General features: G+C 45.9%; 62 protein-coding genes, 1 pseudogene and 1 riboswitch (1 of these 64 running past the window's edge). Of the genes and pseudogenes, 16 read left to right on the top strand and 47 right to left on the bottom strand.

Annotated elements, in window-relative coordinates; all coding sequences use genetic code 11:
- On the top strand, positions 1-183 hold the end of the coding sequence (locus tag EXW96_RS25520; protein ID WP_062494059.1) for a multicopper oxidase family protein. 1,452 nt of this gene lie to the left of the window's left edge; only the last 183 of its 1,635 coding nucleotides appear in the window; the start codon falls outside the window, past its left edge; the stop codon is at positions 181-183.
- A gap of 148 nt (positions 184-331) precedes the next feature.
- On the opposite strand, the gene EXW96_RS25515 is transcribed toward EXW96_RS25520, so the two are convergent.
- The 3 genes from EXW96_RS25515 to EXW96_RS25505 all read right to left on the bottom strand — a co-directional run bounded on the left by EXW96_RS25515 (position 332) and on the right by EXW96_RS25505 (position 2,369).
- A complete protein-coding gene (locus EXW96_RS25515) occupies positions 332-586 on the bottom strand; it encodes an SHOCT domain-containing protein (protein WP_062494061.1) in 255 nt (84 codons plus the stop codon).
- Positions 587-660: 74 nt separating this feature from the next.
- Positions 661-1,125 (bottom strand): putative iron-sulfur cluster-binding metallochaperone, encoded by a 465-nt coding sequence (locus EXW96_RS25510; protein ID WP_082655296.1) that lies wholly within the window; start codon positions 1,123-1,125, stop codon positions 661-663.
- A gap of 152 nt (positions 1,126-1,277) precedes the next feature.
- Positions 1,278-2,369: a F510_1955 family glycosylhydrolase gene (locus tag EXW96_RS25505; protein WP_174351723.1), complete on the bottom strand. Its 1,092-nt coding sequence runs from the start codon at positions 2,367-2,369 to the stop codon at positions 1,278-1,280.
- 146 nt (positions 2,370-2,515) lie between these two features.
- Here EXW96_RS25505 and EXW96_RS25500 point away from each other — a divergent pair, with 146 nt between their 5' ends.
- Both EXW96_RS25500 and EXW96_RS25495 read left to right on the top strand, forming a co-directional pair.
- Positions 2,516-3,205 carry a response regulator transcription factor gene (locus EXW96_RS25500; protein WP_019007637.1) on the top strand — a complete coding sequence of 230 codons (690 nt, stop codon included), beginning with the start codon at positions 2,516-2,518 and terminating at the stop codon, positions 3,203-3,205.
- Entirely contained in the window at positions 3,205-4,269 is a 1,065-nt protein-coding gene (locus tag EXW96_RS25495) for a sensor histidine kinase (RefSeq protein WP_019007636.1), read from the top strand. Before EXW96_RS25500 ends, EXW96_RS25495 begins: the two co-directional genes overlap by 1 nt.
- Positions 4,270-4,271: 2 nt before the next feature.
- Here EXW96_RS25495 and EXW96_RS25490 read toward each other — a convergent pair whose 3' ends face one another.
- From EXW96_RS25490 to tnpA, 4 genes are all read right to left on the bottom strand, one after another.
- Entirely contained in the window at positions 4,272-4,715 is a 444-nt protein-coding gene (locus EXW96_RS25490; protein WP_244932937.1) for a class I SAM-dependent methyltransferase, read from the bottom strand.
- A 335-nt stretch (positions 4,716-5,050) separates the two neighbouring features.
- Positions 5,051-6,631, bottom strand: a complete 1,581-nt coding sequence (gene tnpC, locus EXW96_RS25485) for an IS66 family transposase (protein WP_174351745.1) — start codon at positions 6,629-6,631, stop codon at positions 5,051-5,053.
- A 75-nt stretch (positions 6,632-6,706) separates the two neighbouring features.
- Complete coding sequence (tnpB, locus tag EXW96_RS25480; RefSeq protein WP_174351722.1) at positions 6,707-7,063, bottom strand: IS66 family insertion sequence element accessory protein TnpB; 357 nt, start codon at positions 7,061-7,063, stop codon at positions 6,707-6,709.
- Positions 7,057-7,374 (bottom strand): IS66 family insertion sequence element accessory protein TnpA, encoded by a 318-nt coding sequence (gene tnpA, locus EXW96_RS25475; protein ID WP_174351721.1) that lies wholly within the window; start codon positions 7,372-7,374, stop codon positions 7,057-7,059. Before tnpA ends, tnpB begins: the two co-directional genes overlap by 7 nt.
- A 124-nt stretch (positions 7,375-7,498) precedes the next feature.
- On the opposite strand from tnpA, the gene EXW96_RS25470 reads away from it, so the two are divergent.
- Both EXW96_RS25470 and EXW96_RS25465 read left to right on the top strand, forming a co-directional pair.
- Positions 7,499-7,840 (top strand): four-helix bundle copper-binding protein, encoded by a 342-nt coding sequence (locus EXW96_RS25470; RefSeq protein WP_082655639.1) that lies wholly within the window; start codon positions 7,499-7,501, stop codon positions 7,838-7,840.
- Positions 7,841-7,902: 62 nt separating this feature from the next.
- The gene (locus EXW96_RS25465; RefSeq protein WP_062497031.1) at positions 7,903-8,739 is read left to right on the top strand and encodes a hypothetical protein; all 837 of its coding nucleotides are present in this window, start codon (positions 7,903-7,905) and stop codon (positions 8,737-8,739) included.
- Positions 8,740-8,998: 259 nt separating this feature from the next.
- Here the strand turns inward: EXW96_RS25465 and EXW96_RS25460 are convergent, their stop codons facing one another.
- The 11 genes from EXW96_RS25460 to EXW96_RS25410 all read right to left on the bottom strand — a co-directional run bounded on the left by EXW96_RS25460 (position 8,999) and on the right by EXW96_RS25410 (position 18,941).
- Positions 8,999-9,589, bottom strand: a complete 591-nt coding sequence (locus EXW96_RS25460; protein ID WP_254611577.1) for a TVP38/TMEM64 family protein — start codon at positions 9,587-9,589, stop codon at positions 8,999-9,001.
- A gap of 141 nt (positions 9,590-9,730) precedes the next feature.
- Complete coding sequence (locus EXW96_RS25455; protein WP_127607657.1) at positions 9,731-12,166, bottom strand: heavy metal translocating P-type ATPase; 2,436 nt, start codon at positions 12,164-12,166, stop codon at positions 9,731-9,733.
- Between the two features lie 81 nt (positions 12,167-12,247).
- Positions 12,248-12,448 carry a copper ion binding protein gene (locus EXW96_RS25450; RefSeq protein ID WP_019007631.1) on the bottom strand — a complete coding sequence of 67 codons (201 nt, stop codon included), beginning with the start codon at positions 12,446-12,448 and terminating at the stop codon, positions 12,248-12,250.
- 28 nt (positions 12,449-12,476) lie between these two features.
- Positions 12,477-12,818 (bottom strand): metal-sensitive transcriptional regulator, encoded by a 342-nt coding sequence (locus EXW96_RS25445; protein WP_082655297.1) that lies wholly within the window; start codon positions 12,816-12,818, stop codon positions 12,477-12,479.
- Positions 12,819-12,987: 169 nt separating this feature from the next.
- The gene (locus EXW96_RS25440) at positions 12,988-13,626 is read right to left on the bottom strand and encodes a response regulator (protein WP_174351720.1); all 639 of its coding nucleotides are present in this window, start codon (positions 13,624-13,626) and stop codon (positions 12,988-12,990) included.
- Positions 13,598-15,025: a sensor histidine kinase gene (locus tag EXW96_RS25435; RefSeq protein WP_254611574.1), complete on the bottom strand. Its 1,428-nt coding sequence runs from the start codon at positions 15,023-15,025 to the stop codon at positions 13,598-13,600. Before EXW96_RS25435 ends, EXW96_RS25440 begins: the two co-directional genes overlap by 29 nt.
- 69 nt (positions 15,026-15,094) lie before the next feature.
- On the bottom strand, positions 15,095-15,778 hold the full coding sequence (locus EXW96_RS25430; protein WP_127607651.1) for a haloacid dehalogenase-like hydrolase: 684 nt from the start codon (positions 15,776-15,778) through the stop codon (positions 15,095-15,097).
- Between the two features lie 150 nt (positions 15,779-15,928).
- A riboswitch (cyclic di-GMP riboswitch) is annotated at positions 15,929-16,018 on the bottom strand.
- Positions 16,019-16,301: 283 nt separating this feature from the next.
- A complete protein-coding gene (locus tag EXW96_RS25425; protein ID WP_127607649.1) occupies positions 16,302-16,949 on the bottom strand; it encodes a thioredoxin family protein in 648 nt (215 codons plus the stop codon).
- A gap of 20 nt (positions 16,950-16,969) precedes the next feature.
- The gene (locus EXW96_RS25420; RefSeq protein ID WP_127607647.1) at positions 16,970-17,527 is read right to left on the bottom strand and encodes a TlpA disulfide reductase family protein; all 558 of its coding nucleotides are present in this window, start codon (positions 17,525-17,527) and stop codon (positions 16,970-16,972) included.
- 18 nt (positions 17,528-17,545) lie between these two features.
- Complete coding sequence (locus tag EXW96_RS25415) at positions 17,546-18,268, bottom strand: cytochrome c biogenesis CcdA family protein (RefSeq protein WP_127607645.1); 723 nt, start codon at positions 18,266-18,268, stop codon at positions 17,546-17,548.
- On the bottom strand, positions 18,261-18,941 hold the full coding sequence (locus EXW96_RS25410) for a hypothetical protein (RefSeq protein ID WP_127607643.1): 681 nt from the start codon (positions 18,939-18,941) through the stop codon (positions 18,261-18,263). The genes EXW96_RS25415 and EXW96_RS25410 overlap by 8 nt, the downstream gene beginning before the upstream one ends.
- 173 nt (positions 18,942-19,114) lie before the next feature.
- On the opposite strand from EXW96_RS25410, the gene EXW96_RS25405 reads away from it, so the two are divergent.
- Complete coding sequence (locus tag EXW96_RS25405) at positions 19,115-19,873, top strand: C40 family peptidase (protein WP_062494073.1); 759 nt, start codon at positions 19,115-19,117, stop codon at positions 19,871-19,873.
- Positions 19,874-19,910: 37 nt separating this feature from the next.
- On the opposite strand, the gene EXW96_RS25400 is transcribed toward EXW96_RS25405, so the two are convergent.
- Entirely contained in the window at positions 19,911-20,153 is a 243-nt protein-coding gene (locus tag EXW96_RS25400) for a hypothetical protein (protein ID WP_174351719.1), read from the bottom strand.
- Positions 20,154-20,297: 144 nt separating this feature from the next.
- Here EXW96_RS25400 and EXW96_RS25395 point away from each other — a divergent pair, with 144 nt between their 5' ends.
- Positions 20,298-21,734, top strand: coding sequence for a bifunctional metallophosphatase/5'-nucleotidase (locus tag EXW96_RS25395; protein ID WP_127607641.1), 1,437 nt, complete (start codon positions 20,298-20,300; stop codon positions 21,732-21,734).
- On the opposite strand, the gene EXW96_RS25390 is transcribed toward EXW96_RS25395, so the two are convergent.
- From EXW96_RS25390 to EXW96_RS25360, 7 genes are all read right to left on the bottom strand, one after another.
- Entirely contained in the window at positions 21,731-22,315 is a 585-nt protein-coding gene (locus EXW96_RS25390; RefSeq protein WP_127607639.1) for a class I SAM-dependent methyltransferase, read from the bottom strand. The two genes, EXW96_RS25395 and EXW96_RS25390, sit on opposite strands and share 4 nt — an antisense overlap.
- Complete coding sequence (locus tag EXW96_RS25385; RefSeq protein WP_085170059.1) at positions 22,296-23,420, bottom strand: sensor histidine kinase; 1,125 nt, start codon at positions 23,418-23,420, stop codon at positions 22,296-22,298. Before EXW96_RS25385 ends, EXW96_RS25390 begins: the two co-directional genes overlap by 20 nt.
- Complete coding sequence (locus EXW96_RS25380) at positions 23,410-24,096, bottom strand: response regulator transcription factor (RefSeq protein WP_085170060.1); 687 nt, start codon at positions 24,094-24,096, stop codon at positions 23,410-23,412. Before EXW96_RS25380 ends, EXW96_RS25385 begins: the two co-directional genes overlap by 11 nt.
- A 105-nt stretch (positions 24,097-24,201) precedes the next feature.
- The gene (locus EXW96_RS25375; protein WP_127607635.1) at positions 24,202-24,591 is read right to left on the bottom strand and encodes a DUF302 domain-containing protein; all 390 of its coding nucleotides are present in this window, start codon (positions 24,589-24,591) and stop codon (positions 24,202-24,204) included.
- A gap of 66 nt (positions 24,592-24,657) precedes the next feature.
- Complete coding sequence (locus EXW96_RS25370) at positions 24,658-25,029, bottom strand: rhodanese-like domain-containing protein (RefSeq protein WP_085170062.1); 372 nt, start codon at positions 25,027-25,029, stop codon at positions 24,658-24,660.
- 10 nt (positions 25,030-25,039) lie between these two features.
- Positions 25,040-25,306: a metal-sensitive transcriptional regulator gene (locus tag EXW96_RS25365; protein ID WP_062494090.1), complete on the bottom strand. Its 267-nt coding sequence runs from the start codon at positions 25,304-25,306 to the stop codon at positions 25,040-25,042.
- A gap of 64 nt (positions 25,307-25,370) precedes the next feature.
- A complete protein-coding gene (locus EXW96_RS25360; RefSeq protein ID WP_127607633.1) occupies positions 25,371-25,850 on the bottom strand; it encodes a DsrE/DsrF/DrsH-like family protein in 480 nt (159 codons plus the stop codon).
- On the opposite strand from EXW96_RS25360, the gene EXW96_RS25355 reads away from it, so the two are divergent.
- On the top strand, positions 25,842-26,141 hold the full coding sequence (locus tag EXW96_RS25355) for a hypothetical protein (RefSeq protein WP_144942023.1): 300 nt from the start codon (positions 25,842-25,844) through the stop codon (positions 26,139-26,141). The two genes, EXW96_RS25360 and EXW96_RS25355, sit on opposite strands and share 9 nt — an antisense overlap.
- 89 nt (positions 26,142-26,230) lie before the next feature.
- Here the strand turns inward: EXW96_RS25355 and EXW96_RS25350 are convergent, their stop codons facing one another.
- From EXW96_RS25350 to EXW96_RS25305, 10 genes are all read right to left on the bottom strand, one after another.
- On the bottom strand, positions 26,231-26,455 hold the full coding sequence (locus EXW96_RS25350; RefSeq protein ID WP_062494096.1) for a sulfurtransferase TusA family protein: 225 nt from the start codon (positions 26,453-26,455) through the stop codon (positions 26,231-26,233).
- A 24-nt stretch (positions 26,456-26,479) separates the two neighbouring features.
- Positions 26,480-27,619 carry an MBL fold metallo-hydrolase gene (locus EXW96_RS25345; RefSeq protein ID WP_144942025.1) on the bottom strand — a complete coding sequence of 380 codons (1,140 nt, stop codon included), beginning with the start codon at positions 27,617-27,619 and terminating at the stop codon, positions 26,480-26,482.
- Between the two features lie 19 nt (positions 27,620-27,638).
- Complete coding sequence (locus EXW96_RS25340; RefSeq protein WP_062494102.1) at positions 27,639-28,037, bottom strand: DsrE/DsrF/DrsH-like family protein; 399 nt, start codon at positions 28,035-28,037, stop codon at positions 27,639-27,641.
- 28 nt (positions 28,038-28,065) lie between these two features.
- The gene (locus EXW96_RS25335) at positions 28,066-28,644 is read right to left on the bottom strand and encodes a sulfurtransferase TusA family protein (RefSeq protein ID WP_062494104.1); all 579 of its coding nucleotides are present in this window, start codon (positions 28,642-28,644) and stop codon (positions 28,066-28,068) included.
- Between the two features lie 27 nt (positions 28,645-28,671).
- Positions 28,672-28,992 carry a rhodanese-like domain-containing protein gene (locus tag EXW96_RS25330; RefSeq protein WP_062494107.1) on the bottom strand — a complete coding sequence of 107 codons (321 nt, stop codon included), beginning with the start codon at positions 28,990-28,992 and terminating at the stop codon, positions 28,672-28,674.
- A 16-nt stretch (positions 28,993-29,008) separates the two neighbouring features.
- On the bottom strand, positions 29,009-29,794 hold the full coding sequence (locus tag EXW96_RS25325) for a sulfite exporter TauE/SafE family protein (protein WP_062494109.1): 786 nt from the start codon (positions 29,792-29,794) through the stop codon (positions 29,009-29,011).
- Between the two features lie 81 nt (positions 29,795-29,875).
- Positions 29,876-30,196: a thioredoxin gene (trxA, locus tag EXW96_RS25320; protein ID WP_062494110.1), complete on the bottom strand. Its 321-nt coding sequence runs from the start codon at positions 30,194-30,196 to the stop codon at positions 29,876-29,878.
- 978 nt (positions 30,197-31,174) lie between these two features.
- Positions 31,175-31,954 (bottom strand): IS21-like element helper ATPase IstB, encoded by a 780-nt coding sequence (gene istB / locus EXW96_RS25315; protein WP_174349575.1) that lies wholly within the window; start codon positions 31,952-31,954, stop codon positions 31,175-31,177.
- Positions 31,951-33,546: an IS21 family transposase gene (istA, locus tag EXW96_RS25310; protein WP_155615814.1), complete on the bottom strand. Its 1,596-nt coding sequence runs from the start codon at positions 33,544-33,546 to the stop codon at positions 31,951-31,953. The genes istB and istA overlap by 4 nt, the downstream gene beginning before the upstream one ends.
- A gap of 242 nt (positions 33,547-33,788) precedes the next feature.
- Positions 33,789-34,373 carry a TetR/AcrR family transcriptional regulator gene (locus EXW96_RS25305; RefSeq protein WP_062494112.1) on the bottom strand — a complete coding sequence of 195 codons (585 nt, stop codon included), beginning with the start codon at positions 34,371-34,373 and terminating at the stop codon, positions 33,789-33,791.
- A 149-nt stretch (positions 34,374-34,522) separates the two neighbouring features.
- Here EXW96_RS25305 and EXW96_RS25300 point away from each other — a divergent pair, with 149 nt between their 5' ends.
- Both EXW96_RS25300 and EXW96_RS25295 read left to right on the top strand, forming a co-directional pair.
- Positions 34,523-35,242, top strand: a complete 720-nt coding sequence (locus EXW96_RS25300; protein WP_062494114.1) for an ABC transporter ATP-binding protein — start codon at positions 34,523-34,525, stop codon at positions 35,240-35,242.
- A complete protein-coding gene (locus EXW96_RS25295; protein ID WP_127607625.1) occupies positions 35,235-37,643 on the top strand; it encodes an ABC transporter permease in 2,409 nt (802 codons plus the stop codon). Before EXW96_RS25300 ends, EXW96_RS25295 begins: the two co-directional genes overlap by 8 nt.
- 237 nt (positions 37,644-37,880) lie before the next feature.
- Here EXW96_RS25295 and EXW96_RS25290 read toward each other — a convergent pair whose 3' ends face one another.
- The 7 genes from EXW96_RS25290 to EXW96_RS25260 all read right to left on the bottom strand — a co-directional run bounded on the left by EXW96_RS25290 (position 37,881) and on the right by EXW96_RS25260 (position 44,358).
- On the bottom strand, positions 37,881-38,315 hold the full coding sequence (locus tag EXW96_RS25290; RefSeq protein WP_225312755.1) for an SRPBCC family protein: 435 nt from the start codon (positions 38,313-38,315) through the stop codon (positions 37,881-37,883).
- A gap of 178 nt (positions 38,316-38,493) precedes the next feature.
- Positions 38,494-39,708: an MFS transporter gene (locus EXW96_RS25285; protein WP_127607623.1), complete on the bottom strand. Its 1,215-nt coding sequence runs from the start codon at positions 39,706-39,708 to the stop codon at positions 38,494-38,496.
- Positions 39,709-39,713: 5 nt separating this feature from the next.
- Positions 39,714-40,463 (bottom strand): MBL fold metallo-hydrolase, encoded by a 750-nt coding sequence (locus EXW96_RS25280; protein ID WP_127607621.1) that lies wholly within the window; start codon positions 40,461-40,463, stop codon positions 39,714-39,716.
- Between the two features lies 1 nt (position 40,464).
- Positions 40,465-41,631 carry a cysteine desulfurase family protein gene (locus EXW96_RS25275; RefSeq protein ID WP_127607620.1) on the bottom strand — a complete coding sequence of 389 codons (1,167 nt, stop codon included), beginning with the start codon at positions 41,629-41,631 and terminating at the stop codon, positions 40,465-40,467.
- The gene (locus EXW96_RS25270) at positions 41,601-42,257 is read right to left on the bottom strand and encodes a metalloregulator ArsR/SmtB family transcription factor (protein WP_027093267.1); all 657 of its coding nucleotides are present in this window, start codon (positions 42,255-42,257) and stop codon (positions 41,601-41,603) included. Before EXW96_RS25270 ends, EXW96_RS25275 begins: the two co-directional genes overlap by 31 nt.
- Before the next feature lie 149 nt (positions 42,258-42,406).
- Complete coding sequence (locus EXW96_RS25265; RefSeq protein WP_062494123.1) at positions 42,407-43,012, bottom strand: class I SAM-dependent methyltransferase; 606 nt, start codon at positions 43,010-43,012, stop codon at positions 42,407-42,409.
- A 134-nt stretch (positions 43,013-43,146) separates the two neighbouring features.
- A complete protein-coding gene (locus tag EXW96_RS25260; protein WP_127607618.1) occupies positions 43,147-44,358 on the bottom strand; it encodes a chromate transporter in 1,212 nt (403 codons plus the stop codon).
- A 507-nt stretch (positions 44,359-44,865) separates the two neighbouring features.
- On the opposite strand from EXW96_RS25260, the gene EXW96_RS25255 reads away from it, so the two are divergent.
- On the top strand, positions 44,866-46,080 hold the full coding sequence (locus tag EXW96_RS25255; protein ID WP_174351718.1) for an IS256 family transposase: 1,215 nt from the start codon (positions 44,866-44,868) through the stop codon (positions 46,078-46,080).
- A 161-nt stretch (positions 46,081-46,241) separates the two neighbouring features.
- Here the strand turns inward: EXW96_RS25255 and EXW96_RS25250 are convergent, their stop codons facing one another.
- Entirely contained in the window at positions 46,242-46,586 is a 345-nt protein-coding gene (locus EXW96_RS25250; protein WP_174351717.1) for a hypothetical protein, read from the bottom strand.
- 74 nt (positions 46,587-46,660) lie between these two features.
- Positions 46,661-47,143, bottom strand: a complete 483-nt coding sequence (locus EXW96_RS25245) for a hypothetical protein (RefSeq protein WP_174351716.1) — start codon at positions 47,141-47,143, stop codon at positions 46,661-46,663.
- Positions 47,144-48,014: 871 nt separating this feature from the next.
- On the opposite strand from EXW96_RS25245, the gene EXW96_RS25240 reads away from it, so the two are divergent.
- Positions 48,015-49,256 carry an ISL3 family transposase gene (locus tag EXW96_RS25240; RefSeq protein ID WP_174349589.1) on the top strand — a complete coding sequence of 414 codons (1,242 nt, stop codon included), beginning with the start codon at positions 48,015-48,017 and terminating at the stop codon, positions 49,254-49,256.
- A gap of 1,201 nt (positions 49,257-50,457) precedes the next feature.
- Here EXW96_RS25240 and EXW96_RS28720 read toward each other — a convergent pair.
- Complete coding sequence (locus EXW96_RS28720) at positions 50,458-50,817, bottom strand: pentapeptide repeat-containing protein (protein ID WP_375256481.1); 360 nt, start codon at positions 50,815-50,817, stop codon at positions 50,458-50,460.
- 493 nt (positions 50,818-51,310) lie between these two features.
- On the opposite strand from EXW96_RS28720, the pseudogene EXW96_RS28150 reads away from it, so the two are divergent.
- The 4 genes and pseudogenes from EXW96_RS28150 to EXW96_RS25215 all read left to right on the top strand — a co-directional run.
- Positions 51,311-51,439, top strand: a pseudogene (locus EXW96_RS28150) (tyrosine-type recombinase/integrase); the annotation flags it as partial.
- A gap of 183 nt (positions 51,440-51,622) precedes the next feature.
- Positions 51,623-52,279, top strand: coding sequence for a site-specific integrase (locus tag EXW96_RS25225; RefSeq protein ID WP_302621145.1), 657 nt, complete (start codon positions 51,623-51,625; stop codon positions 52,277-52,279).
- 572 nt (positions 52,280-52,851) lie between these two features.
- Entirely contained in the window at positions 52,852-54,129 is a 1,278-nt protein-coding gene (locus EXW96_RS25220; RefSeq protein ID WP_174351713.1) for a DNA methyltransferase, read from the top strand.
- Positions 54,130-54,211: 82 nt separating this feature from the next.
- The gene (locus EXW96_RS25215; protein ID WP_174351712.1) at positions 54,212-55,513 is read left to right on the top strand and encodes a DNA methyltransferase; all 1,302 of its coding nucleotides are present in this window, start codon (positions 54,212-54,214) and stop codon (positions 55,511-55,513) included.
- Positions 55,514-55,557: 44 nt separating this feature from the next.
- Here the strand turns inward: EXW96_RS25215 and EXW96_RS25210 are convergent.
- The coding region (locus EXW96_RS25210; protein ID WP_174351711.1) for a hypothetical protein at positions 55,558-56,876 on the bottom strand (1,319 nt) is incomplete at its 5' end.

The following is a 56,876-nucleotide window of genomic DNA, read 5'->3' as shown; positions in this document are numbered from 1 at the left end:
ACGTTGAATCTGAAACCGGGTGAAGAATACGTCGTAGCGTTTGAAGCAGACAATGAAGGCAACTGGATGTTCCACTGCCACGACCTGCATCATGCATCGGCCGGCATGGTGACAGAATTGAAGTATACGGACTATAAAACCGACTTTGTTCCAGATCCGAAAGCCGGTAACAAGCCTGAATAATATTCAAATTGTTCTTACTTGATCCCCCTGGGAACGGACGCTCATCCGTTCCCTTTTTGCATGTTCAGTATCGGTTGCATAAGAAATTGAGGCCTATTCCTACTTTCTGATGAGAAACCCCTTTCCCGTAGTTCTGCATATTCTTCTATTATCTTTCCTTGTCGGAGTTTTCTAATAATTTACGTTTATGGTCGAACTCTTCATCACTGAGTTCACCTTTGGCATAACGTTCTTTTAATATCATGAGGGGATAATCTTCCACCTTGCTTTTCCTCATTAACAAGCGGACAACCACGTAAACAGATACGCCAACAGCTAAGATCAACAAAAGTAATCCGAGCACCATCATCATACACATCATGCCCATCATGGAACCATCCATCATCGTTGATCCGTCCATCATGATACATACCTCCCATCATTAGGATTATCATTTTGTGCACCGAGCATTCCTTTAACTTGCCTCGACCTTCTTTGTTAAGCCTTTTCGATCTTCCCCAACCATTGATTTACAATTTCGGTGACGTTACCTAAGCAACAACTGCCTTGCGGATTATTAACCTCACAGCCACAGCGGTTAGCTTGGACGTGCCCGCGAATTTGATCAATGGGATTGACATTTTGCTGAGATGCCTTGAAAAGCTTTTCTCTCGTCCACCCGAAACAGTAACAAACTAAAACATTGGGCGCTTCATCCTTCTGAAACACTGGAACTTTTAGATCCCCTTTGTCAAAAAATGAACCCTCTGTAAAATACACAACAGAACACGAGGAATTGGGGCAAAAGGCAAATGACGCTTCCGGATCGAGTCTTTCCAAAGCAGATGGAATAAGCAAAGCTTTCAGCGTGATAAGCTGCACACTTTTTCTCTTGAAGTTACAAATAGGACATCGCATAACGCTCCGTTGAGAAGCCGCTGAACTTTTACAACAATCGTTCATTCAGATGCACTTCCTTTATTCGAAAAGCGTTTCCGCTTTTTGTAATAGATCCAAACCGCTGCCGCGGCGACCAATGCGGCGCGTAAGAAGTAAAGCGTTTCTTTTCCTTACAAACGAAAGTTAATGGTCGAATCCTTCGCTCATCGCGCCCCTCACATCCCTTTTCCTTGATCGGCAATTTTTGTCCAATTGATTCCCTTGTCCTTGGATAAATAAACATCTTTTTTATACGTAGCGAAAACGAGCTCTTTATCGTTGACCGGATTTTGTGCAACGTAAGCTGCGGCGTCTTCAACGAGAACAGGAATGGTTATCTCCTTCATTTGCTTTGTTGCCGGATCCATCTCATAAAGTTCGCCGTTTTGCTTATAGGCACCAATAAACAATGCCCCCTGCTGATTAAAAGAAAGAGCTGTCACTTGCAAATCTGCCACTTTTTCGAAAAGGTTTCCGCTATCCTTCGAAAGATACAATGCTTTTTTAGTTCCAACCGCCACGATCGCATCGTTGGTCGGATGGACCGCCAATGCAACAGGCTCATCGGTCAAACCATTCATCTCAGATTTGGTCCAGGTTTTCGTTTCATCCATCGTATAATACAAACCCGCCGTTTTGAGACGTGTATTCGGTTCCGGGTTAAAGACGTACAGAGTGTGTGTATTATAGGCGGCATTCAAGAGATGAAAGTCAACTTCCCCGTATAAATCAAGATGTTCAAGACTTTTTCCTTCGTCGGAACTTTTCACGATTCCTAACGGATTCTTCATGTTTGACCCGGGCGCCGGGTGTCCGCTGCTATAGAACCCGTTACTCACGGTCGTGAATCCCATGTAATCATGCTTTTCTCCTGATGCTTCCGACCACGTTCCTTGCGAATACACTTTCAGCCCATCATGAGAAGGAATCATGATTCGCTGTCCATCTGAAGAATAACCCAATCCATGAAGGTGGGGCATGGTAATTGTCTTTGCTCCTTTACTTTGCAGCGTGAAGACACCGCTTATAAGGACACCGATCAGAGCTACGATCCATGCCCATTTTAAACTGTTAGCCTTTTTTGCGAATTGAAGCCTCTTCTCGCGGTCTTCCTGTTTTTTGGCATTGCTCAGTTGCTTCGCTTTTGTATTGAATGAAAAAAAGAAGTATAAAAATAAGACAAACAGAACGGACGAGCCAATAAATAGAAACCTCATCACAAAGCAAATCTCCTTCCAGATCCATTCTGATAAATAAACATTTTGCAAGGATAAAAACATTCCCGCATCATTTTATCATAACACTACATATTGTAGTATAATTATATATAATTGCACAAGTTTAACTCCCTCCTCGTGTTAGTCTGTACTTTTTGTCATAATAATACAAAATGCTTAACAAGGGTGAAACAATGATGAAGACGATTTTAATGGTAGATGACGAAGACAAAATACGTGATGTGGTGGTTTCTTATTTGCAAAAAGACGGGTTTCGTACTTTGGAAGCCGGTACAGGAACGGAGGCGTTACAAATGGTACGAAACGCTCCGATCGATCTGGTCATCCTTGATTTGATGCTGCCGGATTTTCCCGGCGAACAGGTTTGTCAAACGATACGCAAACTTTCATCCGTTCCCATTCTGATGCTTACCGCCAAAGTTGCCGAAGAAAACCGGATACAGGGGCTCACGATTGGTGCTGATGATTATATGACGAAGCCATTCGATCCCCGCGAGTTGGTGGCCCGGGTCCGGGCCATTCTGCGCCGGACAGATGATCATTACTTGTTAGCAGACCGAATCTCGTTTCACAATGACGAATTGGTTATCGATTCGGCCCGTAATGAAGTGTTTTCTCGCGGCGAACCGGTTAATTTGACCCCAAGCGAGTATAAACTGCTGCTCGTCCTGGCTCGTCACCCGCTGCGGCAGTTTACCCGCGAAGAATTGGTGGAGAAAGTTCTAGGCTTCGATTTCGAAGGGGATGCTCGCGCCATCGATCAGCACATCAAAAATTTGCGCCAGAAAATTGAACCCGATCCCAAACAACCGAAGTACATTCATACCGTTTATGGGAAAGGTTATCGATTTGTCGGAGGTGTATAATGAAACGCGGGTTGCAATTTCGCCTATCCCTGCTTTTGATCGGGGTTGCATCGGGAATTTTGCTTATTGCGGGAATCAGCTTCATGGCAGGAACCCATTATCATTTTAGATTGTACCAAGACCAGTACGGGATGGATCACAGCCTGCCGGGGCTGGCTTACCATCTGGAACAAGCTCTGCTTCAATCGATGATGTGGACTTTAGTTGGAGCCGTCCTTCTGTCCATCATGATCAGCCTTTATGTTGCCAAACGTCTTTCAGCACCTCTCGTAGAAATGAAAAACGCGGCGGAACAAATCACACGAGGAAAGCTTACGGTTCGGACAAGCATCCGAGGCAACGACGAACTCGCCGATCTTGGGAAAGCTTTAAATCACCTTGCGGAACAATTACAGAAACAAGAGAAATTACGTGTCACGATGACACAAGACATCGCCCATGAATTAAGGACGCCTCTCGCCACTCTGAAAAGCCATATGCAGGCCATGCTGGACCAAATCTGGGATCCGACGCCTGCACGGCTGCGAGCTTGTTACGAAGAAACTGAACGTCTCATCGCATTAGTCGCCGATTTGGAACAATTAACGGTGATGGACTCCCCTCATTTTCGCTTGCAGCGTAAACCGGAAGATCTATCGACGCTCATTCAACAAAGTTTGGGCATTGTAGCTGCTGCGTTTATGGAAAAAGGCGTTCGACTCGACGTGATGCCCCATCTTTCTGTCCGCCTGCATGTGGATCGGGATCGTTTCATACAGGTATTGGTCAATGTTTTAACCAACGCACTCAAATTTACACCTGAAAAAGGGCAGGTCAAAATACAGGTGCAAGACGAAAACGATACGGTTCTCATTGCTATACAAGACACGGGAACTGGCATTGCCCCGAACGATTTGCCGTATGTTTTCGAACGGTTTTATCGGGTGGACAAATCACGAAACCGGAAAATGGGCGGCGCCGGAATCGGCCTGACGATTGTCAAGAAGTTAGTTGAGGCGCATGGCGGTACAGTGTGGATCGAAAGCGACAAAGGTACAACGGTCTACCTTCGTTTTCCAAAGTAACATTAGTCCAATTTTTTAGCGCTATATAAAGATAGGGTACCATATACCGTCATGAATCGATTCTCCTCCTTGACGTCGGCAAAACCAGCCTTTCGGATCAGTTCCGGAAACACACCGGTTACATGATCGGTCGTTGTAAGGAACCCGTCAAGTAATTGAACAGAAAAGAATGCGGTTCGCATGATAGCATTTTGGGCTTTGCCCCAATCGGCAATATGCAGTTCTCCGCCCGGCCGCAGAACCCGATAAACCTCATGTAACGTTTTGCTTTTATCTTCCCGCGTCAAATGATGAAACATCAAGCTGGAGATAACCCGGTCGAACGCATTCTCCGGATAAGGCAGTTCGAACGAGAATCCGTGAACAAATTGAATATCGGAATGAAGCTTAGACATTTTATGACGGGCAATCTCCAACACTTTCTCATCCCCATCAAGTCCATCCACTTTGGCTCCGGATGGATTTTTTTGATCAGAAGTGTAAGCGTCCCCGTTCAAGTACCCGATGCCTGTCTCTGATATTTGCTTGTGTCACCAACTGATGTTTAAAAGTCTCTACACGAATTGTCCAACGCATTATCGGATCGTAAAGCGATGTCAACCAATTGTAGCGAAGTGCAGGTATGATTTTCTTACGTTCATCCATAATGATACCCCCCAGATACGGATTGGATGTCCTATACTGACGAATATTGAAGGTTCGCTTGGGAAATCTAAATGATGTGTTTAACGTAAGCGTCAAATAGCCCCCACCTTTTAATAAGATGAGGGCTAATTTAGAATTAGGTAGATTTCTTGTTGAACACGCGGCAAGTCAGTGGAATTGCCGGAGACCAGGGCAACAGCTTGTCCAAAGCCTCTGAATCCTTAGGGTCTGCAAGGTTAGGCAGCCTCTCGAACAGATATGTCAGGTAATTCGCGGGATGCAGTTGGTTTTCCTTGGCTGTCTCCAAGATGCTGTATATGATCGCACTTGCCTGCGCGCCACGAGGCGTGTTGGCAAACAACCAATTCTTTCGACCGATGACGAACGGTTTGATCGACCGTTCCCCGCGGTTGTTGTCGAGCTCCAGCCGCCCGTCTTGGAGAAACGCACTTAATTTATCCCACTGATTGAGGCAATACTTCACCGCTTCGCCAAGGACGCTCTTGGGCAGGGCGCGGGATTGCTGCGTTTGCAGCCATGCCAAAAAAGCATCCAGAATGGGGCGACTTTGCTCCGTACGGACCTTGTGACGTTCATCAGGTGACGCTTCTTTCAGTTCGCGCTCTACCGCGAAGAGACGGTTGCAAAACTCCAACCCTTCTCGGGCAGCGACCGCAGCCGACCGCTTCGAATCGGGAAGCGCCTTGAGCGCCTCGTCGAACTTTCGCCGAGCGTGAGCCCAGCATCCGACCAAGGTCACATCGGTTACCTTATGGTATCCGGAGTATCCGTCTACTTGCAGATAACCGTTGAATCCGGCGAGGAACACCTTCGGGTGTTCACCTGCACGGGACGGTTGGTATTCATAGAGAATGATCGGCGGACCGCTCGCTCCGGTGCGGTACAACCACAGGTACGATTTGGCGTCCGCTTTGCGACCCGGTTCCTGCAGCACCTGAAACGACGTCTCATCGGCATGCAAAATCGGCTGTTGCAACAGATGCTCATGCATCCGGCGATACAGCAGTTCAAGCCACGTATGAGCGCCTTGAAGCATCCAGTTCGCCATTGTCTGCCGAGAAAGTAGAACCCCAAGGCGCGCAAACTGCTGCTCCTGGCGATACAGCGGCATGCTCTCCACATATTTTTGGCTCATGATGTATCCGAGAATCGAAGGGGAGGCAAGGCTTCCCGGCTGCACCGGCTGTGGCATCGGTGCCGTTACGATGGGCGTACGGATTTCCTCTTGCTCACAGCGCCGACAGCTATACACGAAGCGTTTGTGCTCAACCACTTTCACTTGCGCAGGGATGATTTTCAGTTCCCGGCGGACTTCCGTACTCATCGCATGCAATTCGTGTCCGCACGAACAAACTTGCTCTTCCTTGGGCAGATGGTATTCGATGATCTCGGTCGGCAAGTTTTCAAGCAAGGCTTCCCGCTGACCGCTTTGCTTCTTGCGCTTGTATGCGATCGTCTCTACCGTTGGCTCAGCTTTAGAGGGATCAGCCGCAGCTTCCGTCTCGTTAAACAACTGGAGCTGATCCGGGTGGGTTTGTTCGCTGGACGATCCGAACCGCTTTTGCTGACTCAGGCGGAACTGCTGTTCCAGCCAGTTAAGCTTTGCGGTCAGTTCCGCGTTCTGCTGCTCTAGCTTTGCATTTTGTTTTTGCAGCTCTTCTATTGTGAGTTGGGTATTTGCCGCTTGTGTTTCCATAACTGTAGATTTCAACAAAGAGCCCCTCGATTCCTGCGGGGTGCCCGAACATACGATGGCGATATCCTGAACGTTTCAAATAACGGTCCGAGCTGCAACCGCCGGGTGCGCTTTGCGTTGTTCGAGGGAGAGGCCGTCGAGCAACCATCGCAATTCGCGACGGGTAACGGTCATTGTGGATGCCGTCGTCTCCGTCGGCCATTGAAACCGTCCGCGTTCCAATCGGCGATAGTAGAGCCAGAATCCGTTATGGTCCCAATAAAGAATCTTTACTTTATCTCGCTCGCGATTGCAAAAGACAAAGAGGGCCGGCGAAAACGGGTCTTGATCGAAGCCCTCCTTAACAAGGATGGCTAGACCGTCGATCGATTTACGCAAGTCGGTACTGCCGCAAGCTAGATACACCCGATCCACGCTGACATCATTTAGCATATGGTCTGTAGCGTCCGGACGACATCGGCTAACAGGGAGGCGTCGTACCCTGATTTGACTTCGATCGTAGCGGAACCGATTTTGATTAGCACGGACGGCGAAGCTTCTTGCGGTTGTTGATCAACCTTGACCCTCACCCATGACGGAGAGTTCTTTGTAGGCCGCTTGCTGTCCAACCTCCGCATCCAATTATATAGTTGGCGTCGATTGATTTGATTCTCGGCACACCATTCCGCTGCTTTCTGGCCGCTCGCCCGAAAAGCGTCAATCCGCGATTCCCAGAGTTGCCTTCGTTCTACTTGGATAGACATAAAAAATCCTCCTCGCATTATTCTAAGGAAGATTATCTCATAGCCGTTTCAACCACCATAGGTGGGGAGTATTTGACGCTTACTGTTTAACACCATCACAGTTTTTGGAAAGGAGAGCTTTTTCATGTCTGTCATGATGCATACAGCTCAACGTCAAACTTGTATCGATGCTTGCAACGCCTGCCTTCAAGCTTGTGAACATTGCTTAACCGCCTGTTTGAATGAACCCGATGTACAGGCAAGAGTCCGCTGCATTCAGTTACTGCGGGACTGCGCAGACATATGCTCGTTGGCATCTCAATTCATGTCACGGGATAGTTCGTATGCCAAGCAAATTTGTAATGTATGTGCAACCATTTGCGATGCTTGCGCCGCGGAATGCGGCAAATTCAAAGATGAACATTGCCAAAAATGTGCCGATCTTTGCAAAAAATGCGCCGACGAGTGCAGAAAAATGGCTGCTTAATCATGGCAGAGGGAGCAACTGCTCCCTTTTTTCAAAACAACCGAAATAAGGGGTCGGTTTACGTGAACTTTCGCTGGTTATTTGTCATTTGTTTGACCATTGTACTGCTTTCAGCCTGCGCTCAAAAACCAAAGCAAAATCAGACGATGCCGGGCATGGATCACAATCAACATAATCAGCCGTCCGGCGGAAAAGAATCAACCAATACGTCGCAAGTTCAGGCCGTTTGGAAATTTGCCGATTCTGCACCGCAAAGCGGAAAGGACGAACAGATTTCCATTCAGATCCAGGATAATACGGGGAAGCCGATTGAGAAATTTCAAGTCAGTCATGAAAAACAAATGCATTTAATCGTTGTTAATAAAGATCTGTCATTTTTTAATCATATCCATCCTGATTACAAGGGAAAAGGGCTGTTCCAAATTCGCACTCAATTCCCAACAGGGGGAGATTATAAACTCATCGCTGATTTTATCCCAGAGGGCGGTGAAGCGAAAACGGAAAGTCAATGGGTCAAAGTCTCCGGGGATGTTCCTGCCGCTCAGCCACTTACACCGGAGACTAACTTAACCAAAGTCGTTGAAGGGAAAGAAGTATCTTTATCCTTCGACCAGCTTCAGGCAGGAAAAGAACTGACCATGACATTCAATTTTCTTGATGCCAGTACGAAACAACCGATTACAAACCTTGAACCGTACTTAGGTGCAGTGGGTCACGTCGTTATTTTGAGTGCCGACGCAGAAAAATACATTCATAACCACCCCCTGGAAGAAAAGGCAACTGGACCACAGGCTAAATTTGGAACAGCATTCCCTGCAAGCGGGATTTATAAGTTATGGGGGCAGTTTAAACATCAAGGTAAAACCTTCATTGTCCCCTATACAATCCAGGTTCCGTAAAAGTCAACGAAAACATGGTTGCAAGTAAATTGCGGCCATGTTTTTTGCAGATTTTATGCTAATTCATGCTGATAATTATCGGTAATAACCGCCCCTTCTTTTACCTCTGTCTTTTGTATTTTGCAGCAGGAGACGACCAACCCGATGATCACATCATCGCCCTCTTATCCGAATACGTTTTGCTCACTATCAACCTTATGTTTGTCGAAAATCAAAGCCGCGCATGGCTTGGATCGAGCCCGGAGGCGCGGGGTATAGTCTAACCTTGAATGGCTGACTTGGATTTGTTGTTTGATCGTCTCCGGAAAAACCAATAAATAAGAAAAACTACGGAAAGAAAGAGAACATAGATCAATGATGTCCAAAGAACATCACGCAAGTCGGAGAGCAATTGGTCTCCAATGACGGCAAACACAAACATAACAGGTATTTTCCCAAGCAACGTAGCCGCAAAAAAAGGTCCAAATCTCATTCGACTGATTGCAGTGTAAACATTTACAGCGGCAGCAGGTACAAAGGGGATAAGACGGGCCGTCAAAACCGCGAGAAACGCGTTCCGTTCCATCAACTCCGTAAACCGGTCCATTCGCTTGTATTTTGACAAAAGCCTTCTTCCCTGCTCCTGAAAAACCGTCCTCACAGACAAGAATAGCAGAGCGGCTGCAAGGGTGGAGCTAATGACATTCAGGAATCCTCCCCAAAAAGGGCCGTATTTGGCCCCCATTATTCCGGCAACAACGCCATAAGGGACAATAGGAATCAGGGCCAATAATACAGCTGCACCAAATAGCAGTAGAAGATGATTAGCACTCTCAGCATCCAACCAACGAAGGATCGGACCTTTGTTCATGACGATCACGATGATGGCCGCCACGTAGCCGAGAAGTGTAATCCACTTTTTTATCATCTTTCAGCATTCTCCTGAGAATTCTGTTATTATTGCCAGATGGTGAGAGGGCAAATTTCTTAATAAGCCAATTCCCTCACTCCCTTATTTAACAATGGCTCGCTGCAGCCTGAGTGCGTTGAGTACGACCGAAACCGAACTGAACGCCATCGCCGCGCCTGCCAGCCAAGGAGCCAAATATCCTGCTGCTGCGATGGGAATGCCGACTACATTATAAGCAAGAGCCCAGAACAGGTTTTGTTTAATATTTCGCATTGTTTTCCGGCTCATCAAGATAGCATCCGGAATGCTGTTCAGGTCGCCGCGCATCAGCGTCACATCTGCAGCTTCCATGGCAACGTCGGTACCCGTACCGATGGCCATTCCGATATCGGCTGTGGCAAGTGCCGGGGTGTCATTGATGCCGTCGCCGACCATCGCCACTTTCCTGCCCGATTGCTGTAATTTCTTAACTTCATCCGCTTTGCCTTCGGGCAGCACTTCCGCCAGTACCCGGTCGATCCCGACCTGCCTTGCAATCGCACGGGCGGTTCGTTCGTTGTCACCGGTGATCATGACGACATCGAGGCCGAGTTCTTTCAACCGGGCAACGGCTCGCCTGGAAGTGTCTTTGATCGTGTCAGCCACCGCTACGATACCGGCGTAACGCCCATCAACGGCAACAAGCATCGCGGTTTTTCCCGATTCCTCAAGTGCATTCATCGTTGCGAAAGCCGATTCCGCATCGATCTGATTTTTGACCATCCATTTTCTTGTTCCGATCAGAACCTCTTTGCCTTCGACGACCGACCGAATGCCATAACCCGGAACGGCTTCAAACGCTTCAGTTTGCGGCAGAACGATGTTTCTTTCCCGCACGCCGGCTACGATCGCTTCCGCAAGCGGATGCTCGGAGTTTTTTTCGGCCGCTCCCACCAAAGCAAGAAAGCGGCTTTCATCGATAAATTCCGAAACGATAACATCCGTCAGCTCGGGTTTGCCTTTCGTTACCGTACCGGTTTTATCCAACACGACAGTTGTAATTTTATGCGTCGATTCCAGGTGTTCTCCGCCTTTGAACAGAATTCCGAGCTCCGCCGCGCGGCCAGAGCCGGCCATAATGGAGGTTGGCGTTGCCAATCCGAGCGCGCACGGACAAGCGATGACAAGCACCGCTATCGCTTTTTCCAAAGCGCCGGAAAAATGACCGGGTTCGACACCGAAATACCACACCAGGAAGGTGATCACAGCAATCCCGACGACAATGGGAACGAATATACCCGAGATCACGTCCGCAATCCGTTGAATCGGCGCTTTGGAACCTTGCGCTTCTTCGACGACTTTGATGATTTGCGCAAGCGCGGTTTCTTTTCCTACTTTGGTTGCCTCAATGCGGAGCATGCCGTTTTTATTGATGGTGGCTCCGATCACCGGATCGCCCTGCCGCTTACCGACAGGAATGCTTTCACCCGTCAGCATCGACTCGTCCACAGAAGATGAACCTTCAAGCACGATTCCGTCAACAGGCACTTTTTCGCCGGGTTTCACGATTACAACATCACCTACGGCAACTTCCTCTATCGGTATGGAAACTTCCTGACCGTCGCGAACGACAAGTGCGGTCTTGGCCTGCAATCCCATCAAGGTTTTGATGGCTTCCGATGAACGGCCTTTCGCTAACGCTTCAAACAGTTTTCCGAGAACAATGAGCGTAATCAGCACGGCGCTTGTCTCGTAGTACATAGCAGGCACATGATGCGCCCCAGCCTGGTTGGCCCATTGAACCGTTAAATAAAGACTATAGAAGTAAGCGGCCGACGTGCCGAGCGCCACCAAAACATCCATATTGGCGCTGCCATTCCGAAGCGCTTTATACGCTCCGATATAAAAATGCCGGCCGACGATAAATTGAACGGGCGTTGCCAGAAGCAATTGAAACCACGGATTCATGAACAATTCGGGCACCCAGATCCAGGCGGTAAACGAAAAATGACCGACCATTGCCCATAACAGCGGCAGTGACAAAAGGGAGGAAATGAGAAGCTTCTTTTGTTGTCTCTTGATTTCTTTTTTTCTGTGGTCTGCAGACTCTTGTTTTTCCTGTTTTATCGCTGCTTTGTAGCCGAGCTGCTCCACTTTCCTCACCATATCCGAAGCGGACACCTCAGCAGGTGAATATTCTACTCGTGCCGTCTCCAGTGCCAGATTGACGGTTGCTTTGTACACTCCGGGCAGTTTGCTGAGCCCCTTCTCAATCCGGGCGGCACAGGCGGCACAGGTCATGCCGCTGATTTCAAAATCAACGGCTTCTTTGACGGTATCGTATCCGATCTCTTGAATTTTCCGCTCGATTTGGGGAAGTTTAACTTTATCCGGATCGTAAGTAACGGACGCCTGCTCGAGAGCAAAGTTAACTGTCGCTTCCGATACACCTTCCAGTTTGTTTAATCCTTTCTCAATCCGGTTTGCGCATGCGGCACAAGTCATACCCGATATTTGCAAGGTCGTTTGCTGTTTTTTTGGGGATTCCGTGTTTTGCATGTAAACCGCCTCTTTCATACCCCTATAGGGTATTTATAATAATAAAAAGAAAGGCCACCAGCTAGTGACCCCCCATGCCTGTTAGGCAACCTCGTAGCCTTGTTCTTCAATGGCTTCCTTCACGGCATCCAAGGATAATTTATTTTCATCGTATTCTACAGTAACCGAGTTGCCTTTCAGATCAACACGAGCCGACGCACCTATTTCTTTTAAGGCTTTCTCAATGGAATTGACACAGTGTTGGCAGGACATACCGTTCACTTTAAGTGTTGCTTGTTTCATACAAATCCCTCCGATATTTATGATTTCATTATTTCATTAATTTATTAACCGTAATCAACAATTCGTCAATGACTTCATGTTCTCCGGCCTGGATGCGTTCCACGACACAACTTTTCATGTGTCCTTCAAGCAAAAGCTTGCCAACGCTGTTTAAGGCTGACTGAATGGCCGCGATCTGGTTCAGTACATCGTCACAATAAGTATCCTTCTCAATCATCCCTTTAACTCCGCGAATTTGGCCTTCGATACGGTTCAAACGGGATATCAAGTTGTTCTTCATTTTGTCCGAATGATGGCTTTTCCTTTCGCTTTCTGGAGAACAACAAGAACGGTCAGCTTCATCCGGTAGCAATTCCTCTTGGTTCGCCACGACTTATCACCCCACAACAAATATACTATACCCCCTTAGGGTATGTCAAGATGAAATTATTCTAGTCAAATGAATTTGTTCGTCTTTAACTCAAGAAGAAGCTTAATGTTTGTAGGACAGAAAAACAGCCCGGTCTTCCATTAAAAGCCGGACTGTTTGCTTTGAGATTCTAATCAATTATCCCAAGACGCTTGGCTTTTCGGGCAGCTTCACGGCTGGAGCGGGTTCCCAGCTTCTTCAGAATACGATTCACATGCTTTTTTATGGTGCTTTCAGTTGCATGCAGTTTGCTTTGAATATTTGATTGCTTGTACCCTTTATGAATGAACCTTAATATTTCCTGCTCGGCTGAGGTTAACTGCTTACTACGTTGCTCTCTTTTCATCCGCCGAAATTCCTTCACCAGCACACCAGCCGAATCCGGATGAATGTAATTCAAATTATTGTAGGCAGCGCGAATAGCGCAGGGAATATCTTCGAAGTGGGCCTTCGTTACATAATTGACTGCCCCTGCCGCATACGTATCCATAATTGCCTCTTCCTCGTCGATGCCGGTCAGCATAATGATCTTGGTTTGCTTTATTTCCAAAATATCCATGGCCGCTTCAAGTCCGTCATACCCATTATCGGATAAAATAAGGTCCATGAGCACAACATGCGCGTCACTAAGCCTGGCGAGATGAACCGCATCCTCCCTGTTCGCCGCCGAACCGACGACGACAAGATCATGCTCGCGGCTCAGGAAACTTGTGAGTTGGTCACGCCAGACGGCATCATCCTCAACCAACATAACCTTGATTTGATCCAATGTCCCTCACCTCGGTTAACGGAAGCGAATGGGATCGAATCCTTTTGTGTGGAATTTGAATTACGACCGACGTCCCGACATTCAATTCGCTTTGAATATCGATCGATCCGTCATGCTGCTGAATAACATTGTAGCAGTACGTCAATCCGAGACCGAAGTTTTGCTTGCGATGTTTGGTTGAATAAAATGGATCGAACAAATAGGTAAGCTCGTCTTGTGATATTCCCTTTCCGTTATCCTTAAAGACGATCGTAAGATGCTTCCGCGTTTCGCATACCGAAATGAACAACATTCCTCCCGGCTCCATCGCTTCGGCCGCGTTGACGATGATATTGTGGAACGTTTCCTGAAGATGAACCGGATCGCAGAGTAGATAAATCGCCTTATTATCAACATCCGTATGAACCTGAACGCTCCGCTTTTCCAAGAACACTTTCGTCATCGAAAGCGCGCGGCTTAGGATGTCCGTTACCTCATGAATCCCCTCTTTCAGCATGATATCTTGCGTCCGGTTTTGAATGCGCGTCACCATATCCAGCATATGCTTGGTCGAATCAAGCACAACGGCTGCATCGCTCGCAATTTTCTCCTGATGAGACGAAGCTGCCAGATTTCGAATCTGATCGGCGACAATCCGGATTTTTCCGACCTCATTTTTAATCGTGTGGTTCAATATGCTTGTCCCGTACGAGATGGCGCGCATCGTACCGTCCAACCGGTCCTTTTCGAACTTTATCCGGACGCCGAGTACGCCATATTTGATGCCGAGGAGCAAAAATGTTACCAGCAGAATCGTAATCACAAACGGCATAAACCGCCATACTTCCTGAACATCGAAAAACGCCTTTAATGTATAGTTCGCCACGATTTGAAACAGGATCGGGGGAAATGCAACAATATTGGAAAATAAACGGCTTCTTTTCCGTTTCGGATTCTTCTCTTTCATAAAACTGTATGTTAACAGGATAAGACCAACGATCAGATAAGGTACGCACCAAAAAAACAGCGCTTGAAAGTTATGCTGGATCGGGGGAGTGAACGACGTGAGGAAAAGCATCCCGATGATCGGGATGGGAAGCACCCCTGCGAGGATCATTTTCTTTTTACGGCGGAATAACCCGGAGTAGCTGACGGCGAACATCAAAAAACAATAAGGAAGTCCATTATGATTCATAAACGAGCCGAACATGTGCATCTTTAATAAGAATGCTTCAAGGGAAGGCGTAGAGATTTGATACTGCTCCAGATAGGGCAAGATCGTTTCGGTTACCGCGCGCGACAATCCCCCGCCACCGCCTGTAAATGCGGTAAATGCCGCCCAGCGTGTCGGTTCATTTTTGGGATTGATAATCAGCAAAATGGCTGCAATCGTCCACAATGCAATGAGTACAAAGACCATTCGGTCCAACTCCTTTAATCGTTTTGACTACCGATTAAAGAGGAGCGCCGTCGTGGACAGAGGCTTCAATTATGCTCGAATCAAGACAGCCTCCCTCTGTATCGACTTCATCCATTTCTTTTTCTTGTTTGCCACGATGATCGGGTAATGGACATGCTCCAGCATCGGCAGATCGTACTTGGAATCTCCAATCGCCATCGTCATTGCAGGATTCAAGCGTTGGATGTAATTGCGCTTAAATCCTTTCAGCTGAGAAAAGTCGATTCGAATCCTCGAATCCTGTTTAACGACGGGCAAACATACATAGGGAACCTGAAAATACGCTCCGTAATGCTTTACGATCAAATCGAAATTGGTTGACAACAACGTGACCTGAACTCCTTTTTCCTTCAAATAAAAGATGAGATCGTGCACAGGAACGATAAATTGCCTCTTGAGCATTTCTTCAAAATACCTTTGAGCGTATTTCTCTAGCTGTTCATAGGCGTACTTCCCGAACTTTCTTTGCACAAATACGTGATTAAACCAATCTCTCGACAAACGATCCACTGCAAGATAGAATGGAGCCGCAGCCAAGCAGTAAACAAGAAACAGCCACCATAGCAGCCGGTTCTTCAGGCGTTCTCTCTTGATGAACAAGTAAAACTGTACGATGTTGCTTTTGGTAATCGTATTGTCGACATCAATAACCGCATGATTCACCCCATTGGCCAATATTCCGTCAAACTGCGAAAAATCTCTACTGTGCTTCATTACATCTCCCCTCAGTTAGTTTGAATTTCCTAAGACCTCGATCTCACATTAATCCCAGGACATATCGAAGACGATCACTTCCTTTCGTCAATTTTTTCTAAAAAACAAAAAAGACACTACCCCAAACACGTAGTATCTTCTGGATGACTGTAGGGTAACCCGGCTATCATTGCATAATATTATGCAGAAGACCCGTGGCTTTGCGTCCCTGCCTTTCGAACAGGTTTGCCATTATCCAAGTCAGACTTATTACCTATTATTATATTACCAGGTTGTGGAACAGGCAAGAACCAAAATGGGAAATTTTTGAATTTGTCGAATAATCGCTTGAAAGAGTTTAGTACTTTTTTCCTCAGGCCCAGATAGTCTTTGTTCTCAAATCATATTTGGTAGATTATCGTGACATCTAGCGACACGTCTATTTCAACTCCACCGATGAGTGCAGAATTGAGTGATATTTGCCATGGTAACCCGACATTGGAATAATAAAAGGCTTTTAAACCTTCTTTGCTTACATGATTGGCTAACGAGAAATCGTCCATTCCAATTTGATATCGGTAATTCCATAGGCCGCCAAGGTACGATTGAGCAACGTCTTCATCCGATCGGTTTCTTCCATGCTCACTTCATTTGTCGAACGGAGCGTTACGACGCAAGAATCATGATGAAAGGAAACCCGCTCAAGCGAAGTGTCTGCCGGAAACGGATTGTCAAATCCTTCAGGCCGGGTGCGCAACAATTGTTGAATCGTTGTTATTCTTGGCGCTTTAACGGAAGTCTTGTTGATCACCGTTGTCTCCACCGGAACGGCGTTGCCGTTTTGGAACAAATAGATCGTGTAAGTTTCGGTAGTCTCCCGGTTTTCTTCCCGCGGCGCTTCCGATCGCAGCGATCCTTCTTCTATCTGTCTAATCAAGTTCCATACCTCTTCCGTTTCTTTAAAACCTTCAATACGGTACAATTCAACGCCGCTGTCATCCAAAAAGAGCGTGGTGGGATTCATCTTAATGCGATATCGATTGGTCGTTTCATGGTCAACATCCACATAGACGACTTCATATGCAAGCTCTTTTTTGCAGGCAAGCAATTCTCCGATGACCGTATTCATGGAGCGGCCCATCGGACAAGCGGATAGTGTTAACAAAATCAATTTTTTAACCGATTGACTCATGCGGCATAACCTCTCCCGTCTTATTTGATATTGGAAACAGCTTCTTTCATAATGTCGTAATTAATCGCGCCCTGAAACTTTTCCCGAATCACTCCGTCCGAGTCCAGCAAGAATGTCGTGGGATAGGCGACAACCTGATAGGTTTGCATGACGTCTCCTTCCTTGTCCAGAACGATGGGGAACGTGAGCTGTTGCTCTTTCACAAATGCTTGTACGTTATCCGGATTTTCCTCGGTAGGTGTCAGGTTAACACCCAAAATCACAACGTCTTTCGATTGGTAATCCTCATAAAATTTTTGCATATGGGGCATTTCCACCCGACACGGCGGACACCATGTCGCCCAAAAATTGACCAGCACTTTCTTGCCCTTAAAATCAGACAGGTGAACAGGATTCCCTTGCAAATCCGTAAGCGAAAATTCCGGCGCAAGCTGCCCCTTCAGAATGCCCGTCTCCAGGTTTGCTTCCCCCGATTCCGCAATTTTTCCGGTTTCTGAAGAAGACTTGTGAAAATAATCGTATCCGCCATAAACGACGAGCCCTATCAAAACCAGAACAGCGATCATGCTTTTTTTCATCCGTTTCATCTCCACTCGTTAAAAGTTGATCTCCCAAAACGTATATTGGGATAGCCAGGCGCTGATCTTCTGCAATTGCCCGGTAAACAACAGAAACCCCAGCCCAATGAGCAGCCAGCCATTCAGTTTGGACAGGAGAGGTATCCATCTGTTCATTTTTTTCATGAACTGCAGCGAATACGTCAGCAACCATGAAATCAGTAAAAACGGAATACCCAATCCGAGGGAATACACGGCCAACAACCCAACCCCGTTCCACAGCGTTTCGGCAGACCCGGCCAGAAGCAAAATAGATGACAACGCCAACCCTACACAGGGGCTCCAGCCGGCGCCAAAAGCCACGCCGGTAAGCAGCGAACGGATTGCGCCGCGGCTCCTGTTCGTTTTGATTTCCCATGTTTTACCGGACATCAACAGCCGGAGATTTAATAATCCGGCCATTTGCAGACCAAACACAATAATCAACAGACCGCTTATTTCTTGGATCAAATCGCGTTCCTGGGCAAAGAAGCGGCCAATAAAGCTTGCCGAAGCCCCCATCGCGATGAAAACGAGACTAAAACCCACAATAAAACTAAGAGACTGAACAATCAGTTTCCCCCGATGCACGACCAGTTTGCCATCTTGAAAGGACGAGCCCGTCAAATGGGAAACGTAAGCGGGAATGAGCGGAAAGACGCAAGGGGATAAAAAGGATAGCATCCCCGCGGCAAAGGCTGCGAAAACCGAAATATTATCCATGAGAACCTCCTTTTTTCACCTTCTCGTCCAACCAGGCCCATCCGGTCAAACCCGTGGCAACGAGCAGAAAAATCAACTGCTGTTTACTGAAGGACAAAAGCCACATCGGACGATCGGGGACCAGAAACCATAGCATCGCATGTCCAATCGAGAACCAAATGGCGTATGCAAGTCCTATTGGCGAATCGGATCCTCTTGAAGAAAACAAGAAAGACATGAAAAGAACCGCTGTTAATCCGGCGCTTGCCGCATGAAACCAGGCCGGCTCCTCCCCGATCATGAATAACAACACTTGGCAGGCCGACCAACCCGCGAATGCATACGTGATGAAAATGTCGACCCACATTTTTAAAGGAATGTTTTGCTTCAAAGCCTTCTGCCAAATATAGACCGCGGCAACCAGGCTTGCCATCCATTTCCCGCGTTCCCCGCCATCGAAATAGATGAAAGAAACAGGCTGTTGGATGGCTTCAACCGGATGAAAGAGCAGGTAGCTCGCTTTCCAGACGATCAGCCACAGCCAGAATGCGTTTGATACGCAGGACAAGATCAACCCCCGCTCCGGCATGTTTCGGAGCCGATATTGTAACATCAACCAGCCCGCCGCCCCAAAACTGAAATACAAAATCAGTTGTCCGTTCAAGACAAAAGAACCGATTTGAATGCTGCGCAAACCCCCACCTCCTTGCAGATGAGGATAACGCTTCTTTTTAAAGAAATGATTAAGCGATTGGAAAAATGTACATCCAGGTTCACTGCATCTCCTGTGATAGGCTTGGATTAGACCGCGAGCCGATATTTTCCGCCGCGGGAATTATCCAAATCCACAAGGAGGAATTGCAGTTGATGAAGAAAAAACTGGCTATGGCACTGTTTGTAACGACTTTTATTGCCGGAACGATTTCATTGGGACAAGACTCCGCTTCGGCGGCCAAGGGTGATGCCGTCATCGTGAAAAGTGTCAATTTTCGGGACAAGCCTTCCCTAAGCAGCGAGCGCATTCGTTATTTGCAGGCAGGTGAACATGTGAATATTTTGGAACGGGTGAACCCCTATTGGTACAAAATCAAGGATGGCCAGGGGCAAACCGGTTATGTCACAACACAGAGCCGGTACATATCAGTGGGAGGCGCCTCTTCCGGTGAAACCGCACAAACTGCTGCCGGCACAGCCAAAAACGTGATTGAAGCCGGTATAAAATATTTGGGAACGCCTTACGAATTTGGTTCCAGCCGCTCCAATACCAGGACTTTCGACTGCTCGGACTTTGTTCGACAAGCGTTTAAAGACGGGGCCGGCATCATTCTTCCCGGCAATTCCCGGACACAAGCCGAATATGTAAAAAAAATTGGAAAAACAACAACGAATTGGCGAGACTTGAAACCAGGAGACATCATGTTCTTTATGTCGTATAAAGGAAGCAAAAGTTCCAATTATTCCGGAATCGACAAATCCGCACAACGAATCACGCATAACGGCATTTACTTGGGGAATGGCAAGATTTTGCATACGTATTCCGTGAAATCCGGCGGGGTAAGAATCGATAGCATTGAAGGCAAGCACTGGGAATATCGGTTTGTGTTCGGCGGCAGTGTTCTCAAGTAACGCGGAGCGGAAGGGACAGCCATGTCCCTTCTTTTGTTTATGTTTTAATCCTGGGAGCCCTATTGCGGGTATTGGCGGAAGCACGGAGCATTTCCTTCCTTACGAAGGAAGGATCAAGATCGATGGCGGTACACAACGTTTCGAACCAGTCGGTCTTCAAGAAGCCAAGCGCTTCTTGTCGCATTTGGAAATTTCGTCCTCCTTTCCGGGCCTTTGTTTTCAAATCGAAATAAGTTTGGATCAAAATGGCGCAAACCAGAACCCGGTACCCAAACGACATCCTCATCTCTCCCTTCCCGGATGTTCTTCGTTTGATCGTACCGGCCTTGTGTTAAGTTCTGATAAAGAAGGTTTAAAAACAGGCTGGAACTCCCCATACTATCCATAAGCTTGGGATCACATGCTTCAACAAGGGGGCTTAACTGTGGAACTCGTATTGATTCAACAAAATGACACGCACGGTTGTTTGGACGCCCATCCGGAATTCTTCTGGGGCGATCCGCGTCCGTTCTACATTCATTGCGGGGGCTTTTCACGCATCTTCCGCTATGTGACATGTTTAAAACAACAACATCCCCACGTACTGTTTGTTGACGGGGGCGATTTGTTTCATGGTACAGGACCGCTAGTTTTGTCCAAGGGTGAAGCCGTCTTGCCGCTACTCCGACAAATGCCGCTCGATGCTTGGGTACCTGGGAACTGGGACTTTGCTTACGGACCCCAACAGCTATTTTCTTTGATAAGTCAAGTTCCGGCACCGGCATTGGCAATGAATGCCAAGCCAATCTCCGGCAAAGTCAATCCTTTTCATTCGCATATGATTCGGGAAATCGAAGGTATACGGGTCGGTTTGACGGGATGGACTTATCCTTTTGTAGATCAAACGATGCCTCCTTCTTTCTCGGAAGGATTTACTTTTTCGCTAAATATAGACGATATGAGAAAAGTGGTTCATCAATTACGGGAGAAGGAGCGAGCGGATCTTATCGTGGTGATCAGCCATATGGGACTGCCTTTGGATATAAAAGCGGCATCCTGCATTGAAGGGATCGATATCATTTTAAGCGGGCATAGTCATGATCGAATCGACAAACCAATCAGACAAAATAACACATGGATTGTCCAATCCGGGGCAAGCACTTCGTTTCTCGGAAGAATCGATATTTCCTTTGAAAACGGAAAAATAACCCATATTCGGCATCAACTTATTCCGCTTTACGCGGACGAATACGAAGAAGACCCGGAATTCTCGCGTCTTATCCGGGAGATCAAGCAACCTTACGAGACGCTCCTGCGCGAAGAAATCGGCAAGCTGAAAACACCGCTTCATCGCATGTTTTTGAATGAAACGCCGATGGACCGTCTCATCACCGACGCGTACCTGTATGCGATAGATGCCGATATCGCTTTGTCTCATGGTTGGAGGTACGGCGCCCCGATTCTTCCGGGAGTCATAACTGTGGAAGATTTATATCAAATCATACCGACGAACCCGGAATTGTTTACACTAGAACTGGAAGGGCGATTCATTCTTGAAGCCTTTGAAACGAACCTGGAGCAAGTCTTTTCCCCGGACCCGTTTCAGCAGAAAGGCGGATATGTGTTGCGAACTTCCGGTGTCATCATGGCTTATAAACCATATAACCCCAAAGGACGGCGAATCGAACATTTTCTCGTTCAAAATAAACCGCTTAAACAGGATGCCATATACCGAATTGTCAGTGCCGGCGAACAAATCCTCGGGCAATATCAGTCCGTCAAAAAGCATTTGGGAATTCATGCCCATGATGCGATCAGGCACTTTTTTCAAGCCCATCAAACCATTGAAATTCATGATACGCCCCGCATTTTCAGTATTTAGCAGTTATGTGCACAAGCCCTTGCAACAATAAGATAGTGCTGATCGGAAGGATAGGTCAGTTTTTCAACCAAGAACCCATTCTCTTCAAATGCTTCTGCAAGCTCATTGGAATGTATTCGATGACGGAGAGGAGGGCCTTGTTCCGTTTGTTTTTTTTCCCATTCGATACATAATACTGTTCCGCCCGGCTTTAGCACTCTGCTCATTTCTTGGAGTCCTTTTTCCAAAGGTTCTACTTCGTGTAAGACGAATGAAGCGATCACATGGTCGGCGATTTGTCCTGCCAGGGGAATACATTCAATGGCTCCTTCAATTAACTCGACATTGTCCAGTTTTTCCTCCTTCACACGCTTTCCCAAATATTGCAGCATCTGTGGTGCAACGTCCAAAGCATACACTTTCCCGTTGGTAAGTCCTGCCGCGGGTATGGTAAAATAACCGGTACCTGCCCCCAAATCCAGAATAATGTCGTTATCTTGGATTTCCAATAATTCCAATAACTTTTCTGGAGGCAGAACTTTTCGCCGCTCCGGGTTGTCCAGTTTCTCCGTATGTTCAGGGTTAAACCGGCGCTCCGTCATGATTCTTAACCACCTTTACCGTTTTTATTTCCAAAGGGAGAGTAACCCAAAAATTATGCAGATTACCATCCGAGTGCAGTCCGACTTGTCCGCCGAACCGTTCCACAATTTCTTTTACAATCGCAAGACCCAGCCCAGTACCGTTCCTGTCTTTCTCCCGGTGTCTTGACGGATCCACGCGATAGAACCGCTCAAAAACCAAATCGCGAGCTTCACCCGGTATTGATTCTCCCATGTTGGAAACCGTGATGCGGTATTGTTTTTGTTCCCTTTTTCCCGTAATCTTTATCTCATTCCCTGTATTATACATGAAAGCATTCTTGAGCAAATTGTTCATGACCTGTTTGATTCCGTCTTCCTCGCCAAGAACGACTCCCTCTTGTATGGAGACGTCCAATGAAACACCTGCTTTGTCGCTTTCCAACTGAAAAGCCTGAATCGTTTGTTGCAGAAGTTCATGTATTTTGATTTCTGTCTGATACAGACTGTTATTCCCTCGAGCTTCCCAGACCGTCAAATGATGAAGCTGTTCTACGAGACGGGTGAGGTGCTGAGATTCTTCAAGCAGAGATTGATACAATTCCCGATTGCCTTCTATGACACCATTTGATAATGCCTCCAAATAGCCGTTCAAGTTGCTTAGAGGCGTGCGCAGTTCATGCGATATATTGCTTAGAAGACGTTTTCGGTTTTCTTCCGTACGCTTCAATGTTTTTGCCAATTCGTTAAAGTGCTTCGTAAGCTGACCGATTTCATCATGAGATTTCGGTTCGATGGGCTCCGGGTAATGTCCCTCGATCATGAGCTGCGTTGACTTCGCGAGCCGTTTTAAAGGAGAAAGTATTTTTTTGATAAAAACATAATGAATGATGGCGGCAACCAAAATGGCCAAAAAACTTGCTCTCCATAAATAAAACTCCATTGTTTCATTGAAGAACCTGCTTTTTTCCTCACCGACCAGCTCATATTGGCCCACCACCATGCAAGCAAAATCTTTTACGGATACCCCAGCGAGCCAGATCACAACAGCGATGACCAGGCCGTTGACCATAATGAGTTTCATCGTCAAACGCTTTCGCCAAAACATCCAATGTTTAATATGCATCAAATCGATATCCCATCCCTCTTATCGTTTCAATAAAACGGGGGGCTCCTTCCATTGCTTCGATCTTTTCCCGGAGCTTGCTGACATGGACATCCACGGTCCGGTCGATTACAGAACGTTCTTCATTCGGATACAGCTCTTGTAATATTTGTTCTCTTGTCAATATTTGATTCGGATGCCGCATCAGAAAATATAAAAGCTTAAATTCATGCATCGTCAGCGGAATAAGTTCTCCGTTGAACTTCACTTCTCCTCGAAGCGGTTTCAGCGTTAGTCCTTTGTAACTGATTTTACTGCATCGATTGGCCGTTCTTCGCAGGACGGTTTCGACCCTGGCAACGACCTCCTGCGGGCTGAAGGGCTTGGTAATATAATCGTCCGCCCCCATTTGCAGCCCCTGAATCCGATCCGATTCGTCCACCTTGGCCGTCAGCATGATGATCGGAATATCGCTTTTCATATCGGAACGGATCCATTGACACAGCTCTTCCCCGCTTTTATGCGGAAGCATGAGATCCATAATCACAAAACATGGATCGAGCTTTTCAAACAACTTCATTCCCTCAGAGCCGTCTGCCGCTTCTAAGATCTCATATCCTTCTTTTTCCAAATATATTTTCAGCAACTGCCGGATCTTGGCGTCATCTTCAACAATCAGGATCGTTTTGCCCTTCATTCCTCTAACATCCCCTAAACACGTTGCCGTTTGTCCGAGAATAGCATCCATTTGTTAAGATGCGTTAAAGAAAAAACCAATGAGATGAACTCATCGGTTTTCATATCATGGATTCGCAGCCTGATTGATGCATCCAATCAATCGGGCTTCCACATCGGCGGCAATGCCCATCAGAGCAGCATCCTCCAGCATATTCATGAATGCGGTCGGTTTCGGCATGCCGATTTTGGTCTTCCCGTCCGCTTCATAGACCACGATTTTGCACGGAAGAAAGTAACCCGCCAACGCACTTTCACTTACGACTCTGTTCGCTTCCGCAGGATTGCACACCTCCAAAACCACGTACTCCCGCTCAAAATCAAATCCTTTTTCCTTCAGTTTTTCGCGAAGATTAAACCGCCACAGCACGCCAAACTGTTCTTCCTTTAAAGATGTTTCCAAGGCGGCAATGGCATTCTGAACGTTCGCTGTTGTTTCTGCCGTATAATGAAACATGGCCGTTCCCCCAGTCAGTGTATTAACCCTAACGATAGTATGGTATCTTTTCCGGAAAAAACTCGTCTATTTTGTTAAAGGTCCGTCCCACGCCGTGATCCCGCCGTTCAAGTGAGCCACGTTACGGTATCCGCTCCGGCTCAGGATCCTACCGGCTTGCTTGCTGCGCATCCCGCTGCGGCAGTACAAATAGACAGGACTTTCTTTCGGAATCTCGCCTAGTCTCCTGTGAATCTGACTTAACGGAATGTTTACCGCTCCTGGAAGGTGACCCTGCTTAAACTCATGAACCTCTCTAACATCGATCAGCCTTTGCCCTTTGTATTCCTTCTTGAACTGCTCGATGTTCAGATTCCTCAATCCTTTCACCGGAGCGAATTGCTTAAACAGAAACCATGCTAAAAGAATAAATAATATGGCGTAAAAATAATAATTCATGCGGAATCACCTACCTGCTTTTGATCAATAATTCCACGGCCTCCTGAACGAGTTTGCTCGTATCTTTGCCGGCTTCCTTTTCTTCAAGAATGCACTGCTCCAGATTGACCGCAACGATATAGGCAATGGCTTTGTCGACTGCGCTTCTGACAGCTGAGAGCTGGCTCACCACATCCTTGCAGTTTTTCTTTTCCTCCATCATTTTCAGTACGCCGCGTACTTGCCCTTCCACGCGGCGCAGTCTTCTTTTTACATCATCATCGTAATTCATATTCATCGTTATCCCCCATTTGCTTATACGTGTATAGGTATATTATAACCTAAATCCGGGGGAACTGGTCTTAAATAAACAAGTTCACTTTCGCGTCTGCAGCATCCCCCAAATAGGCTGCAACACCGGCATAATCGATCCCGTCGATCAATTCTTCTTTCCGCAATCCAAGCAAATCCATGGTCATTGTGCATGCAACCAGTTTAACTCCCTGCTCCTGCGCGAGCTCAATCAACTGAGGCAGGCTGAGCGCATTATGTTTCTTCATGACATGCTTGATCATTTTGGGACCGATTCCGGCAAAATTCATTTTGGAGAGTCCCAGTTTTTTCGCTCCGCGCGGCATCATTTTACCGAACATGTTCTCAAGAAACCCTTTCTTTACGGAAACAGGTGGATCTTTTCGAAGGGTATTCAATCCCCAAAAGGTGAAAAACATCGTAACTTCGTGATCATAAGCGGCCGCTCCGTTGGCAATGATGAAGGCGGCGATCGCTTTGTCCAAATCTCCGCTAAAAAGAACGATGGTGGTTTTTTCTTTTTGGCTCATATCTATCATCCTTTCTTTGTAAATCATACAGGTATGGGTATTAAAAAGCGAAAAAAATTAGTCATACTTGGTGCATACTTTCTTTTTACGTTGATCATAGGAGCTTCTTCCGGATATAGAAAAGCATACAATTCGTTCTATCCTGCACGCTTTCTTAAAATTTGCGCGGCTCAGCACTTCGCGAAGATTCACCGGCTTTGCCCCATTGTTTTTTCATTCTTTGCAATTTGGGGAAAGATATATAATAAAGACCTTGAACAGGCCCGTGATTTCGAATTTGGTAAGCAATGAAGGTTATTGCTGCAATAAACCAAATCATGTTTTCTTCCTTTCTTTTAGGAAGGAGATGCAGTGCCTGGAACCACATCCCCTTCAAAAACTTATCCTTTCTTTACGATAAACTTAAATACACCGTTGTCTTCTTTAGCTTCGATCAATTCATGGTTCGTTTGTTTAACCCATGCTTGGAAGTCGTTCATGGAACCTTTGTCGGTTGTGTGCAATTCCATGATTTGACCGGATTCGAGCGAATCGATTGCTTTCTTTGCTTTGACGATCGGCATCGGGCAAGCAAGACCTTTTGCGTCAACAACAATATCCGCCATAAGTTGAACCTCCTTCCTTACATTTTAACCGTGATGATGTACCGCGCAGCGGTTCGGTCCAATCTCGAGTTCGACCGCTTTTTCTGCATCGACTTGGAGTTCGCCCCGGTTGATGGCCACAATTTCTTCAAAATTTGGCGGTTTCTCCATGGAGACCGCGCTAGCCACTTGTTCCGTAAAGGCTTCTTGGTCGGCGTTTTGCATAATTTCGTTATTCTCGCGAATTTCACCGAATGTGGCCCCAACAATACCGTTATCGTTGATCTCCTGAATGTCGGCATAGTGAGCGGGCAGAACGAGACAATCGTCCGGGAGATCGCTCAGCTTGTTGAACACGGTATCGTACAGATCCATCGCCCATTCTTTTGCCTTGCCTCCAAGATCGGGTCTTCCCAAACCGCCGACAAAGATGGTATCTCCGGACATCAAGAACCGGTTGTTGATCAAGAAGGATGTCGATCCGGGGGTATGCCCAGGCGTGGGAATCGCCAAGACCTCCACATCAATTTCTCCGACTCTGATCCGATCATGCCGATCCAACGGCTCAAACTTCAAATTCGTATCCTTTACCTCCCCGGAAGAGATGTAATACGTTGCGCCGGTTTGTTCGGCAAGCTGTCGCCCTCCGGAAATATGATCGGCATGCAGATGGGAATCCACGACATGTTCAATCTTGAAACGATGCTGTTTTGCAAGTTCAAGGTAAACATCCACCTTTTGATTCGGGTCGATGATCATGCCTTTCCCTTCCGAAATGACGGCATAGGAGAGGCAGCCTTTAGACAAACGGTTGATTTGAATCAATTTGAACTTTTCGTCCATGTATACGATGGTCGGATGGTAGAACTGGCTCCAGGCCAGCATTCCGCCTTCCAACGAGTAGGTTTTATACCCTTTCTCCATCAACATTTCCGCTACAAAGTCGGAAGATCCGCCTTTTGCGCAAACGACGACCATTTCCGTATCCTTTGGCAGTCCGGCGTGCACCTGCTCATCCTCTTCCAGAAAGTTAAAGTACGGAATGTTAACGGATCTCACTTTTTTTCCTTCAATTTTCCAATCGTTATAATCTGTCTCGTTCCTTACATCGAGAATCACCACGTCTTCACCCGAATTCATTTTACGGTGAAGCTCTTCTGCCGTAATCAAGGGTACTTTTTCCATTCTTATTCTCCTTTCCCGCTTAAAAGTTCAGCGTCACCTGCGCGTCGAATGCAAAATCCAAAAATGCCGCGGCGCCGCCGAGTTCAATTCCATCGATAAAGTGCTCTTGGTCAAGTCCCATCACATCTACTGTCATTTGGCAGGCGATCATGCGGACACCCGATTCTTTGGCCACGTCCAGAAGTTGGGTTACTGTCGGAACATTAATTTTTTTGAAGCCTTCCGCCAGTCCTTCGTTACCCGGTCTGAGTTGCAGCATTTGCTCGGAATCCTTATGAATGATCGACAGTCCTTCAAAGGTAAAGAAGATAGCCACCTCAGCGTCCAGCGCCGCCGCTGCCGTTGCAATGTTCAATACTTTGTATGCAGTTTCAAGACCCCCGGAAGATGCGATAATCGCCACTTTTTTGTTTGCCATGTTTTGTTCTTTCTCCTTTACTCGATTATTATTCGTCGCTTTCTGTGGCCCCCTGCCACTGGGACATGCCTGGCACCACATTCTTTACTTTGGAAAATCCGCGCTCGGCAAGAATTTGGCAGGCCATATCGCTGCGGTTCCCCGTTCTGCAAACGACTGCGTACTCTTTGCCCGGATCCAGCTGACTCAGTTTTTCCTCCAGTTGTCCCAAAGGTACGGAAACGGCGCCGGGAATGCGCCCGAAGGCATATTCCGCAGGTTCTCGTACATCCAATACGCTGATGCTATCACCAGAAGTTAGTTTTTGATTTAGTTCCTCGTTACTCATGATGTGAGGGAATTTTATTTCCGTTTTTGTCTCGCTGTCCGATGCTTTTCTCAAGAAATGGCGGAAAACCCCGTTCTCTTCCTTCAGACCAATGTATTGATGGCCGGTGCGTTTAGCCCAGCCCTGCAAATCTGCGACGGAACCCTTATCGGTGGCCCGCACTTCAAGGACTTCCCCCGGCTGCATTTCATCGATGGCTTTTTTTGTTTTTACGACCGGCATCGGACATGCCAGCCCTTCGCATTCAAGGACGCGGTTCGTTTGGATTGCTATAGTCATTACAATCACCCTCCCGTTATAGAATGTTTATTTTCCGTATTCGATATCCCCGGTCCATTCGGACATGCCGCCTTGCATATTGACGACCTTATAGCCCATGGACTCGAGATATTCACACGCCAAACCGCTGCGATTACCGCTCCGGCAGATGACAATCGTTTCTTTGTCCGGATCCAATTCCTTGCGTCTTTCACCAATAGTACCTAGCGGGATATGCTTGGCGCCGGGAATATGTCCCGACTCCCATTCGTCTTGCTCGCGCACATCCAGTAAGTTCAATTTCTCCCCCTGCTCAAGCCGCTTTCGCACTTCATGGGGGAGGATAACTTTCGAATGTTTCCCAGCCATTTTCGTTCACACCTTGTTAAGTTAATATATCCACCCAAATCTTGATCACCGTTGCCGTAATGAGCGCGGCGAGAATCCATTGCAGCACCTTCACATTCATTTTCTTGCCAAGCTTGGCACCCAGCGGTGAGGCGATGATACTCGCTATTACCATCACCAGGGATGGAATCAACAGCAGGTGACCCCCCATCACTTTACCGACCGTAGTGCCAATCGAGGAAATGAACGTAATCGCCAACGATGAAGCGATAGCCACACGTGTAGGAATTTTTAGAACAACCAGCATGATCGGGACAGTGATGAATGCGCCGGCTGCGCCAACGATACCCGACAAAATACCCACGATTGCAGCGGCGATTGCTGCAACAGTTGTGTTGAAGCTAACATTAGAATAGTCAGCCCTATCCGTTTCTTTTTTTGGCATAAACATCATGACGGCCGCAACGAGCGCCATAACGGCATACGTCAAGTTAATCGCGGAATCGGGCAGAAATTTCGAACCGTAGCCGCCTATAAAACTCCCCGCAATGATAGGAATCCCCATGGCAAGGACGAGCTTCTTGTTGATAAACCCTCCTTTGCGGTAAGCAAACATGCCGGCTAACGTTGCGAAGAACACTTGCACAGCACTTACCGCAGAAACCTCTTGTGCGGTAAACGCCGCAAAACCAAGTAAAGGGGGAATATACAGCAGCATCGGATATTTAATAATGGAACCTCCGATCCCGATCATTCCTGAAATCAGAGAACCGATGAAACCAATAACGAAAAGTGTGAGGATCCAACCGAAATCCAGTTCCATAAGACACCCCTTTCGTTAGTATTATTCCGATTCAAGTTACTTCCAATATACCTATAGGGGTATTTTTTCAATTAAAAAAAATTAATTTGCGTATTGCATGATGAATGCTTTCAGTTTATTTAACGGCTGAATACCAACGAATGTTGTGGCTTCTCTCCCGTTAACAAAGAGTTTTAATGTAGGAATACCTTGGATTCGGTATTTTACGGAGGCGAACGGATTTTGATCCACATTTAATTTTGCAATAACCGCCTCTTTATCCACTTCATCGGCCAATTGATCCAAAACAGGAGCCATCATGCGGCATGGTCCGCACCACGGGGCCCAAAAATCAACCAGTACGATTTTGTTATTCTTGATGATTTGATCCAAGGTATCGTCCGTTGCTTTTATTGTTGCCATGAAATCGCCCTCCTTGTGATTAATGTAATATACCAATACCCCTATGTGTATATTAAAATATTTGTGATTAACTGTCAAGATTATTTGTAACATCAGACGCCGAATCAGATTAAACAAACCAGATTTTTCGTCACAAAGGCGGTTGGATCACTAAGGCAAGAACCTTGCTACGCCCATTGTAGGCACCTGCCATCAATTGTTGGCTAGATTAGTTTCAATGATCTTTGTACATGAAGACTTGGAGTCTGAATGTGGGTGAACGAGACAGAAACATTGATGAAGCCAGACTGTATCCAGTAGGAGAGGCTACAATTAAACGTGTTGTCATAATAAATTCCCGAGAGGTTTTAATAAAGGGGTGTCTCAGATCATATGTAACGTTGGGAAAGCACAACAAATTAAAAGGATTTCAATTGGAGTAATCATTATTGTATTAGGCTTATATTTTAGAAGTTGGTAGGGACTAATTGGATTGGCACCAATCATTACTGGTGCGATTCGTGCCGCTAAATGCAATTCTAGGAATGCAATTCAATGACATCTTTCTGGTCCGTAAACCAGCTTGCCGCAAATGGTGCAAAAATAAACATAAGAATTCCTACAAAAGACATAAAGAGAACGGCCACGCCGGTCGGTCAGAAGCCCATATCGAAAAGCATCTTCGAACCGTTTAGCTCCATTATTCTGCCCGACAAGGGTTGCGGCCGCTACGCCAAACCCATATCTGGGCAGGCAGAAGTATATTTCAATGTTTCCGGCAATCATATGAAAATGCGATCTTTGATTTTTGAATCTTACCATACAACATGACGGTCCCAATGATCCGAACGATTACCGTAGCCAAAGCCGCCCTGACAATCCCCCAGCCAGCAAACTCATAAAGGCCTTAAATAAAGATTTAATCAAGACTGTATTTGTCAACTGAAAATCCGGCCACATAATCATTTAATTTCCGGCCACGCGGCATAAAAATAAAAGCTACGCCAACTGCTGTTTTTGCAACCACTCCTTTGTTTCTTTCATGCGATATGAATTTCCGTTCATGTTGACGATGTAAGACTGATGCGTCAGCCGGTCAATCATCGCAGCGGTCATCACCGGATCTTGAAAAATCTCACCCCATCGTTCAAAGGACAGATTGGTCGTAATGATCGTCGATTTACGTCCAGCCCGAAGTGACAGATGGGTAAACAATAATTCAGACCCTTCTTTATCAAACGAGATGTAACCCATCTCATCAGCTATGACCAGATCATACTTCTCGAAACGGTTCTGGAATGCACGTAGAGTCTGTTCCGACCGGCATTCCCTGATCCGGTTCACGAGCAGGGGGACGGTTGTAAACCATACTTTGTAACCCTCCAGGCAAGCTTTCAGACCTAACCCGATGCTAATGTGCGTTTTTCCAGTCCCTGGGTTTCCGGACAGAATTACGTTGCGCCCTTCTCGGATAAAATCTAGCGTTTTCAACAGTTTTAACTTCTTCTGTGCATCTTCCGGCAAGTCCCCGACAACCAAATCTTCGAGATATTTTTTGTGCGTAAATTCCGCCAACCGTATTCGGTTGTACCGGGACGCTTCCCGACGGGCATCGCATTCCTTTTCGAGAAGTTGCGTCAGAAATTCTTCGTAACTGGCGTCCCGTTGAGTCGCTTCCTGAATTTGCTCTTCCAAATGCTTACGAATCATCGGGAGCCGCAATTCTTTGCTGTATTCCAGAATCATTTCCTTCAACGCCTTGCGCGGCGAGTGGCTCATGCAGCGCCCTCCTTCGTTTCTGTCGGCCTAGTATCAAACAATTCATCGTACATGCGCAAATGCTCAACTGATCGCTCCGCAATCTCTTGGCCGGTTTCCGAATGTGTCGTCCGAACCACCGGCGCCAGATCTCGGTTTTTGGCACATAGCACTTTAATTTTATCCGTGGTTACATGGGCTGGGTGGATCCACTCCAATTCCTGAATAGCTTGCTCGATCTCCGCGAAACTGGCATCATCTCGAATATATTGCAATAGTTGTACAAATTCCTTGTTGCGTCTGGTATAATACCTTTCGTAGATTGTTTTTATCTTTTTGGGAGCCTGTTGCCACGCCGCGCTACCGGCGAATGCACCAGGTTTTTTCTTTAGCGTATCTAAATAATGGTTCAAGTCCAGCCGCCACTCATGGCTGCCGGTACACCGTACATGCTCCGCTACTTTCGTTTCTTGGTGAAAACAAAGCACTCGGGTCGAGTACACCTTGATCATGATCGATTCTCCAACCAGATGATCTGGTACGGAGTAACGATTTTGGTCCACCATAATCGTCGCGTATTTATCCGCCCGCCCGTAAAGTACACGGGCTGCGTCAAACGGGGGCGGGGAAGGCAAAAGGGTGGGGCGTTCTTCTTCCAGTCGTTCCTTCGCCGTCTGGCCGTTATTCTCGGTTTGCGGCTTTTGGTTGCGCTGAGTGCACACCTCCTGTAAATATTGGTTCGCTTCTTCAAGCGATTCAAATTCGTGCCGGAAGGCGAAGGCTTTCCGACGCACGACTTCTACGCTGCGTTCCACATGTCCTTTCTCATTGCCGCTGCGAATATTGCAAAACCGGAATTGAAAGCCGTAATAAAGCGACAGTTGGAGTAATCCTTGTGTCGGCTCCTTATCCGTTCCGACGAACCGTTTCACCGCGACTTTCATGTTGTCATACACCATGGTTCGATACACACCGCCGATATGCTGAAAGAACAGGGCATGTGCTTCTTGGAAGCATTCCGTCGTTTGCTTGGTGAACAGGTATGCAAAACGGTAATTCCCATATGCGGATGTGAAGACTGCCATCTGAAAAGTTTGAAACTTTCCATTAATTTTGAGCTTCACTTCACCCCAATCGAATTCGCAAATGTCCCCAAGCTCATACAGTGCCTTTATGTATGCTTCCTTTGGTTTTCGTTCCAAACTACGAACCGTCCGAAGAACAGTACTATAGCTGATTTGGATACCTTCGGCTTCTAGTGCCTCGAAGATATCTACCGCCTTCTTTTGCTGTTTGCGTTGCCCTTGGCTTCGCTTTACTTCGTTCTCATCCAGATGAGCCTGAATCTTAGCTGTCATTTCGTCGGTCAGTTTTCGTTTGGGTCGAATTCCGACTGTATACTTGGGCGCGGTAGTGAGGGCATCAATCAGTGCTTGGATATCCACCGAGTTGTTCCCCTCAGCTAGTAGCTGTTGTCTCCTTTCCTCATATTGCCTGATGTACTTCCCAACCGTCTCCCGATGGATCCCTGTCAATCTTGCAATCTCCCGGCGCGACCTCCCCTCATGAATATGCATCATTAATATTTGTTGCATCGTGTTCATCGCGATCATTCTCTCCCAGCCCCTACTTGTTGATTTTCTCTCCAAGTAGGTTTATCGGTTGTGGCCGGTTTTTCAATGATTTTGCTGGCCTGTTTTTAAGTTACCATAGACAATCAAGACAGATATGAATGAATTGATCCTGATGCTTTCATCGGCGTTTTCATATCTCCAGAGGCACGAAGAATACTACCTAATACGCTCATAAGCGAAATAAAGATGGATGGAATGGCAACGATCAGTCCTTTATTTCGTTATTCTTCCCAACCGATCCCATTGAGAATCAATTGATGGAACATCCGATCCATTTCGTACGCAGAATAATGCGCATTCCGATCCATCCACCAAATCATGAGCGTCATCAGTGTATTGACGACAAATTCAACCGCCAAGTCTTGGGGAATCAACGATGAATCAGAAGATGACAACTGCATTTCGATTTCTTCCCTCGCCAAATCTGTGATCATCCGTTTCATATGGTGGAGAACAAGCGCCCCGCTCTGCTTGCCGACAGTTGCCCGGTAAATTTGCTTGTGGCTTTGTACATGCTGCAAGATGGCGAGGCTAAAGCCAAAACTTGTTCTCCCTGTTTCTTCTGCAATAGTGCGTTTGGACATCTGTTCCTTGAGAAACTCGCGAGTCCTGTTGATCGTGTCTACAAGAAGCTCCTCTTTGTCGACGAAATGAAAGTAAAAAGTGGATCGACCAATATTCGCCCGATCGATTAAATCCTGAACGGTAATGGCTTCATACCCCTTCTCGACGATTAAATCCAGAAGCGCTTCGTGCAGCATGGTACGCGTTCGCTGTACCCGCCTGTCTTCCTTCTTGTCTGACACGAATTACCCCCCTTTTGTTGAACAATGTGTAAAAAGTTGTTTCATAACGAACATGGAGACCGCCTTTGATTATTGTCGAGTTCCCACACGAACATTATGATCGAAATTGAACATCATGTTCAACAAAAATTTTAGAGGAGGAACCGAAAATGACTCAAGGGAGCCCGCTCATTTCTCTTCGCCGTGTGTTCAAAACATACGCATCGCCATCGGGGGACTTCACTGCGCTCAAAGAAGTGAACTTGCAAGTGCAAAAGGGGGAATTCGCGGCTATTGTCGGCAAGTCAGGCAGCGGAAAGTCAACCCTTATCAATGTGATTACCGGAATCGACAGCCCCACTTCCGGAGAAGTGTTCGTCGCCTCTACAGCCATTCACTCACTGAATCAGGAGCAGCTTGCGATCTGGCGCGGGAAAAACGTCGGTGTTATCTTTCAGTTCTTTCAATTGCTGCCTACGCTAACCGTAGCGGAAAACGTCATGCTTCCGATGGATTTCTGCCATACGTATCCGGCACGCGAAAGACGAGAACGGGCGGTTGCACTTCTGAGCAAGGTAGGCATTGCCGAGCAGGCGGACAAACTGCCATCCGATCTCTCCGGCGGACAACAGCAGCGTGCAGCCATCGCCCGGGCGCTGGCGAACGATCCACCCATCCTGGTTGCCGACGAGCCGACCGGCAATCTCGATTCTCATACGACGGACGTCGTGTTGAATCTCTTTGCCGAGCTGGCATCGGAAGGTAAAACGGTGGTCATGGTTACGCACGAGCGCGATTTAAGCCGATATTTCACAAGATCGATTTTGCTGTCCGACGGAGCCATCGTGTCCAATACAGCAGCGGTCAAGGAGGCTTTGCATCATGCTTAGTCCTCGCCTACGGAAAATGCTACGCGATCTCCGTATCGCCAAGGGACGAATGGTCATGATGGTTCTCTCCATCGCGGTCGGAATCTTTGGCATTGGAACGATTCTGAGCGCCTACACGATTCTAACCCGTGAAATGAGTCTGAATTATCAAAGCACGAATCCAGCTTCCGCTTTCTTGGAATTGGATCATATTGACAAATCCCTCTTAGACGGAGTACGTAATCGACCCGGCATCGCAGGTGCGGAAGCGACGGCTTGGGTGGAAGCCAGAGTCGAAGTGCGGCCCCAGGAATGGAAACCGCTCCTTATCTTCGGCGTGGAAGATTTCAAGAGCATGCGCATCAGTACTTTCCGTCCCGAATCCGGCGCTTGGCCGCCTTCGGAAGGTTCGATATTGCTCGAACGCACCGCGCTTCAGCTCTTAAAAGCAAAAATCGGAGATGCCCCGCGCATTCAAACACCCGACGGTCAGAAGCTGAATGTTGCCATCACAGGAACCGTCCATGATCCGAGCTTGGCACCATCGTGGCAGGAGCAAACCGCCTACGGGTATGCCGCCCCTTCGACGTTGGCGTTGCTTGGCGAAACCGACGCCTTTCATATTTTGAAAGTGCTCGTCAAAGATCAGCCAATGAACTCGCAGGCAATTGAACGGACAATCGGAGAACTGGCCGTATGGTTGAAACAGCAAGGACATAAAGTCGGAGAAATCCGAATTCCGCCTCCCGGAAAGCACCCGCACCAGTCCCAGATGACGGCAATTCTGATCATGCTTCTTATCTTCAGTCTATTGGCACTCACGCTCAGTGCCATTCTGATTGCCACGATGATCGGCGGACTGCTTGCAGGGCAAATTCGCCAAATCGGCGTCATGAAAGCGATCGGTGCGCGAACGAGCCAGATCGCCGCCCTGTATCTCCTATTGATCATGCTTGTAGGTTTTGCAGCCGTCCTGTTAGGTATGCCCACGGGCATTGCAGCTGGACGAGGTTTTGCGGTTACGGTTGCAGAACTTTTAAATTTCACGCTGTATAGCGATTCCATTCCGTTGTGGAATTACGTCGTATTGCTGTTGGCCGGTATACTCGTTCCTTTTCTTACGGCACTTGTTCCCATATGGAGAGCAACGCGGATTACCGTCCGGGAAGCCATCAACGATTTTGGCACAAGCAGGAAGTCTTTTGGCTCCAAGCGACTCGATATATGGCTCGGAAAAATACGAGGACTGGATCGAACACTGATCCTTGCCTTGCGCAATACGTTTCGTAGAAGAGGACGATTGTTGCTCACTCTTAGCTTACTGGCAGCTGCGGGCGGCATGTTCATGACAAGTTTAAATGTCAGAACAGGCTGGGAATCGATTTTGTCCGATGCAGTTTCGAATCGTCATTATGATTTGGAAATTCGGCTGAATCGTCCGGAGGCGGAGCACCGAATCATCCAGATCCTTCAAAGCATCCCCGAAGTCCGGCATGTGGAAGCTTGGAATCGTGAACCTGCCGCGGCGATCCGAACCGATGGTTTAGATATCATTCGAACTTACCCGGACGGGGGACACGGCAGCTTTACGCTTCGCTCCGTTCCAGCAGATACGGAAACGGTTGAATTGCCGCTATTGAAGGGACGATGGCTTCGAAGCGGAGATTCCGATAACGCCGTTGTGCTAAACCATAATGCCCATGCTTTATTTCCAGAGGTGAACTTGGGGGATCCCTTATCGCTAGCGATTAACGGAAATCCGGTTCAATTGCAGGTGGTCGGCATCGTGCGGGAAAACCTGTCACCCGCAGCAGCCTATGTATCCCCGTCAGGATATACCAAAGCCGTCGGACTTTCGGGGCAGACGAACGCCTTGAGAGTCGCATTGAAGGACCCCGGCACCGTAGACAGGGTTCAACAAGAAATCGAACGCGTGCTCGAGAAAGAAAACGTCAGGGTGGAAGCGGTGATTTCGGAGACGATGCTAAATGAAGCGGTAAGTGGCCATGTCTATATCCTCATCTTTGCCTTGATCCTGATGTCGGTCATCATGGCAGTCGTCGGCGCACTAGGGCTCATGTCGTCGATGGGTACAAACGTAGTCGAGCGCACCCGTGAATTCGGAATCATGCGCACCATCGGCGGTCGATCGAGGACGGTTCTTCGGAACGTCGTCAGCGAAGGGATATTTATCGGCCTCATGAGCTGGGTAATTGCCCTTGTCATCTCGTTGCCGGTGTCTGCAGCCGTTGGAAATCTGATCGGAAATTTGGCCTTTCGTTCGCCTTTGCCTCTCGTTTCGTCGCCGACAGCCATTTTGATTTGGCTCGTCATTATTATCATCGGATCAGCAACTGCAAGTGTCTATCCTGCATGGAAAGCATCGCGGCTGACCATTCGGGATACGCTCGATTACATCTAGGAAGGAGAGAACCATCCATGAGAAAAAAGGCACTCGTAACAGTCATTATCCTCGCTGTGATCGCGTGGATAGCAGTGGCCTTTCACCAGATCGACTTTATCGATATGGTTAAAAAAATGCACGGAGGATGAAACCATGCCAAATGATTAGCTGAGAGATCGTCTATTTTTTCAACTGAAAGCATCTCACTGAAAAGTCGCTGATTTGTTGCATAATGCAACAAATCAGCGACTTTTTCTAACAAGCGGTCTGACCCCCGGATACGCCGACATAAAGAACATCTCCGTTTGTATCCGACTCAAGTTTTGACTTTAAGCTCGATAACACGTCATCCCAAGCATGGATATGCCATTGTTTTGCTGCAGACCAACCTTCGGAATCTTTCCAACCGTTATGCTTTAACGAAACCTTTGTATTCTTCCCGTGTGCAGTGAATGTTACTTCAACGACCGTTAGCTCGTTAGGCTGATTCATGAGTTCGGCGAATTGATCCGGATCTTTCAAATCAAAAACCAAGACCTTCGGTATTTCAATCTTCAAAACCTTGCAACCTTTTGTGCTCATCGTATCTTTGTCAGCAGGGTTAAAATAAACCTCGTATTTGCCTCCAACTCTCGGCTCAATCTCAGCAGCATGTGTAAACCATTGCGCTACCCGTCCGATTCGGTCCATGTTCTCCAGACCGAATCAATATCTGATTGAATCACTACTTCTTTCTGAATGGACATGACTCTCTTCCTCTCTTTCTAAGCGTTTTTACCATTTTATTCTGATAAAAGATTTTCCCGAAATCATTCCGGATTTTGCTGACTCACCGGGTGTGTAGTCCACGCAGTAAAGGTAAAGAAGCCTATTTTTTCAAAGACTCTTTCATCCTGTAAAACGACACAACGCCCGCAGCCAAGGGCAAAAGGGATAGAATCGCTATGGCAGCCTTAGAATCAATCATATCTGAAACGAAGCCGGCAAACAGCGCTCCAAACGCATATCCGCTGTCTCTCCAGAAGCGATAGACTCCCATCGCCGATGCTCTCCAGGAAGGATCGGCCACGTCGCTAACCGTTGCCTGGAGAGTCGGATAAACCATCGCGGTTCCAAGTCCAATAACGATAGCGTCTAATAACCATGCGGTATAGCTGTGCGAAAAAGCAAAAGATAACAGGCCAAGCCCTTGCAAAGTCATTCCCGCAACGATCAGAGGTTTTCTTCCCCATATGTCGCTCAGGGCGCCGGTAAGCAGTTGAAAGGTTCCCCACGATATCGGGTATGCGGCAACGATAACCCCTATCTCGCCGACCGTTAACCCTTTATCCAGCAAGAATAATGGAAATAGCCCCCATGCCACCCCGTCTTTGAAATTGGTAGCCAGCCCGGAGATGCTGCAACTCGAAAGCGTTCGCTCTTTCCAAGTCACCAACTTCATGATGATTGTCGATGAATACTCGGATTGAGCAGATTTTGTCACGTTTTGAAGCGTCAAATGTTTTTCCGTAGCATTCACGGTTAACGAAAGCAGAAATCCGACCAACGCAAACCCGAGTCCCCATAAAAACGGCTCCGGGCGCAAAGATGAAACGGATGCGATGTACCCCGTCATGGCAGCGGCAGCCGAGAGACCTAAATAGCCGGCTGCTTCATTCAGACCGATCGCAAATCCCCGCTCATTGCTTTTCACCAGGTCGATCTTCATGTTCACCGTCATGGACCAAGTCAAAGCTTGATTGATTCCCAGAAATAGATTGGCAACAATAATAACCCACCATTCATGCGCCGCAATGACCAGCAGGGGCACGATGAAACCGAAGCCCCAGCCCGCCAGCAATACTTTTTTGCGACCGAATTGCTCCGCCAACCTGCCTGCAAAGTAGTTCACGATCGCTTTTGAGAACCCGAACGATACGATAAATGACAATGCTGCGCTAGTAGAAGCAAGTCCAAACTCTTGCTCGCCAATGAGCGGCAAAATGGTTCGTTCCATTCCCACCATGGAACCGACGAACAAATTGGTGAATACAAGCATGAAAAAGTTGAATGCGTTGTTGCGAATGCCTTGTCGAGGAGTCATTTCGGTCATGGCTTATTCGTTTGAAAACCGGAGTTATATGCTCGAATCTCCTGGTATCCTGCGGGAGGTTCGGGAATATTTTCGGTCATGAAGGCAACAAATGCTTCTCTCTCCTTCAGACGCAACGCTTTATTGGATTTCTTCTCAAATCCGATGGTGGAAGAAGGTTTGCCGCTCAAGCTCCTGCCGCATACCGAACCGGAATACGCTCCGGGATACACTTCGAGTTCATCCGGCAGAACCAGAATCTTTTGAAACAAGCTTTCGTACAGCTGCATTGCGCCCGCCTTGACGTCACTCGCCAGTTCCGTCCGACCCACATCTCCAACCATGAGAGTGTGCCCCGTTACGATAAACCAAGGATCGTCGCCGCGCGCCCGATCCGTTACGACAAGACTGAAATGCTCTGGGGTATGACCGGGCGTATGAAGAATTCGAATCACGGTGTTCCCGGCAACGATTTCGTCCCCGTCCTCGACGGATTGAAACGGAAAAGCGGTTGCCGCTGATTGATGCATGACATAAGCTGCGCCTGTCTTTTTCGCCAACTCTCGCGCGCCCGAAATATGATCGGCGTGAAGATGAGTATCGATCACATAACGAATGTCCATGCCAAGACGCTTGGACTCTTCGATATAGAAATCCACGGCTTCCTCGACCGGATCCACGACAACCCCTTGCGACCGGCTGCCGCACCCAAAGAAATAGGAAATGGCCACCACCGGATCGTGATGCAAGTATTGACGAAATAACATTTCAAACGCCTCCTTTTGTGATGCAAGGTATCCGTTCTTTGATCAACGATAAGGCTTCTTTAACCGTCTCTTCTGTCGTATTTCTCCCCAGACTGAATCGTACCGCTCCTCTTCCCTTCTCTTCAGGAACTTTCATTGCCGATAAAACCGGGGATAACGACGTGCTGCCTGTGTGGCAAGCGGAACCCGTCGTGGCCGCGATCTCGGGCAATCGCCGAAGTATTTCCTGCCCGCTGTAACCATGAAAATTGATATTGAACGTATTCGGCAATCGATGAACGGGATGCCCGTTCAATGATATCGCGTCTTGAAAGTGATTTTTCAATTCATTCCAGAAATATTGACCGAGTGCTTTGAGATGTTCGGCAGATAAATCCTGAGCGGCCAACTCTGCTGCTTTGCCAAGCCCGGCAATATACGGAACGTTCTCGGTTCCGGCCCGCCTCCCCGATTCATGCCCGGCACCATGGATAAGCGACTCAAGAACAACACCGCTGCGGATATATAACGCTCCGATCCCCTTGGGTGCATAGAACTTATGACCCGCGACGGATAACAAGTCAACCCCGAGCTCATGTACATTAACCGGTATCTTTCCGACGGATTGGGCAGCGTCCGAATGCAAATAAATTCCGTGCTTTCGGGCGATTCGGGAAATTTCCGATATGGGCTGGATCGTTCCCACTTCGTTATTGGCATGCATGATCGAGATGAGAATGGTTTGATCGGTGATCGCCTTTTCGACATCCTCAGGAGAGACGAGACCGAATTCATCAACCTCGAGATAGGTAACTTGCGCACCTACTCTTTCAAGAAAACGACAAGCCTCCAGAACGGAAGGATGTTCAATTTTTGTTGCAATGATATGATTTCCTCGTCTTTGACGGCCAAAGAATACGCCTTTCAGCGCCTGATTATTCGCTTCGCTGGCTCCGCTTGTGAACACGATTTCTTCCGGATTGCAACCCAAAAGAAGCGCAACACTCTCCCGCGATTGATGGATGGTCTCCTGAAGCGAATGGGATGCCCAATGATTTGCAGAAGGGTTGCCGAACCGGTCAACCAGAAACGACTGGATTTCCTTCGCTACTTCTGGAGCAATGGGAGTGCTTGCGTTGTAATCCAGATAAATTCGGTTTAGTGAAGGCTTCCCGTGTGTTTTTTCCATTCATGCACCCCCTCTTCCAATCGGTAAGCGAGGAAACCTTTGTTACGCAGCTCCAAGACGGCTTGTGCCGAGTACACACAGTATGGCCCGCGACAGTAGATTACAATTTCAAGATCGCTCGGCAGTTCATTCATATGTTCAGCCAGCTCATCAATCGGAATGGAAATAGCGCCAGGAATATGATCATATTCGTACTCTTCGGAAGGCCGGACATCAACGAGAATGATTTCCCCCTGTTTATGTTTGGCCAATGCTTCTTCCAGAGAAATCGTATGAAAACCGCCGTGTGGGGGCATAAATTCTTCTTTTATCTTTTGAATGTCTGCAAGCTGCTGTTCCCCTGTTTTCCACATAGACAGCAATAGTTCGTTTACTGCCGTGTTCGCCAACTCATAATACACATAAGTTCCCCTCTTCTTGGACGTCACCAAGCGGGCTTCGGAAAGAACCTGAAGATGTTGGGAGACGTTGGCGATGGTCATATCCGTCTGCTGGGCAAGCTTTTCGACGGACTTGGCCCCCTGTGACAGCAGGTTGAGAAGTTCAAGGCGTCTCTCGCTGGATAAGCATTTTCCGATCCGCGCGAATTGTTTATAAATCGCATCTTTGAAAGGTCTTCCGTTCATGTTGTCCATCTAAAACCACCCAATATTCAAGTATTCACTTGAATACTAAAACAAATTCATTGCCCTGTCAATACATAGAAATTGCCGATTGCCAGGGTCAATAAAAAAAGCTTTCATCCCGTATGCATGGGACAAAAGCCGGTTTGGATCTATTTATTCGGGGCAGCCCACACCAGGTATACAGCTCCCAACATATGCCGCTCTACTTTCTTTATGTTCAGGTTCGTATTCTTAAGAATCTGCAAGATGTCTCGTTTAAGATGGCATCCGACCATTTTCTTGAACAACGGATCCACCATCTTTTGAATCCGGCCGACGAACCGATATGAGCTGATTCCATGTTCCATTAATAAAATCTGTCCGCCCGGCTTGCACCACTTTTGAATATTACTTAATACTCGATGTGGATCTTCATACCCGCAAAACGTCAATGTGGATACGATGGTATCAAACAAATCGTCCGGAAAGGAAAGCGATTCAACATCGGAAAGAGTGAATTCCGCTTGAATACCGCTTTCAGCAGCTGCTTCTTTTGCTCTGCTCATCATTTCCTTACTAAAATCGACTGCCGTCACTTCAACGTCCTTAGGGTAAAAATGAAAGTTGGCTCCCGCTCCTACACCAACTTCCAGAACACGTCCCTTTGCGCAACGGATCAATTTTTCACGCCACTTTTTTTCCGATTGCTTCCTTCTTCTCATTTCGTATATTTTTGCTTGTTTGTCAAACTTTCGAATTAATTTCTCAGTGCTCATGTCATACACCCTCTTAAGATTCAGGCTTTGAACATCCTTAACAGGAGATCCGCGTGAAGCAGTGGCGGTTTAGTCGTATTCTGAACTTATTGCATCTCAATTCCCTGAATCATGGCAATGTATGCGATCCATTTTCAAATCAGTCCGAGCAGCGTTCCGCCTATCGCACCTATGATAACAACAACCCAAGGCGGTATCTTCCAAAAGACGAGCATCAAGAACAGAGTCGAAACCAAGGCAAAATCAGCAGGAGCCAGAATAGCCGTCGTCCACAGCGGGTTATATAATGCAGCTAACAAGATGCCGACGACCGCTGCATTAATCCCGATCAGCGCCCCCTGTACTTTAGGGCTTTTTCGCAAGGAATTCCAGAAGGGTAGCGCGCCTATGATCAACAGAAAAGCAGGCAGAAAGATGGCCGCTGTAGCGATCATAGCTCCTTTCACTCCGTTTATCATCGCACCTAAATAACCGGCAAAGGTGAATAACGGTCCAGGCACCGCTTGCGCCGCACCGTAACCGGCTAGAAAGTCTGCCTCGCTGATCCACCCTGTCGGTACGACTTCCCGTTCAAGCAGCGGAAGAACAACGTGACCTCCGCCAAATACAAGAGAACCTGCCCTATAAAAGCTGTCGAACAAGGACAGCCAGTCCGCAACACCAAATTGTCGAAGCAGAGGCAAAGCGATCAGGAGTCCAAAGAAAAGAGACAAGCAGATGACGGCAAAGCTGCGACTGATAGGAACTGACAGGTTCGGTGCTTCAGGTATTGCCGTTTTTCTGTATAACATAAGTCCAGCTATGCCCGCGACAACAATAAGCAGGAACTGGCTGAAAGCTGTCTGCCACAAGAGGGTGGCGGACGCTGCAATAATGGCGATTGTCGCTCTATTTCGGTCAGGGGTCAGTTTTTGTCCCATGCCAAGAACGGCTTGAGCGACAATGGCTACGGCGACGATCTTAAGGCCATGGATCCATCCTGCGCTTTCAATATCAAATCCCTGCAAAAGAAAGGCGAACAGAACCAGCGCGATGACAGATGGCAGCGTAAAGCCGAGCCAAGCAGTCAGCCCGCCAAGCAAACCGGCGCGAATGACACCAATCCCGATTCCGACTTGACTGCTGGCAGGACCGGGAAGAAACTGACAAAGCGCGACCAGATCCGCATAACTCCGTTCGTCCATCCATTTGCGGCGGCGTATGTATTCGTCATGAAAATAACCGAGATGAGCGATCGGTCCTCCGAATGAAGTGAGACCGAGTTTCGTGGATACGGCTAATACTTCCAGAAGGGCCCGAGGTTTGCTTTTGGGCTCATTCTGGACAGCGACATCATTCTTTTCCACGTTCTGTAATTCCTCCTTGTCAGTTCAGAAGAATACAACACCTAAATGACAGGGTCAGCTTGACTGGTGTTTTGATGCGATTTATGATCGAACCATCAGCCTCGTATATCTCGTAAAAATCAGGTGCGTATATCTTTTTCCGCGCATAACCTTTAAGTGCCTGGTTCGTATATCTTGGCTGAAAAAATCCAAGTTATGCGAGGACAAAGCGACAAAAGCGAAGTGGGGAATCAGCGAAATCCCTTATGGGACAAGGGTTTCAAGCATTTCTGAGGGAATAAAAAATGGCTCGCATAATGCGGTGTTAGATGAAGTAATTAGCCATCGCCGAGTTATCTAAATATAATTGTAGTAATTATTTTTACTTATCTCGATGTTTATTAGTTTATCTGCTTCTGCTATTGGAATACCGTTCGTATAAAATTTCGGGACTGTAAAATATTTTGTGTAAACTCTCAAACCTAAAACTATTACAATGGAGACAACGAAAGGTTGGGAGAACACATCATGAAATTACTACCAAAAGATCAACTCCGCCAGTTCATCAAAGAGAACAACTTGAAGACCGTCGAAGACGTGCAGAAAACGCTGAAGGATCTTTTTGCGGAGACACTCCAGGAAATGTTGGAAGCCGAACTGGAAACAGAACTCGGCTACGCCAAACACGATGTAAAGCATAAGGAGACTCACAACAGCCGCAATGGACATAGTAAGAAAACCGTAACGTCAGAGTATGGCGAGATCGAGATTGAAATCCCGCGTGATCGGCTGGGCGAATTTGAACCGATGGTGGTTAAGAAGCATCAAAGACAGGTCACCGGCATCGAGGATCAGATCGTATCGATGTATGCCAAAGGAATGAGTACGAGAGATATTCAGGAGCACCTGAATCAGTTGTACGGCATTGACGTATCGCCGGCGCTCATTTCGAACGTCACGGCGAAAATCATGCCGCTTATCAAGGAATGGCAGCATCGCCCTCTGCAAACGGTCTATTCCGTCGTCTTCATGGATGCCATTCACTTCAAAGTCAAGCAGGACGGGCAAATAATCAACAAAGCCGCCTACATGGTTGTAGGCATTGATTTGGAGGGCTACAAGGACGTACTGGGCATTTGGATTGGTGAGAACGAGTCTGCGAAGTTCTGGCTGAGCGTATTGACCGACCTAAGAAACCGCGGTGTACAAGATATTCTGATTATCTGCGTCGATAATCTAAAAGGATTCAGCGATGCCATTGCCGCATGCTACCCGCAGACGGAGATTCAGAAGTGCATCATTCATCAAATCCGCAATTCCATCAAATATGTATCTTACAAGGACTTAAAGAAAGTCACCGCCGCGCTGCGTCCCATCTATACCGCTCCAACGGAGGAAGCCGCTCTGCAGGAACTGGAACAATTCGAGGCGGTATGGGGCAGGCAGTATCCGCTGATTGTACGCTCATGGCGGAATAATTGGGATGAGCTCGCAACGTTCTTCAAATACTCGCCGGAACTACGCAAACTGATTTACACGACGAATATGATCGAAAGCTACCACCGTCAACTTCGTAAAGTCACAAAGGGGAAGAGTATCTTCCCCAACGACGAAGCGTTGCTCAAGATGCTGTATCTAGCGACAATGGACGTGCTTCGCAAGTGGACGGGACGCGTTCAAAACTGGGGACAAATCCTGCTGCAACTTACGGTACACTTTCCCGATCGCGTACATGTCCGCTAAAGGACTTTACATGGAGGAGTGGGCATGATAGGCTGGTTAGCCACGTGATGACCGCTTTCCAGCATCGCCCAATCGCGAGAAATCATGCCCACTGGAGGCTCCATGTCAAGTCCGGCACCAAACTTTGGCATAACCGAGTTTACACAAAATTCTTGACAGACTCAAAATTTCTTCTCAAGTGAAGATATCTTAACTCCATTTATCTTTGAAATTAAAGCTGGATTTGAACCATTAACGACCATGTTAAAAAGCGCGGCATCCATTATTGGCTCTACTGGATACGATTCAACGTCTTTATCAATAGCAATTAAGTTATATGATTTTAGAAATAAACAGAAAAACTCATTTAAACTCTCTATCCGAAAATTATCACAATAAATAAACTCCAATATTTTGTCATCCTCAAGAAAAGCTTTATTTCGAGTTTTTTCTGCTATTTGTATCGAAAATCTTAAGTCCCTATATAATCCTGTTGGTATATTAATTTGTACAGAATTTACCTCCACCAACCTATAATCATTACTAAAGTTTTTACGACAGATAGATACAATAACAGATTTCTTAGCCGGTGCAATTAGAGTTAATTTATAAATAACCTTAGAACCAAGAACTTAAAAAATCTCTTCTTTGATCTCGAATCTAATTCTGAATAATTAGTTCGTTCAAAATAATCATCCAAATTTTCAAGAATTTCAATGATCATGTCTGCTTCCCAGAAATCCTTGTCTTTAACACCTGTTAGATTGTACTTATTTATGATAAACGTCTTAAATTCCTGAAACGATGCGGTATTATTAAAAATGTCATCAGCATAGCCCTTACCAACAATATACTTATAAAACGCCTTCACTGATTCAACATGACTCTCCATTGTCTTTATAGTTTTAATCTTCCCGAGCCTATGATAATAACCGACCGATTCTATTAAATCTTCTTTAGTAATTGTAATTGGCTGATTTGCTTTTTCTATATTGTTGATGAAAGCAACAAACTTCGTCACATGGTTTCTATATGTTTCATCTTGACTTAAGTATTCATCTTTCCATTGATCAAGTAAATTCATATTCATTTTAATCACCTACTTATGGGTTTTATGTTATTGCTGATTATTTCATCTAACGTCTTTTTTGCGAACTTCATAAACTCGTCATGGCTTAAGTTATTCGCGAGGTAATTCAACTATCCTCCCTCTTTGTTCTTCTGTTTGCTTCCGTATTCTAGCGATTTCACAGTATTTCTGAACCGACTCAGCAGACGATTCGAAACTAGAATCAACCTGGTTAAGTTTATGGAGAAAAAGGGCGTACGCAAACAAGGGATTATTCTCCTTTGTTAAAATATGGTCGCACATTGGAGCTCCACATTGCACCTTTGCGGCTTACCCTCCCATGTCTCACAGAGTCCTTGTTTCGTCCCGTTTCATTCCATCGTTCTGCCTATCAAAGGGTGGAGACCAGTGGTTTGCTGCCCGGCAGGGTCGTTGCCCCAAGTAATAGTGTCGTACCGGTTTCTCCGTGCTTCGTTTGTCAGATGTTACTGTGAATCAGCTAGCTGTTAGGAAAACTTTAAAGAATTAAGCCGCATTCTGTAATCGTGCAATATGTACGGGTCCCAGCACTTTGGCTGGATCGTACGGTACCTTTTTTGCCCAAGTGTAAATAACACCCGTATGAGCCTGCAGCACAGTGCTATCACCGACTGCATGGCCTTGAGCAGATTTTGTGTTCTTTGCGTGTAGTATCTATGCAATTCCTGAAATTCCGCATTCTTTGCAATCTTTAATCTTACTTTATCGGCCTCTAAAATTACCCCTATTTTACTGGTTCAAAACCGAAATCAGTGCTTGACGAATTGATCGAAGGCTAAATATGGAAAAACATCTGCTAATCCTGTATTGTTGTAAGTCCTACCCAACAACAAAGAGGAATAAACAGATGCAAACTCAGTATATCAATGAAATGCTCGACTTACCAGAGCTGAAAATTAAACAAATTCTGTCCATCGATGCCGATGAACTTCACATAGAAGCTCTACCCGTGGACGCCAAGCAATGCTGTCCATGCTGTAAGTCCATTGAACATGTCGTCCGCAAGGGAAGAAATGAACCGCGGATCGTCCGGCATCTTTCCGTATTCGAAAAGCAAACCTACCTGCACGTGCCGTCGATTCGGATGTATTGTACGCGCTGTGAAGCCGGATTTGTGTGGGCGTACGAATTTGTCGGTCCCAAGCAGCGCTACAGCCGACTCTTTCGCTCCCAGACGGTCGAACAAGCGCTGGGGTCCACGGCCGCGCATAGCGCCCGGATGCAGCAAACACCGGCCAGTACCGTACAGCGCATGCATAACGAGGCGGTGCCAGTGGAGTGCGAGCGGATCTACGAACGTGTCTGGGAAGAAGCGCAAGAAACGTCCGGATTGGTTCTGGGGATCGACGACTTTGCCATCAAGAAAGGCCATACGTATAACACCGGCATTCACAACCTCAAAGGCGAGACGATGCTGGACTTGCTGCCCGGTCGAAAGCTGGAGGAACTGCGGGCGTATTCGCAAGAGCATCCTGGCTTCCTGCTGTTGAACCCGAAGGCGGTGGTCATGGATTTAGCTCAGGCGTATCACACGTGGATTCGCGAGTGTTTTCCAAAAGCGATTCGCATTGCCGATCGTTTTCATGTTCACGGTTACGTCATCGAAAGCGTGCAGGCGGTTCGGAAAACCGTGCAGAACACCCTGTCGCCACGGGCGAAGGCTTATCTGAAAGCGAACCATCGGTTGCTCAATCCGCCAGCGGAGTCGCTTGATGAAAAAAGCCGCGAACGTTTGGAAACGCTGCTCCATTACTCCCCTCTACTGCGCGGCGTGTGGGAATGGAAAGAAGCATTTACGACGTGGTACAACTGCTCGCCGAATCTTGCCATTGCCCAATTGGGATTTGAGCGTTGGTGTGAGCAGGGCGATCGGATTGATCACCCCGCCGTCCAAAGCACCCTGAAGACCATGCGCAACTGGAAAGAGGAGATCGTTAACTACCATCAATGCCGCTGGACAAATGCGACTGTAGAAGGCCGCCACAATCGCATCAAAGCCTTTCAGCGCCGCCACTACTTTACACGAAATCGCAGTCGCTATAAGGCTGGCATTCTGATCGAATGCAACCGACATCGGATGTTCGGCTAATTGTCAAGCACTGATTTTGAGATTGAGCCATTTTACTAGCATGTTTTACCTCAAGATGTAAAGGACAAGGGATACCTCATGTCCGAAGTTTATACTTACCTTTATGCCGTCGAAAACTCCATCAGATTATTTAGTCTGCAAAAAGAAGTATGGGCCTGATTATTATGATAAAATATCTATACCTTCAGCAACTCAAAAAACATTAAATCAAAGAATAATCGATGCGTTTTCTAAGAAGTGGCTCAGTATACGAGGAGATTCAAAGCTCTTTTACCTAGACTTCAAAGATCTCGCTACGATAATAAATAAAAACTGGGACATTTTCAAAGATTACTTCCCCAGCCAAGATTTTATCATACCAAAAATTAAGGAAATGGCTGATTGCAGAAACCTGATAGCACACAATAGCTTGATTGATGAAACGGAAAGAAACGTAATTAAGACCTACTATAACGTTATCTTAAAGCAGATCTCAAGCGTGTTTAACTAACTTGCATAAAAAACGAAGATCTCAGGCTGCTTAGTCTCGCATGAGATCTTCGTGCGTTTTGGTAAGTAAATGTGGCTCCATTATGTTACTCCCTGATGAGCGACACACAGCACTCCACATGTGATGAGTAGACAGTGAAAACATGTGTCCAGCAGAAGTGGGAGTATTCGCAATGCTCTATAATTTTTACGCAATTTACTATACCAACAATTTTGCCGTTAAACAAAATAAAAAAGCACTTTCAAAGAGTGCTAAAAGGGAGAAATTATTTTATTGGTTATTGGATTACCCCACACAATCGAGAGTGAGCCATGTAATCGATAATCTTAACTACAAACAGTGCAATAAAACCTGTCACAGTAGCAATTTCACCAACCATGGACATCACCTCCCGAATGCTAACTATTATGCCATGTCCCCGATTGACATTAGTTTCCAATCTCTCGATTGGATGGGGCGGGACAAAATCTTTATATCACATTTTTAGGTAACTGTGCAAATAGTTTTCAAGGCAGCGTAGAGTATAGAACTTCATATTTTTCCTTTCATTTGCTTTATATAAGCCCCTAATCAGTTTATGTTCAGGAAATTTATCCAACAAAATTTTAAGATTCAAGTGGTTAAACTTCTTTGTTGATAAGTGTAAAACCCTATATGTGAAAATATTCTTATTTTCAACAAGTTGTGTTAGCACTTTTTTAAGTTCACTACTCACCTCAATTTTGGATACTGTTTCAATACTTCAACCCCATGACTTAGATCAAGGTTTTTTACATTTTCAAATGATGTGTTTACAAATATTACATTTTCAAATTTCGCATTTCGAAAATTACAGCCATCCAAAAGCGGCCCAACAAAAATGGTATTTTTGAATGATGCCCCTTCAAAGTTACTTTTCCTGAGATTAGTCCCTAAAAAGTCTACGCCGTCAAACTTGGCTTTTTTAAAATAACATGAAGTTAATATAGCACCTCTAAAATTCACATTATTAAACACTGCATTATTAAAGTTAACCTTATATGATCTACTCTTACAAAAGTACAAAAAGCTATATTTTCTCCCGATTTTCATTGTTTTGAAGGAATTCAGTCTATAAGTTATTATTCTCTTTTCGGACATATGGACACCTACTACAAGTAATTTACAAGTATTGTAATTATAGCAGACTAAAAGTTTGCTGAACACAACTTTACTAATTACCCGCCCTTGGCAGGTTTTCACACTAAATCCAGTTTATTGATGTGGCAGCCGTTCGCTTCGCTCACGTCTGCTCACATGCGGGCTTCGCTACGCTACGCCCGCTGAGTTTGGGGAGAGGTTATTATTTTCTTCGGTTGGGAGAAACACAGGTGGGTAAGGAAACATTATTCCCCCTTAAAAAAGAGGGGAACTGGAAACACATGTGGGTTGAGGTTTCCTGCATGACATCAGACGCGCTCAGGTACGGCTTTACCGCGTTTATGATGAATCATAAGTCTGTCATGAATCCCTCGCCTGTGGCGACCGTGACGGGGCTACGTTCAACGTAGAATCTGAGGAAGAAGCACAACTTCAATGGCGAGAAAAATACGCTGTAAAGCACTTATCCCCAAAAACGCTTTACACCTATGAGCAGAACCTAAGAAACAGAATTTTGCCGGCTTTCGGTCATTTGAAGCTGGACGAGATCAAGCCGCTCCATATTGTGGATTATTTGCAGTCGCTCGAGCAGGACGGAGGCAGAAATGATGGGAAGCCAGGCGGTTTGTCATCAGGAACCATTCAGTATGACCACAGGATTATCAAAAATATCCTTTCTCGCGCCGTCGAGTGGAAACTCATTAAGAGCAATCCGGCGGCCGGCGTCAAAAAGCCCAAAGTTGAACACAAGGTAAATATGCCCTATGATGAACACGAAGTCGAGCAGCTCCTTCAAGCTCTCCAAAACGAGCCATACCACTGGCGCATGATGGTTACGCTGGCGCTCACGACTGGCCTACGCCGCGGTGAGCTCCTTGGCCTGGAATGGAAACATATCGACTGGAAAAACGGCCTTATAAGTGTTGAGCAAACGCTCATCATAGCGCTTAAAGGTGAAATCATCGTCAAGGAGCCGAAAACTAAAAATTCAAAACGGAAAGTTGCGCTGCCGCCATCAGTCTTGGAAGAGCTGCGGGACTATTACGCCTATCGCGTCAAGGAGCGGGACAACTTGAAAGATGCTTGGAAAGGCTGTAAGGATCAGGACGGGAATGAACGACATTTTGTTTTCAGCCATCCGGATGGCACACCATTCCACCATGAGAGCCCTTATCTATGGTTCCGCCAATTCATCAAAAAGAATGGCTTGCGGTACATTCGCTTTCATGATCTGCGCCATACATCGGCCACGCTGCTTATCAATCAAGGCGTACACGCGAAAATTATTTCCGAGCGACTTGGTCACGGGAACATAACCACAACGATGAATATATACGGTCATGCGTTGCGATCGGCTGACCAGGCCGCCGCCGAAAAATTTGAAAAGCTATTTTCCAGCAAACGCAAAGCATAAAATTAAGACGCTGCGGGATTTCCCGTTAGCGTCTTTGCTCTTCATTCGCTCAAATTGTTATCTTTTCGTTTCATTTATCGCCAATTTTAACATCAATTTAACATCAATCAGGCTTTAGTAAACCTAAAATCCCTTGTATATCAAGGAAGCTACGCATTCGATATGTACCGTATGCGGGAAGCAATCTGATTCCCGCGGCATCTGTTATAGTCGCTTAATATCGCATAAATTCAATGTTCTTGCAGTCAGTTACCTTAGTAATCTTCGTCTTTACTAGACTTTATCACGAATTTTTGCGGCAGTTTTACGGCAGGTACCATTCTTAATTTCAATGTAGTGAAATTTAATTAGAACACCCGCTCAACAGAGTGGGTGTTTTCATTTAATGGTTGTTTCAACAAAAGATGCCGCGGCAAAATCTCATTCGTAATAAAAAAAGATTTATATCAAACGTATGTTCCTATATAATAGAATAGTCGTATATTCCCTCTATTCAACACAAGTAATTTTCAGTTATATTAAAATGATAGGGACTGTTTACTAAGAAACAGCTCTTGGGAGGTCATGCTTAGATGAGTGTACGAACATTAAATATTGAGGATATTCAAAATGAGTCATTCTACGAAAATTTCGAACGCCCTTTTAACGTTATAAATGGTAATTTACAGTCCGCTACATATAGAGCTTTAGTTAATTTTACAGGGAGCGTAAACTACCCTCGGCATAGGTGGTTTTATTATCGTGAAGGTTTTTCACCAGAGCTTGTACAAGCCTTGTTAGATGAATTTAATGTTCCCCAAGAAGGATTTATTTGTGATCCTTTTAGTGGTGCTGGTACAACACTGTCTGTTGCACATGAGAGAAATATCCGCTCAGTTGGCTTTGAAGTTAATCCCTTCTCTTCTTTTGTTAGTCTTGTAAAAACAAGAAACTATACCGAAGAAGAGTTAGTTCTATTAGAAGAGATAAGTATTAAGCTCTCTAATTACAAGAAAGATATTTATAAATTCACTCCGCCTGAGAACGAGTACTTGTCGAAGATATTCGATGAAGATATTTTGTTAAACCTCTTGATGTTCAAAGATTTTATCAATCAAATCAGTAACAAAAAGGTTAGAGATCTCTTCTTCTTGGCTTGGCTTAACTCCTTAGAACCGGTTGCTAAATATAGAAAGGCAGGAAATGGTTTAAAAATTAAAACCAAGATCCACGAGCAACAATTATTTGATTCACGAGAGTTAATTCTTAATCAAATACAAAACACTTTAAAGCTTATGAAGGAAGACTTGAAGAACACAAGGACTTTTGGCTTTGAGCCAGATGTTTATGAAGAGTCCGCCATGGAGCTTAATAAATTTATATTACCAAATCAACTCGACGCTGCTATCTTTTCACCTCCCTATGCCAATTGCTTTGACTATACAAAGATTTATTATATGGAATTATGGATGGGGGACTTTGTTAGAGATCGAGACGATCAAAAAGAAGTTCGAATGAAATCTGTCCGTTCACATGTACACGCTACTTGGCCGTCGAGGCATGAAAACTATTACTTACCGGAACTTCATGACATGTTATTACCTGCTGTAAAGTCTCAAAAGCTTTGGACAAATAGAATTCCTGATATGTTAAAGGGTTATTTTGAGGACATGAATGTAGTTTTAACGAATCTATACGAAGCACTTCGTCCGGGAGGATCATGTGCAATTGTGGTAAGTAATTCTGCATATGGCGGAATTATTATTCCTACTGATACTATTTTAGCAGCTAGTGCGAAAAATATCGGCTTTGATGTTAAGGAGATTGAAGTTGAGAGACTAATAATAACTAGCTCACAACAATATAAGTAACTGAGAATTTACGTCGTTTCTTAAGGGAAAGTACGGTTAAGCTGCAAAAACCAGCATTATAAGCTTTAAGGAGGCTACAAAATTGCAAGCACCAGAGATTAATTATGTCCCAGAACTACCACTTCAAATAGAACCGAATGCAACTTATGAAATAGCTGCAAATAAATCCATAGTAGTGGGTTATAGTCACAGATTTTTTAACAAGTACCCAGCAAAATATATTCCTCAGATTCCAAGATGGGCAATCCAAAAATACATGAATGCAGATAAGGATGGTGTCCTTGACCCTTTTTGTGGTTCAGGAACAACCTTGGTAGAAGGCTTGCTACAAGGAAAAAACGGATTTGGAGTGGATGTTGATCCTTTTGCTCGATTGTTAACTAAGGTAAAAACTCGACCATTTACAAAGGAAGAATTAAAAAAGCTCGATCAGGTAATATTAAATATTCAGCAGCGTGTCAATGATCATGTTTCATTGTATTTAGATCCCCCTCCAATACCAGACATCACAAAGTGGTTCCGAGAAGATGTAATTGAAAAGTTAATTGCTTTAAAGCAAATTATTTTAGAAGAAACAGGCGGAGAGGGTCCACACTTTGATTACTTGAATATTGTACTTGCTGGAATAATTAGAAGAGTATCTAATGCTGAAAATGGATCGCCAAAGCCTTATATTTCCACCAGATTTCCTAAGGAACCGGAAGACCCATTCTTATATTTCTTTAAAATGCAAAGTCTATACCGAGAAGCATTAGGCGAATTTTCTCTAAGTATGTTAGGCTCAATACATACTTTAGATAATAAACATCCAAGTGTAAAATTAATTGGGACGGATGCTAGAGACTTTAATCTAGACCGTAAGGTATCACTTGCTGTTACATCTCCACCATATATTAATGCCTTTGATTATGTGCGTAGTCTGAAGTTCGAGAATCTATGGTTAGGATTGGCCGATCCAGATGATTTACTCGAAATAAGAAGGCAACATGTTGGAACAGAGACTTTAGGTGCCCGCGGCAGAGCTGACGATTTAAATGATGAATTTAATGTACCTGTTTTGGACCAGGCAATAACTCAGCTCACCGAACTTGATTCCAAGAGAGCCCTTATTGTAAGTGCATTTTTCCGGGATATGCAAAGAAATCTTCAGAATGTATACAATGTTTTAGAGGATGGCGGAAATTACGTAATTGTGATTGGAGATAGCACGATTAGAGGAATTGAAATACCAACGGCAGATATACTCGCTGTATTTGGAGAAAATATTGGATTTACTTTAGAATTGAAATTCCAATATGTAATTAGGGATAGATATCTTCATATCCCTCGGGGAGATAAAGGTGGGCTAATTAAACTAGATCGTATCATCGTCTTACGTAAGTAATGTTGCATCATAAAGAGCAAGGGGAGCCATGGATGACCCCTTGCTCATATTTTTTTCATAATCGTTTCGATAAATCTGTTTATGGAATCTTCTAGCATACTGAAGCTAGCAAGCCATACATCATTGTTTTCTTCATTCTGAGGAGTTTTATTAATTCCGGACCAAACAGCGAGCAATGCCTTTGGGCTTTGGTTTAGTGCTCCTTTGAAGTCAGATAAATAGGACAGTACATCATGGACCCCTTCACCAATATACCCTCTTTCCTCAGAGTATTTAACCTCTATTAACGAATTTAGTATAGATTTCCCTTGACTAGTTTCTTTTTCAGCGACAATTATTATATCCGGTCGTCTTGTGCTTACAGTATTCTGGGTATACGATTTTAGTATATTTATATAGTCACTATTCTGGGAAAAGCTTTTCGGAACGTGCTGATAATACAGAAAAATATTAATGTTATTTGAAAAATGGTAGGTAAAAATTGTTTTATGCTCTGCTCTAAGGATGGTTATTTCCCTGCTACCATTAACTTTTTTTCGTATTTTTTCAAGCACCGAAATAACTTCAAAAAATACAGCAAACTCATATAGCGTCTCAGCACTCTGAGGGCTTATTATTTGTTCTTTGAGAACCTTAAATAAGGTATCCTTCTCTTTAAGTACAAACAAGTTGTAGTAAAGTAACCCAAGTTCGGAAAGCTTTCTATAATATTTACTTCTATTCTTTGATGCAGCCTGTATTAATTTATAATTGAGATGGCTTGGGCATGTAACTTCTTTTAAATGCGGATGTAGTCTAATTTTTTTAACTATACTAAAGACCTTATCTAAAATGCTTATCCAGCCCTCTGCTTGTCCGGGAGCTATATTATATGCTCTAGGTATACTGTCGTATAGGGAACTAACTATGAACTTTAAGAGTTGATTAGACGATGTATCATAAACTTTACTAGAGGGACGAGTAACAAACATCGTTCGGTCTGCAAAACCGTTAGCAGCTCTTCTTTTGAAAGTTTCTCCCCAATCTACAGATCCACGTATTATTCCTTTACTTTCAATTATCTCCTGTTGAGTCACGCGGTCTAAATTTTTCAACAGATGGTTTAGTAAATCTATTATCCCTTCCCTGTAACATTTAATAATGAAATGAATAATTGCCAAGTCATTAAAGTCAGTTGCTTTTAAATCTGCCTCAAACGCCAAAGCAGACGAAACGCCTGAAAGCAACTCACTCTTACGATATAGGTTCAAACCAAGGTATGTTGATTGGATGCGTGACAGAATAAGATTTCGTCTAAATGCTAATCTTTTGGTTTGTATAAAGTCGTTACTTATAGGAAACGCCTCACTTTTATACTTACGAG

The sequence above is a fragment of the Paenibacillus sp. JMULE4 genome (genome assembly GCF_013337105.1).
Classification (GTDB): domain Bacteria; phylum Bacillota; class Bacilli; order Paenibacillales; family NBRC-103111; genus Paenibacillus_G; species Paenibacillus_G naphthalenovorans.
This window is presented reverse-complemented; position numbering and strand designations above follow the sequence as displayed.

Excerpts from the sequence above, each read along its gene's own strand:
- EXW96_RS25240 (WP_174349589.1), top strand. The coding sequence starts at position 48,015 with ATGCAAACTCAGTATATCAATGAAATGCTCGACTTACCAGAGCTGAAA.
- EXW96_RS25360 (WP_127607633.1), bottom strand. The coding sequence starts at position 25,850 with ATGAGCCAAAAAGAAAAAACCACCATCGTTCTTTTTAGCGGAGATTTG.
- EXW96_RS25285 (WP_127607623.1), bottom strand. The coding sequence starts at position 39,708 with ATGACTCCTCGACAAGGCATTCGCAACAACGCATTCAACTTTTTCATG.
- EXW96_RS25350 (WP_062494096.1), bottom strand. The coding sequence starts at position 26,455 with ATGGCGGATATTGTTGTTGACGCAAAAGGTCTTGCTTGCCCGATGCCG.
- EXW96_RS25280 (WP_127607621.1), bottom strand. The coding sequence starts at position 40,463 with ATGTTATTTCGTCAATACTTGCATCACGATCCGGTGGTGGCCATTTCC.
- EXW96_RS25340 (WP_062494102.1), bottom strand. The coding sequence starts at position 28,037 with ATGGCAAACAAAAAAGTGGCGATTATCGCATCTTCCGGGGGTCTTGAA.
- EXW96_RS25430 (WP_127607651.1), bottom strand. The coding sequence starts at position 15,778 with ATGAAGCACAGTAGAGATTTTTCGCAGTTTGACGGAATATTGGCCAAT.
- trxA (WP_062494110.1), bottom strand. The coding sequence starts at position 30,196 with ATGGCAACAATAAAAGCAACGGACGATACCTTGGATCAAATCATCAAG.
- EXW96_RS25420 (WP_127607647.1), bottom strand. The coding sequence starts at position 17,527 with ATGAAAAAAAGCATGATCGCTGTTCTGGTTTTGATAGGGCTCGTCGTT.
- EXW96_RS25345 (WP_144942025.1), bottom strand. The coding sequence starts at position 27,619 with ATGGAAAAAGTACCCTTGATTACGGCAGAAGAGCTTCACCGTAAAATG.
- EXW96_RS25245 (WP_174351716.1), bottom strand. The coding sequence starts at position 47,143 with ATGAATTTACTTGATCAATGGAAAGATGAATACTTAAGTCAAGATGAA.
- EXW96_RS25265 (WP_062494123.1), bottom strand. The coding sequence starts at position 43,012 with ATGAGCACTGAGAAATTAATTCGAAAGTTTGACAAACAAGCAAAAATA.
- istB (WP_174349575.1), bottom strand. The coding sequence starts at position 31,954 with ATGAGCCACTCGCCGCGCAAGGCGTTGAAGGAAATGATTCTGGAATAC.
- EXW96_RS25330 (WP_062494107.1), bottom strand. The coding sequence starts at position 28,992 with ATGGCTGGGAAACATTCGAAAGTTATCCTCCCCCATGAAGTGCGAAAG.
- EXW96_RS25295 (WP_127607625.1), top strand. The coding sequence starts at position 35,235 with ATGCTTAGTCCTCGCCTACGGAAAATGCTACGCGATCTCCGTATCGCC.
- EXW96_RS25460 (WP_254611577.1), bottom strand. The coding sequence starts at position 9,589 with ATGAACAAAGGTCCGATCCTTCGTTGGTTGGATGCTGAGAGTGCTAAT.
- EXW96_RS25375 (WP_127607635.1), bottom strand. The coding sequence starts at position 24,591 with ATGTTTCATTATACGGCAGAAACAACAGCGAACGTTCAGAATGCCATT.
- EXW96_RS25380 (WP_085170060.1), bottom strand. The coding sequence starts at position 24,096 with ATGAAGGGCAAAACGATCCTGATTGTTGAAGATGACGCCAAGATCCGG.
- EXW96_RS25300 (WP_062494114.1), top strand. The coding sequence starts at position 34,523 with ATGACTCAAGGGAGCCCGCTCATTTCTCTTCGCCGTGTGTTCAAAACA.
- EXW96_RS25335 (WP_062494104.1), bottom strand. The coding sequence starts at position 28,644 with ATGACTATAGCAATCCAAACGAACCGCGTCCTTGAATGCGAAGGGCTG.
- EXW96_RS25325 (WP_062494109.1), bottom strand. The coding sequence starts at position 29,794 with ATGGAACTGGATTTCGGTTGGATCCTCACACTTTTCGTTATTGGTTTC.
- EXW96_RS28720 (WP_375256481.1), bottom strand. The coding sequence starts at position 50,817 with ATGAAAATCGGGAGAAAATATAGCTTTTTGTACTTTTGTAAGAGTAGA.
- EXW96_RS25470 (WP_082655639.1), top strand. The coding sequence starts at position 7,499 with ATGTCTGTCATGATGCATACAGCTCAACGTCAAACTTGTATCGATGCT.
- EXW96_RS25290 (WP_225312755.1), bottom strand. The coding sequence starts at position 38,315 with ATGGACCGAATCGGACGGGTAGCGCAATGGTTTACACATGCTGCTGAG.
- EXW96_RS25435 (WP_254611574.1), bottom strand. The coding sequence starts at position 15,025 with ATGGTCTTTGTACTCATTGCATTGTGGACGATTGCAGCCATTTTGCTG.
- EXW96_RS25450 (WP_019007631.1), bottom strand. The coding sequence starts at position 12,448 with ATGAAACAAGCAACACTTAAAGTGAACGGTATGTCCTGCCAACACTGT.
- EXW96_RS25370 (WP_085170062.1), bottom strand. The coding sequence starts at position 25,029 with ATGAATTATTATTTTTACGCCATATTATTTATTCTTTTAGCATGGTTT.
- EXW96_RS25455 (WP_127607657.1), bottom strand. The coding sequence starts at position 12,166 with ATGCAAAACACGGAATCCCCAAAAAAACAGCAAACGACCTTGCAAATA.
- EXW96_RS25495 (WP_019007636.1), top strand. The coding sequence starts at position 3,205 with ATGAAACGCGGGTTGCAATTTCGCCTATCCCTGCTTTTGATCGGGGTT.
- EXW96_RS25510 (WP_082655296.1), bottom strand. The coding sequence starts at position 1,125 with ATGAACGATTGTTGTAAAAGTTCAGCGGCTTCTCAACGGAGCGTTATG.
- EXW96_RS25385 (WP_085170059.1), bottom strand. The coding sequence starts at position 23,420 with ATGCATATTAAACATTGGATGTTTTGGCGAAAGCGTTTGACGATGAAA.
- tnpB (WP_174351722.1), bottom strand. The coding sequence starts at position 7,063 with ATGCTAAATGATGTCAGCGTGGATCGGGTGTATCTAGCTTGCGGCAGT.
- istA (WP_155615814.1), bottom strand. The coding sequence starts at position 33,546 with ATGATCGCGATGAACACGATGCAACAAATATTAATGATGCATATTCAT.
- EXW96_RS25275 (WP_127607620.1), bottom strand. The coding sequence starts at position 41,631 with ATGGAAAAAACACACGGGAAGCCTTCACTAAACCGAATTTATCTGGAT.
- tnpC (WP_174351745.1), bottom strand. The coding sequence starts at position 6,631 with ATGGAAACACAAGCGGCAAATACCCAACTCACAATAGAAGAGCTGCAA.
- EXW96_RS25270 (WP_027093267.1), bottom strand. The coding sequence starts at position 42,257 with ATGAACGGAAGACCTTTCAAAGATGCGATTTATAAACAATTCGCGCGG.
- EXW96_RS25255 (WP_174351718.1), top strand. The coding sequence starts at position 44,866 with ATGAAATTACTACCAAAAGATCAACTCCGCCAGTTCATCAAAGAGAAC.
- EXW96_RS25500 (WP_019007637.1), top strand. The coding sequence starts at position 2,516 with ATGAAGACGATTTTAATGGTAGATGACGAAGACAAAATACGTGATGTG.
- tnpA (WP_174351721.1), bottom strand. The coding sequence starts at position 7,374 with ATGTCTATCCAAGTAGAACGAAGGCAACTCTGGGAATCGCGGATTGAC.
- EXW96_RS25400 (WP_174351719.1), bottom strand. The coding sequence starts at position 20,153 with ATGTCGTTTGGGTACCGGGTTCTGGTTTGCGCCATTTTGATCCAAACT.
- EXW96_RS25425 (WP_127607649.1), bottom strand. The coding sequence starts at position 16,949 with ATGAGTCAATCGGTTAAAAAATTGATTTTGTTAACACTATCCGCTTGT.
- EXW96_RS25415 (WP_127607645.1), bottom strand. The coding sequence starts at position 18,268 with ATGGATAATATTTCGGTTTTCGCAGCCTTTGCCGCGGGGATGCTATCC.
- EXW96_RS25365 (WP_062494090.1), bottom strand. The coding sequence starts at position 25,306 with ATGAATATGAATTACGATGATGATGTAAAAAGAAGACTGCGCCGCGTG.
- EXW96_RS25405 (WP_062494073.1), top strand. The coding sequence starts at position 19,115 with ATGAAGAAAAAACTGGCTATGGCACTGTTTGTAACGACTTTTATTGCC.
- EXW96_RS25225 (WP_302621145.1), top strand. The coding sequence starts at position 51,623 with ATGCCCTATGATGAACACGAAGTCGAGCAGCTCCTTCAAGCTCTCCAA.
- EXW96_RS25515 (WP_062494061.1), bottom strand. The coding sequence starts at position 586 with ATGATGGACGGATCAACGATGATGGATGGTTCCATGATGGGCATGATG.
- EXW96_RS25220 (WP_174351713.1), top strand. The coding sequence starts at position 52,852 with ATGAGTGTACGAACATTAAATATTGAGGATATTCAAAATGAGTCATTC.
- EXW96_RS25390 (WP_127607639.1), bottom strand. The coding sequence starts at position 22,315 with ATGACGGAGCGCCGGTTTAACCCTGAACATACGGAGAAACTGGACAAC.